Origin of the sequence: Burkholderia cepacia GG4 (genome assembly GCF_000292915.1) — a bacterium.
Classification (GTDB): Bacteria; Pseudomonadota; Gammaproteobacteria; order Burkholderiales; family Burkholderiaceae; genus Burkholderia; species Burkholderia cepacia_D.
In genome coordinates this window covers 2959760-3017430 of record NC_018513.1, presented here as the reverse complement: position 1 = coordinate 3017430, position 57671 = coordinate 2959760, and the positions used below count along the sequence as shown (strand labels likewise).

The 57671-nt window shown below is 64.3% G+C and carries 48 protein-coding genes, 1 tRNA gene and 1 riboswitch (2 of these 50 running past the window's edge); of the genes, 32 read left to right on the top strand and 17 right to left on the bottom strand.

Features of this window, described 5'->3' with window-relative positions; all coding sequences use genetic code 11:
• Positions 1-26: the beginning of a mechanosensitive ion channel family protein gene (locus GEM_RS13735; RefSeq protein WP_014897994.1), read on the bottom strand. Its footprint begins 787 nt before the window's first position; 26 of the gene's 813 nt are visible here — the first part of the coding sequence; it begins with the start codon at positions 24-26; its stop codon lies off the left edge, out of view.
• Between the two features lie 289 nt (positions 27-315).
• Here GEM_RS13735 and GEM_RS13730 point away from each other — a divergent pair, with 289 nt between their 5' ends.
• From GEM_RS13730 to GEM_RS13635, 20 genes are all read left to right on the top strand, one after another.
• Positions 316-1791, top strand: coding sequence for a hypothetical protein (locus GEM_RS13730; protein ID WP_014897993.1), 1476 nt, complete (start codon positions 316-318; stop codon positions 1789-1791).
• Between the two features lie 756 nt (positions 1792-2547).
• Positions 2548-3351 carry an ABC transporter permease gene (locus GEM_RS13725; RefSeq protein ID WP_014897992.1) on the top strand — a complete coding sequence of 268 codons (804 nt, stop codon included), beginning with the start codon at positions 2548-2550 and terminating at the stop codon, positions 3349-3351.
• Positions 3348-4010, top strand: a complete 663-nt coding sequence (locus GEM_RS13720; protein ID WP_014897991.1) for an ABC transporter ATP-binding protein — start codon at positions 3348-3350, stop codon at positions 4008-4010. Before GEM_RS13725 ends, GEM_RS13720 begins: the two co-directional genes overlap by 4 nt.
• Positions 4003-5109, top strand: a complete 1107-nt coding sequence (locus tag GEM_RS13715) for a lipopolysaccharide biosynthesis protein (RefSeq protein ID WP_148283829.1) — start codon at positions 4003-4005, stop codon at positions 5107-5109. Before GEM_RS13720 ends, GEM_RS13715 begins: the two co-directional genes overlap by 8 nt.
• Positions 5110-5248: 139 nt before the next feature.
• Positions 5249-7030, top strand: a complete 1782-nt coding sequence (locus tag GEM_RS13710) for a polysaccharide biosynthesis/export family protein (protein WP_041490549.1) — start codon at positions 5249-5251, stop codon at positions 7028-7030.
• A gap of 130 nt (positions 7031-7160) precedes the next feature.
• Positions 7161-8321 (top strand): non-hydrolyzing UDP-N-acetylglucosamine 2-epimerase, encoded by a 1161-nt coding sequence (gene wecB / locus GEM_RS13705; RefSeq protein WP_014897988.1) that lies wholly within the window; start codon positions 7161-7163, stop codon positions 8319-8321.
• 70 nt (positions 8322-8391) lie between these two features.
• Entirely contained in the window at positions 8392-9693 is a 1302-nt protein-coding gene (gene wecC, locus GEM_RS13700; protein ID WP_051137983.1) for a UDP-N-acetyl-D-mannosamine dehydrogenase, read from the top strand.
• A gap of 100 nt (positions 9694-9793) precedes the next feature.
• On the top strand, positions 9794-12040 hold the full coding sequence (locus tag GEM_RS29190; RefSeq protein ID WP_014897986.1) for a CgeB family protein: 2247 nt from the start codon (positions 9794-9796) through the stop codon (positions 12038-12040).
• Between the two features lie 32 nt (positions 12041-12072).
• A complete protein-coding gene (locus GEM_RS13690; RefSeq protein ID WP_014897985.1) occupies positions 12073-14322 on the top strand; it encodes a glycosyltransferase in 2250 nt (749 codons plus the stop codon).
• 80 nt (positions 14323-14402) lie between these two features.
• Positions 14403-18026: a DUF6270 domain-containing protein gene (locus GEM_RS13685; RefSeq protein WP_014897984.1), complete on the top strand. Its 3624-nt coding sequence runs from the start codon at positions 14403-14405 to the stop codon at positions 18024-18026.
• Between the two features lie 124 nt (positions 18027-18150).
• Positions 18151-19149 carry a CgeB family protein gene (locus tag GEM_RS13680; protein ID WP_014897983.1) on the top strand — a complete coding sequence of 333 codons (999 nt, stop codon included), beginning with the start codon at positions 18151-18153 and terminating at the stop codon, positions 19147-19149.
• 56 nt (positions 19150-19205) lie between these two features.
• The gene (locus GEM_RS13675) at positions 19206-19943 is read left to right on the top strand and encodes an SGNH/GDSL hydrolase family protein (RefSeq protein ID WP_014897982.1); all 738 of its coding nucleotides are present in this window, start codon (positions 19206-19208) and stop codon (positions 19941-19943) included.
• Positions 19944-20023: 80 nt separating this feature from the next.
• The gene (locus GEM_RS13670) at positions 20024-22141 is read left to right on the top strand and encodes a capsular polysaccharide biosynthesis protein (protein ID WP_272148357.1); all 2118 of its coding nucleotides are present in this window, start codon (positions 20024-20026) and stop codon (positions 22139-22141) included.
• A gap of 228 nt (positions 22142-22369) precedes the next feature.
• Complete coding sequence (locus tag GEM_RS13665) at positions 22370-23593, top strand: capsule biosynthesis protein (RefSeq protein ID WP_014897980.1); 1224 nt, start codon at positions 22370-22372, stop codon at positions 23591-23593.
• Positions 23580-24365 carry an SDR family NAD(P)-dependent oxidoreductase gene (locus GEM_RS13660; protein ID WP_014897979.1) on the top strand — a complete coding sequence of 262 codons (786 nt, stop codon included), beginning with the start codon at positions 23580-23582 and terminating at the stop codon, positions 24363-24365. The genes GEM_RS13665 and GEM_RS13660 overlap by 14 nt, the downstream gene beginning before the upstream one ends.
• Position 24366: 1 nt before the next feature.
• Positions 24367-25899: an LTA synthase family protein gene (locus tag GEM_RS13655; protein ID WP_014897978.1), complete on the top strand. Its 1533-nt coding sequence runs from the start codon at positions 24367-24369 to the stop codon at positions 25897-25899.
• Positions 25896-33449, top strand: coding sequence for a type I polyketide synthase (locus GEM_RS13650; protein WP_014897977.1), 7554 nt, complete (start codon positions 25896-25898; stop codon positions 33447-33449). Before GEM_RS13655 ends, GEM_RS13650 begins: the two co-directional genes overlap by 4 nt.
• Positions 33450-33496: 47 nt before the next feature.
• Positions 33497-34414, top strand: coding sequence for a UDP-3-O-acyl N-acetylglycosamine deacetylase (locus tag GEM_RS13645; protein ID WP_041490692.1), 918 nt, complete (start codon positions 33497-33499; stop codon positions 34412-34414).
• Positions 34415-34478: 64 nt separating this feature from the next.
• The gene (locus GEM_RS13640; RefSeq protein ID WP_014897975.1) at positions 34479-35807 is read left to right on the top strand and encodes an aminotransferase class I/II-fold pyridoxal phosphate-dependent enzyme; all 1329 of its coding nucleotides are present in this window, start codon (positions 34479-34481) and stop codon (positions 35805-35807) included.
• Positions 35804-36484, top strand: coding sequence for a GNAT family N-acetyltransferase (locus GEM_RS13635; RefSeq protein ID WP_014897974.1), 681 nt, complete (start codon positions 35804-35806; stop codon positions 36482-36484). The genes GEM_RS13640 and GEM_RS13635 overlap by 4 nt, the downstream gene beginning before the upstream one ends.
• Positions 36485-36508: 24 nt before the next feature.
• Here GEM_RS13635 and GEM_RS13630 read toward each other — a convergent pair whose 3' ends face one another.
• Entirely contained in the window at positions 36509-37342 is an 834-nt protein-coding gene (locus GEM_RS13630) for a class II glutamine amidotransferase (RefSeq protein ID WP_014897973.1), read from the bottom strand.
• 146 nt (positions 37343-37488) lie between these two features.
• Positions 37489-37818, bottom strand: a complete 330-nt coding sequence (locus GEM_RS13625; protein WP_014897972.1) for a carboxymuconolactone decarboxylase family protein — start codon at positions 37816-37818, stop codon at positions 37489-37491.
• 130 nt (positions 37819-37948) lie between these two features.
• On the opposite strand from GEM_RS13625, the gene GEM_RS13620 reads away from it, so the two are divergent.
• The gene (locus GEM_RS13620; RefSeq protein ID WP_014897971.1) at positions 37949-38896 is read left to right on the top strand and encodes a cupin domain-containing protein; all 948 of its coding nucleotides are present in this window, start codon (positions 37949-37951) and stop codon (positions 38894-38896) included.
• A gap of 290 nt (positions 38897-39186) precedes the next feature.
• Here the strand turns inward: GEM_RS13620 and GEM_RS13615 are convergent.
• From GEM_RS13615 to GEM_RS13575, 9 genes are all read right to left on the bottom strand, one after another.
• Positions 39187-39263, bottom strand: a tRNA-Lys gene (locus GEM_RS13615).
• 112 nt (positions 39264-39375) lie between these two features.
• Complete coding sequence (ybgF, locus tag GEM_RS13610) at positions 39376-40125, bottom strand: tol-pal system protein YbgF (protein WP_014897970.1); 750 nt, start codon at positions 40123-40125, stop codon at positions 39376-39378.
• Between the two features lie 19 nt (positions 40126-40144).
• Positions 40145-40657 (bottom strand): peptidoglycan-associated lipoprotein Pal, encoded by a 513-nt coding sequence (gene pal, locus GEM_RS13605; protein ID WP_014897969.1) that lies wholly within the window; start codon positions 40655-40657, stop codon positions 40145-40147.
• Between the two features lie 17 nt (positions 40658-40674).
• Positions 40675-41970, bottom strand: coding sequence for a Tol-Pal system beta propeller repeat protein TolB (tolB, locus tag GEM_RS13600; RefSeq protein ID WP_014897968.1), 1296 nt, complete (start codon positions 41968-41970; stop codon positions 40675-40677).
• A 109-nt stretch (positions 41971-42079) separates the two neighbouring features.
• Positions 42080-43147, bottom strand: a complete 1068-nt coding sequence (tolA, locus tag GEM_RS13595) for a cell envelope integrity protein TolA (RefSeq protein WP_014897967.1) — start codon at positions 43145-43147, stop codon at positions 42080-42082.
• Positions 43144-43593 (bottom strand): protein TolR, encoded by a 450-nt coding sequence (tolR, locus tag GEM_RS13590; RefSeq protein ID WP_014897966.1) that lies wholly within the window; start codon positions 43591-43593, stop codon positions 43144-43146. The genes tolA and tolR overlap by 4 nt, the downstream gene beginning before the upstream one ends.
• A 10-nt stretch (positions 43594-43603) precedes the next feature.
• On the bottom strand, positions 43604-44281 hold the full coding sequence (gene tolQ, locus GEM_RS13585; RefSeq protein ID WP_010091489.1) for a protein TolQ: 678 nt from the start codon (positions 44279-44281) through the stop codon (positions 43604-43606).
• A 130-nt stretch (positions 44282-44411) separates the two neighbouring features.
• The gene (gene ybgC, locus GEM_RS13580) at positions 44412-44897 is read right to left on the bottom strand and encodes a tol-pal system-associated acyl-CoA thioesterase (RefSeq protein ID WP_041490548.1); all 486 of its coding nucleotides are present in this window, start codon (positions 44895-44897) and stop codon (positions 44412-44414) included.
• 118 nt (positions 44898-45015) lie between these two features.
• Positions 45016-45762, bottom strand: a complete 747-nt coding sequence (locus tag GEM_RS13575) for an SDR family oxidoreductase (RefSeq protein WP_014897964.1) — start codon at positions 45760-45762, stop codon at positions 45016-45018.
• Positions 45763-45942: 180 nt separating this feature from the next.
• A riboswitch (ZMP/ZTP riboswitch) is annotated at positions 45943-46043 on the top strand.
• A 137-nt stretch (positions 46044-46180) separates the two neighbouring features.
• Here GEM_RS13575 and glyA point away from each other — a divergent pair.
• The 7 genes from glyA to GEM_RS13540 all read left to right on the top strand — a co-directional run bounded on the left by glyA (position 46181) and on the right by GEM_RS13540 (position 50989).
• Complete coding sequence (gene glyA / locus GEM_RS13570) at positions 46181-47428, top strand: serine hydroxymethyltransferase (RefSeq protein WP_041490547.1); 1248 nt, start codon at positions 46181-46183, stop codon at positions 47426-47428.
• A 6-nt stretch (positions 47429-47434) separates the two neighbouring features.
• Positions 47435-47914: a transcriptional regulator NrdR gene (gene nrdR, locus GEM_RS13565; protein ID WP_014897962.1), complete on the top strand. Its 480-nt coding sequence runs from the start codon at positions 47435-47437 to the stop codon at positions 47912-47914.
• Positions 47915-48067: 153 nt separating this feature from the next.
• Entirely contained in the window at positions 48068-48631 is a 564-nt protein-coding gene (locus GEM_RS13560; RefSeq protein ID WP_014897961.1) for a GspH/FimT family pseudopilin, read from the top strand.
• Positions 48631-49056, top strand: coding sequence for a hypothetical protein (locus GEM_RS13555; protein ID WP_014897960.1), 426 nt, complete (start codon positions 48631-48633; stop codon positions 49054-49056). Before GEM_RS13560 ends, GEM_RS13555 begins: the two co-directional genes overlap by 1 nt.
• Positions 49040-49873, top strand: a complete 834-nt coding sequence (locus GEM_RS13550; RefSeq protein ID WP_014897959.1) for a type IV pillus assembly protein — start codon at positions 49040-49042, stop codon at positions 49871-49873. Before GEM_RS13555 ends, GEM_RS13550 begins: the two co-directional genes overlap by 17 nt.
• A 193-nt stretch (positions 49874-50066) precedes the next feature.
• On the top strand, positions 50067-50540 hold the full coding sequence (locus GEM_RS13545; RefSeq protein ID WP_041490690.1) for a pilus assembly protein: 474 nt from the start codon (positions 50067-50069) through the stop codon (positions 50538-50540).
• Complete coding sequence (locus GEM_RS13540; RefSeq protein WP_014897956.1) at positions 50537-50989, top strand: type IV pilin protein; 453 nt, start codon at positions 50537-50539, stop codon at positions 50987-50989. The genes GEM_RS13545 and GEM_RS13540 overlap by 4 nt, the downstream gene beginning before the upstream one ends.
• A gap of 65 nt (positions 50990-51054) precedes the next feature.
• Here the strand turns inward: GEM_RS13540 and GEM_RS13535 are convergent, their stop codons facing one another.
• The 3 genes from GEM_RS13535 to GEM_RS13525 all read right to left on the bottom strand — a co-directional run bounded on the left by GEM_RS13535 (position 51055) and on the right by GEM_RS13525 (position 52357).
• On the bottom strand, positions 51055-51498 hold the full coding sequence (locus GEM_RS13535; RefSeq protein WP_014897955.1) for a DUF3318 domain-containing protein: 444 nt from the start codon (positions 51496-51498) through the stop codon (positions 51055-51057).
• Positions 51499-51541: 43 nt separating this feature from the next.
• Positions 51542-51931, bottom strand: coding sequence for a phage holin family protein (locus tag GEM_RS13530; RefSeq protein ID WP_014897954.1), 390 nt, complete (start codon positions 51929-51931; stop codon positions 51542-51544).
• 123 nt (positions 51932-52054) lie between these two features.
• Positions 52055-52357 carry a DUF883 family protein gene (locus GEM_RS13525; protein ID WP_006754606.1) on the bottom strand — a complete coding sequence of 101 codons (303 nt, stop codon included), beginning with the start codon at positions 52355-52357 and terminating at the stop codon, positions 52055-52057.
• A gap of 316 nt (positions 52358-52673) precedes the next feature.
• On the opposite strand from GEM_RS13525, the gene GEM_RS13520 reads away from it, so the two are divergent.
• Entirely contained in the window at positions 52674-53312 is a 639-nt protein-coding gene (locus GEM_RS13520; RefSeq protein WP_014897953.1) for a peroxiredoxin, read from the top strand.
• Between the two features lie 137 nt (positions 53313-53449).
• Here GEM_RS13520 and GEM_RS13515 read toward each other — a convergent pair whose 3' ends face one another.
• On the bottom strand, positions 53450-54637 hold the full coding sequence (locus GEM_RS13515) for an acyl-CoA dehydrogenase (RefSeq protein ID WP_014897952.1): 1188 nt from the start codon (positions 54635-54637) through the stop codon (positions 53450-53452).
• A 76-nt stretch (positions 54638-54713) separates the two neighbouring features.
• Between GEM_RS13515 and GEM_RS13510 the strand changes: the two genes are divergently transcribed.
• Together GEM_RS13510 and GEM_RS13505 are read left to right on the top strand one after the other, a co-directional pair.
• Positions 54714-55505 (top strand): IclR family transcriptional regulator, encoded by a 792-nt coding sequence (locus GEM_RS13510; protein WP_014897951.1) that lies wholly within the window; start codon positions 54714-54716, stop codon positions 55503-55505.
• 126 nt (positions 55506-55631) lie between these two features.
• Positions 55632-56042 carry a GFA family protein gene (locus tag GEM_RS13505; protein WP_014897950.1) on the top strand — a complete coding sequence of 137 codons (411 nt, stop codon included), beginning with the start codon at positions 55632-55634 and terminating at the stop codon, positions 56040-56042.
• Between the two features lie 234 nt (positions 56043-56276).
• Here GEM_RS13505 and GEM_RS13500 read toward each other — a convergent pair whose 3' ends face one another.
• Positions 56277-57080 carry an EAL domain-containing protein gene (locus tag GEM_RS13500; protein WP_014897949.1) on the bottom strand — a complete coding sequence of 268 codons (804 nt, stop codon included), beginning with the start codon at positions 57078-57080 and terminating at the stop codon, positions 56277-56279.
• A gap of 380 nt (positions 57081-57460) precedes the next feature.
• On the opposite strand from GEM_RS13500, the gene GEM_RS13495 reads away from it, so the two are divergent.
• Positions 57461-57671, top strand: partial view of an FAD-dependent oxidoreductase gene (locus tag GEM_RS13495; protein ID WP_014897948.1) — the 5' portion only. 1466 nt of this gene lie beyond the right edge of the window; 211 of the gene's 1677 nt are visible here — the first part of the coding sequence; it begins with the start codon at positions 57461-57463; its stop codon lies off the right edge, out of view.

Sequence of the window (57671 nt, the reverse complement as noted above, 5' to 3'; positions counted from 1 at the left end):
TGCTGGGCGGTTTCTAGGTTCAGCATGGGGGCTCCGGGGTGAGGGGGCGGGAGACTGGTCTTGGAAACGCTGGACCGTTTATAACCGAGCCGGTCTGCGCTGGCAACTTCGCCAAGTAATCGGGCTTGAGCGATGCATGGCTTATCTCTATTCGTGTTGTACTCTGTAAATGCTCGATCGAGCGGTTGTTCCAATACTGCCTGCGCGCGCGTTGCGTGCCGGCATGATTTACCGGCGGACCTCGATGGCGAGCGGTATCCGGAAGAGCTGATTGCAATCTGGAGCGATGCGGCGTTCAACCAGAACGGAGATTGAATGAGCAACACGAGAAGAAAAATACTTGCGGCATTGGCAAATACGCTGGTCGGTGGCACCGCTGTGCTGGCGGCATTTGCTCGTGCGGCCGATGCCGCGACAGTCGACTCGACTGTCGACCATTCGAATCGCGCGCTCGATCCGGTCGATTTTGGTGCAAAGGGCGATGGCGTGATCGACGATACGCAAGCCTTGCTCAGGCTTGCCGCGATGCCTGCTGCATTGCGAATAGATGGCCAGGGGCGGACGTATGTCGTATCGCAGCCGATCACGTTTTCCCGGCAGGTCGACCTGAAGATCCGATTAAAGGCGTCTGGTGCGTTTCCGCAAGGCGGCAACATGCTTGTGGTCGGCGCGGATCAATCCGTCATCGATATCGATGTGGACGGTAACACACGCTCGCTGGTCGGCGTGAAGGTCTCGGGGAGCGGTGTACGCGGTCGGGTGCGTGGTGACAATATCTACGGTAGCGACGTCAAGGTCGGTGGCGGAATGCAGAGCGTGCTTTTCGTTACCGGGAATAACTGTCGTATCGACGTGCACGGGGAAAATCTTCTGTCAGCAAGTGCCACCAATCCGTCGGTGCCTCGTGTCCTGAGTACCGGAGCCGTAACCGGATGCGTATTCGGCAGCGTCACGGGAAATAATGTGACCGCTTTGTGGATCAATCAGGCTGGTGAAGTCACCGTGAATTTCCTGCGCGCGTACAAATGCGGAAACAACGGTATTTACGATATTGCTGCAGGCGGCAAGATCAAGGTCGGAACTGCGATATTCGAAGATGATCTGGACCTGAATCTGCAGACGGTGGTGAGCGAAAGCGATGTATCCATCGGATCGTTGATTGTACGCGACGTGTGGGGTTATGCCGCGGTCGACAAGGGAGGGAATCTGAAGATCGGGCATTACTCGATTCAGAATCGTGCATCCCGAAAGGCCCACCAGGTGGCCGTTGCGCGCGAAAAGGCGACAACGTGCGAGATCGAGATCGGCGACGTGACGGGAACGTACATGCTGACGGCTGCCTCCAATGGCGGAGGTGTTTTTCAGTTTTACGACGGAAACATCTCGGCCCTGAAAGTCGGTCGCATCAAGCTCGAGCTTCTGTATGGGGCGGGGTCGACAACCGAACTGTTTCGTCAGACCAGCGGACACGGGGCGTGCGAAATTGGCGATCTGGCGCTGACGTTGACTGATACAACGGGCCGCTTGACGCCGGCAACGGTCCTGTCATGGAACTTCCCGAATTACGACAAGCCGTCCTATCTGAACCACTGTTCCCTCGTCAGTTCAAGCGCGACGCTGCGAGTGCGGAACGTGGCGCAACCGAACATGAAGACGATGGATGTCGAATTGCTGCGGAGCGACGGTTCCATCCTGTCAAGCCCGACGCCGATCAGCCCGCGCAAGCCTGCGCCGCTTTCCCGAGATCGGCGCACCGAAGGCCCTGACTATCGCAAAGATGGACACGACTAGCAGTGAATATCGCGTACCCGGCGACATTCGAGCGGATGTGCGTCGAGCCGGACTCGCCAAGCGTTCAGGTGCGCAAGTCCCGGGAGGTTCAGCGTGGTGCGGCGAAAGGTTGTCCGGCGGGCTGCGATTGGCGCCGGACGGTATCAATACATCACACCAATAGATGATGCCGACGTCATCGCACTGTTGCGTAACTGGCGTGATTCCGCCCGCTATTGACAGGGCGAAAAATCGTCTGGGGAGGTGATTTAAAACGATGTTTCATCTGCGGGCCGGACATGGCATTAGTCGGCTTTGCATCGAGTTGGTTACCAAATATTACGAGCGCGAAGCGCCGCCTCAGTCGGGTTCGAGTAGGGGGGAGGTTCGATCGTATCCATTGCGCGCACCGACATTTCCAGTCTCTTGCGTACGGCAACGTTTTCGTCGGGGAATGTCGCTGCTTTTGCGTGCCTTTGCGTTGTTTTAGATGCGTGGGCAGCGGTGAGTCGAGCGTCGTGTCAATCGGATCGAGATGCATGATGACTATCCGAATTTGCGCATTTTGATCAGGCCGGGCAGCGAGTATGGCGGATCGCCCTGTCTACCCCGTGTCGTAAAGATGCTTAAAATCGTAAAAATTTACGGGTGAACCGAACGATCCGCGGTAGAATGCGGCGCCGCGATTGTAGACGCGCGGAGGCATTATGGAGGCGCCGCGAGCCATTGAGCTGTGCGCGTCACGATGCAATTCAAGAAAATGTTACCGGGGTAATTATGGAAGGCCTGCCGACAGGGGGCAGTGCGCTGGGCAGGGCGTTTTCCATTCAGCGCAGAGTTGTCTATGCGCTGTTCCTGCGCGAACTGAAAACACGCTTTGGCAAGCAGCGGCTCGGCTACCTGTGGGCGTTTCTCGAGCCTGTTGTTCACATGCTGGTGCTCTTCGCGATTCTCGGGTTGATCGCGAAACATGCGATGCCGGTCATTTCTTTCCCGGTGTTCCTGATATGCGGGCTCGTGCCGTATTTCATGTTCCTCAATATCACGCTTCGGTCGCTGAATGCGCTCGAGGCTAATCTCGGGCTGCTGAGCTATCGCCCCGTTCATCCAATCGATACGTTGATCGCACGTGCCGCGCTTGAATTGGTTATCAGCGTCATCGTGTTTGCCGTGTTGCTGCTGATTCTTGCGTTGGGCGAGCAGTCGGTGGAATTGAGCGACATACCGGAACTGGCGGCAATTTGGATTCTGGTGACGATTCTCGGGCTGGGAATCGGTATTATTTTCATGGTAATCGGCCATGAATTCCCGGTAAGCGAAAAGGTTATCCCGCTGCTGATGCGGCCGCTTTATTTCATCAGCTCGGTCATGTATCCGTTGACGTCAATACCGGCGCAGTATCGTGGATTGCTGCTCTGGAATCCGCTCGTTCATGCCTTCGAGTTGATGCGGCACGCCGTCGTTTCCGAATACAACATCGAGCGGGTCAGTCTGACGTATCTGACATTCAGCACGTTCCTCATCTTCTTTTTTGGATTGGCCTTGTACAAGGCGCGCGAACCGTCACTGTTGCGATCATGATTCGTATTGAAAATCTCACGAAATCGTACAGGACGCCTTCCGGCCGACATTACGTGTTCAAGGACGTCACGGTAGAAATTCCTTCCGGGAAAAGTATCGGGCTGATCGGCCGGAACGGGGCGGGCAAGAGTACGTTGCTGAGCATTATCGGCGGTATCGATCGACCCGATCGCGGCCGTGTGATTACGAACAAGCGCATTTCGTGGCCGGTCGGACTTTCGAACGGCTTCCAGAGCAGCATGACGGGACGCGAGAACGTGAAGTTCGTCGCCCGGTTGTATGCCGCCAGGCACGAGCTGGACGAGAAGGTGAAGTTCGTTGCGGACTTCTGCGAGCTTGGCCGATTCTTCGACATGCCGATCCGCAGCTACTCGACCGGCATGCGTGCGCGCCTCGGGTTCGGGTTGTCGATGGCGTTCGATTTCGATTACTACGTGATTGATGAGGTGACTGCGGTCGGGGATGCCGTGTTCCGCAAGAAGAGTGAAGCGCTGATGGAGGCCCGGCGGGAGGTCAGTCAGTTTATTTTCGTTTCGCACGGTCTCGATGAGGTTCGGCGGGTCTGCGATGTCGGATTGCTTATTGGTGACGGGAAAGTAACGTACTACCCGGACGTCAATGAGGCGATCGAAGTTTATAAGCAAGCAAACAATGTCTGATTGGATGGGGCGGCTGCGCGAACATCGCCTGCCCGTGATACTCATTGCGATACCGTTAGTGGTGTGCGGCCTGTACCTCGGGCTGATTTCGCGCAGCCGTTACGTCAGCGAGTCGATGGTGATGGTGAAGGACGCCGGGAGGTCGGTGACCTCGGGGTTGAACATCCAGGCGTTGCTCGGCGGCGCGGGTGACGCAACCGCGCGGGACGACGCGATCGTGCTCAAGGAGTACATCGAATCGCCCGACATGCTCGCGAAAGTCGATGCGCGACTCAAGCTGAAGCAGGCGTTCAGCAATGTCGGTCTGGACTGGCTGAACCGTCTGTCACCGCAAGCGACGCGCGAGCAGATGCTCAAGTTCTATCTGCGCCGCCTCAGCGTGAATGTCGATGAAAAGGCCGGCATCCTGACGATTCGCACTCAGGGGATGTCGCCCGAGTTCGCGCAGCAATTCAATCGAATTCTGTTGGCCGAGAGTGAGTCGTTTCTGAACGAGATGTCGCATCGCGTGGCGCGGAACGACATGCAGTTCGCGCGCGACGAAATCGATCGCTCGTATGACGAAGTGAAGGGTGCGCGCGATTCGGTCATCGCGTTCGAAAACAAGACGGGAATGCTGGATCCGACTGCGAGTGCCGAAGCCGGCGGACGCATGGTGGCCGAAATGCAGGTCAAGCAGGCGGAGCTCGAGGCGGAGTTGCGCAACCTGCTCACCTACATGAATGAAAGTGCGCCGCCCGTGGTCGCCAAGCGCAACGCGTTGTCGTCGCTTACCGCGCAAATTGCGCTCGAGAAGACCAAGCTGAGTGCGCCGGGCGACGGAAAGATGAACCGCACCGCCGCGCAATATGCGGAACTGAAGGCGCGATTGCAGTTTGCGACGGACCTGTACAAGGTTTCATTGTCGACCTTCGAGAAGGCGCGGGTCGAATCGGCTCACAAGGCCAAGAGCCTTTCGGTGATCGTAATGCCGAACCTGCCGGAAGAGGCGGAATACCCGCGCAGGCTCCATATCCTGTCGTCACTCGCGGTGGGACTGTTGCTGTTGTACGGCGTTGTCAGATTGACACAGGCGATTATCGAAGATCACCGAACCTGACGCAGGCTGTCCATAGGTGCCGTGCTGCGAATATCGCGCCGTACGACACCCCATTGAATCAAAACTGGCGGGGTATATGTCGCGGTCGTTTGCGGGGCAAAGGAAGCGTCCGATCGTCGACGTGTGCAATTAAATCGACATGACCAATTTATCAAGAAGCCGGATCGCATCGGCGCTGCTCGTCTTGAGCGTCGCCAGTGCGGGTGCGTCGGCGGCAACGACCGACTCGCTATTCGGGATTTCGACGGGCACAAGCGACAGCGGCTCGACATCGTCCCGGACGGCATCCGGCAATACTCAGCAATTCAGCTATAGCCCGGACGATGCGTCGCTGGCGGTAGCCGCACTCGCGATGCAAAACGCGAAGCTTGGGCGTCAGCAAGGCGGTTCCGGCGGAATGGCGCCGGGGTCGGGCGATGTATCGGTCATGCCGCAGGCGCCGAACAACATGTTCGGTTCGCAGTTGTTCGGCGGCACCTTCCACAACAGTCGAGGTTCGGGCTTCAATCCCGGGTATCAGGTCAGCATCGGCGATACGGTCACACTGCGCATGTGGGGTGCATTCGCCTTCGACGGTCAGTTGATCGTCGATCCGCAGGGCAACATCTTCGTGCCTAACGTCGGCCCGGTTACCGTTGCTGGCGTGCGCAATGCGGAGCTGAACGGGCGCGTGCTTGCCGAGGTGCGCAGGGTCTACAAGGCGAACGTGAACGTCTATGCGAGCCTCGACGTTGCGCAGCCGGTCAAGGTGTATGTCACGGGATACGTCAAGCAGCCGGGTATGTACGGCGGCATCGCGTCCGAGAGCATCCTGTCCTATATCGACAAGGCCGGTGGTGTCGACGTCGAGCGCGGCAGCTACGTCGACGTGACGGTCAAGCGCGGTGGCGCCGTGCGCAAGCACTTCAACCTCTACGACTTTCTGCTCAACGGCGTCATCGACCAACTCCAGTTGGCGGACGGCGACGTCATCGTCGTGGGGCCGCGCGAGCACGTCTTCTCGGTGCGCGGCGAGGTGTACAACGCATACGATTTCGAGTTCGGCGCACCGGTCATTTCGCTGCAGCAGGCGCTCGCCATCGCGCGGCCCAAGCCTGGAGCGACGCACGTCAGCATCGTGCGCCGCCAGGGTAGCAAAAGAACGAGCGAGTACTACCCGATTGCCGACGCAACGAATGTGAAGTTAAACGACGGCGATCAACTGGTCGTTACCGCGGATCGTTACGCCGGCACGATTCAGGTTCGAGTCGAGGGGGCTCATTCCGGCGAGCACGCGCTGGTGTTGCCTTACGGCGCGACGATGGCGCAGGTTCTCGGTCAGATCAGGGCAAATCCGTTGTCGCGCGTCGACGAGGTCCAGTTGTTCCGCAAGTCGGTTGCCGATCGGCAGAAGGAAATGCTGGCCGTCGAACTCCAGAAGCTGCAGGAGGCCGCGCTGTCGGCTCCTTCCGCGACGAGCGAGGAAGCGAACTTGCGCGCGAAGGAAGCCGAGGGCATTACCAAATTCGCCGCGCTGGCCAGCAAAACCGAGTTCAAGGGGCAGGTCGTTCTCAACGAAAAGACGATGAGCGACGTGATTCTCGAGGACGGGGATGTCATCAATATTCCCGAGCGTACGAGCGTTGTCATGGTGCATGGAGAGGTGCTCTTCCCGAATGCCGTCGAGTGGCAATCGGGCATGACGGCAGACGACTACATTTCGCACGTCGGCGGATATACGCAGAAGGCGGACAACAGCAAGATCGTCGTGATTCATCAGAACGGCAAGGCAGAGCTCGCGGAGAGTGGTACGAAGATTGCTTCAGGTGACGAGTTGATGGTGTTGCCGAAGGTGAAATCGAAGAATATCGAGATCACCCGAGGAATTACTCAAATCCTGTATCAAATGGCCGTTGCGGCGAGGGTGATCTTCTTCTGGTAACAGGTAGCACGTTACGTAACGTGATCGCGATCGCGTTACGTAACGCAAAAGAGGGCCGCAGCGCGTACTGGTACGAGCGCATTTCGGCGGTGTGCCCGGAAACGGGCTTATACAAAAGCAAAAAGACAGCATGAAAATTCTGACCGTGTTTGGCACGCGGCCGGAGGCGATCAAGATGGCGCCACTGGTGCACGCGCTTAGGGGGAAGCCGGGTGTGGATTGTCGCGTATGCGTCACCGCACAACACCGGCAAATGCTCGATCAGGTGCTCGACCTGTTCGAGATCAAGCCAGATTACGATCTGAACTTGATGAAGGCAGGGCAGACGCTGCAATCGATCACGTGCGATATCGTGAACGAGATCACACCGGTTCTGGAATCGTTCCGTCCGGACTACGTACTCGTGCACGGCGACACGACGACGACGTTTGCGAGTGCGCTGGCCTCGTTCTATCTGAAAATCAAGGTCGGACACATCGAGGCAGGGCTGCGCAGCGGAGACATGTATTCCCCGTGGCCGGAGGAGGGGAATCGCAAGTTGACCGGTCAGCTTGCCGATCTGCACTTCGCACCGACCGAAGCTTCACGCGAGAATCTTATTGCAGAACGCGTGCGCGACGAAGACATCATCGTCACGGGCAACACGGTCATCGATGCGTTGTTGGCCGTGACGCGACGTCTCGAACAGGACGACGCATTGCAGAGCCAGATGCGCGAAGCATTCCCGATGCTTGACCCTGAGCGCCGCATGGTGCTGGTCACCGCGCATCGCCGCGAGAATTTCGGCGACGGTATCCGGAACATCTGCCATGCCATCAGGCAACTTGCGAGCCGGTACAAGGATGTCGACTTCGTCTATCCGATCCATCTGAATCCGCAAGTCAAGCTGCCCGCCGAAGAGATTCTTTCGGGCATCGCAAACGTGCATCTCCTGAATCCCCAGGATTATCTGCCGTTCGTATACCTGATGTCGCGTTCCACGGTGATTCTGACCGACTCGGGCGGCATTCAGGAAGAGGCCCCGTCGCTTGGCAAGCCGGTGCTTGTCATGCGTGACACGACCGAGCGACCGGAGGCGGTTGCCGCGGGCACCGTGCGTCTCGTTGGTTCGGACAGCCATCGAATCGTTGCCGCGTGCAGTGAACTGCTCGACGACCCGGTCCGCTACGAGGAAATGGCTCGCGCGCACAACCCATATGGCGACGGCCTCGCGTGCGACCGGATCGTTTCGTTTCTCGCCGGTGGTGTTACCGACCAGGGGCAGACAGCGGCCGAGCTGCTCGCTGACTGAAAGGCCGGTATCCGCCAGTAGGACCGAATCGATCGGGACATCGCACTCGAATTGCCCGCCTGCGCGGGCGATGCGCGAAGAATCAACAAGCAATCAAGGATGTATTGTGACGCAATCTATTAATACCGTTTCCGTCATCGGCCTCGGATACATCGGCTTGCCGACCGCCGCCGTGCTGGCTTCGCGCAAGGTCCGCGTGATCGGTGTGGACATCGACAGGAATGCTGTCGATACGATCAATGCGGGCAAAGTACATATCGTCGAACCGGAACTGGACAGTGTCGTTCGAGACGCGGTTCGGGAAGGGTGGCTGCGGGCTTCGATGGTCGCCGAGCCGGCCGATGCGTTCATGATTGCGGTGCCGACTCCGTTCCGTGCCGGCTACGAGCCGGATCTTTCGTACGTGAAGGCCGCCAGCGAATCGATCGCGCCGGTTCTCAGGAAAGGCAACGTCGTGATTCTCGAATCGACGTCGCCGGTCGGAACCACGGAGCAGATGGCGAAATGGCTTTCGCAAATGCGCAAGGATCTCGTATTCGCGAGCGATGGGGCGCAAGAGTGCGACGTCCATGTCGCGTATTGCCCCGAGCGCGTCCTGCCGGGGCAGGTGATTCGCGAACTGGTGGAGAACGATCGCGTGATCGGCGGCCTCAATGCGGCATCGGCGGTGCGTGCACAGGACGTCTATCGCATCTTCGTAAAGGGCCAACTGCTGATTACCGACGCGCGTACGGCGGAGATGTCCAAGCTCACGGAAAACGCATTCCGCGACGTCAACATTGCTTTCGCCAACGAACTGTCGTTGATCTGCGACAAGCTGAATATCGACGTGTGGGAGCTTATCCAGATCGCCAACCATCATCCGCGCGTCAACATCCTGCAGCCGGGGCCCGGGGTGGGCGGCCACTGCATCGCAGTCGATCCATGGTTCATCGTGAACAAGACGCCTGAACAGGCAAGGCTGATCCGCGCCGCCCGCGAGGTGAACGACAGCAAGCCGGAATGGGTGATCTCCAAGGTGAAGGAAGCTGTCGAGGCAGCCGTTGCCGAGGGCAAGAGCGCAAGCGATATTCGCATCGCGTGCCTTGGACTCGCATTCAAGCCGAACATCGACGATCTGCGTGAAAGCCCGTCGGTCGACATCGCGCTTAATCTGGCCAGGATTTATCCGGAGCACGTGGTCGCGGTCGAGCCGTACATCGACGATCTGCCGAAACAACTGGCGCAAGCGGGTGTTCGCCTGGCGACGCTCGACCAAGCCATCGGCAGCGCAGACGTGCTGGTCTTGCTTGTCGATCACGCGAACTTCAAGGAGAAGCCGGAACTGCAATGCTGGCAGCGGCTCGTCGATACCAAGGGCCTCTGGAGTTGATCGAGCCTAATACAGACAGGGGGACGTATCGGCCGACGGGAAGGCCGGTCCTCCAGGCCGTTCGCACCGATGCTCCTCCAAACCGTTACGCCAGTACGCAATGAACAAGCAGACCCCAGCGACACCAGAGGCAATGACGATCCAGACGTCTTCCGAACGTGATCCAGCCACGCTCGCAAGCACGATCGACGTGCTGCAGCGCGAACTCGAAGTTGCACAGACCAAGCGAGGCGGTCACTACAAGAAGCTCATCTTCGAAATCGAGCGAAATGCAAAGCTGGTGAACGAGGTTTCGCAGCTGAAGACCGCGCTCGATCAGACGTTGCTGGGTGTTCCGGAATTTCAGCAGCTCAACGACGAGCTTGCCGAAGCGCGTAAGCAGATCGCGAGCCTGCGCGCCGAACTGGATGTCGCCCAGCAGAAGCGGGCCGGGCACTATGCGAAGCTTCAATACGAGATCGAGCGAAACAGGAAGCTCGAGAAGCAGGCCAGGATTTTCGAGAACGAATTCAACCGGGTGAGCAATTCGCTCACCTGGGATCTTGGCAGCGCGCTTGTTGGCACGAAAAGCATCCGCCAGGTCTTCACGCTGCCATTGCGGTTATGGCAGGCCAATCAGCGCTACAAGCAGAAGATGCTGAAGCGTCGCATGATGGGCAGTGAAGCGAAGCGGATCGATACCCCGACGATCGCGGCGCCGGCGCCTGCTTCTGTTCCCGCACCGGCGCAACCGACGACGATCGACATTCCGCTCGGCGAGGATCTGTCGATCCTCGGATGGCCGGCAGCGCCGGTGCATTCGACGGTCACGGCGATGACGGTGTTCGACGAATTCAGCCGCGAGTGCTTCGCGCCATACCTCAATCTGGTCGAGCCGCGCCCGGACAACTGGAAAGGCCTCCTGGCGCGCGACCAGCCGGAACTGCTTCTGATCGAATCCGCATGGCGCGGAAACCGGTCGTCCTGGCAGTATCGCGTCGGTTCCTATGCGCATCCGCCGGGACGCGAACTGCAGGCCATGGTAAACGGCTTCAAGGAGCGCGGAATTCCGACGGTATTCTGGAACAAGGAAGATCCCGTCCACTTCAACAACTTCATCGAGGCGGCACGCCAGTTCGACTTCGTGTTCACGACGGCGGAGGAGGCGATGCCTCAGTACGCTGCGCGCTCGTCCTCGAACGTGAATGTGCTGCCCTTCGCGTGCGAACCCGGACTGCATAATCCGATCGGTTCGAGCGAACGGAACGGAAAACTGTGTTTTGCCGGTAGCTATTATGCGAACCGGTTCGCGGATCGCCGGGACGACCAGATCATGCTGCTCGATGCAGCGATGAAGCACAAGCTCGACATCTTCGACCGCAATCATGCGGCTGGCGCAAAGAGCGATTTCGCGTTTCCGGAGCGCTTCCAGGGCTGCATCCGCGGCAGCCTGCCGTATGACGAAATGTCCCGGGCTTACCGGCGCTACAGCGTTTTCCTGAACGTGAATTCGGTCATCGATTCGCGCACGATGTTCTCGCGACGGGTCTACGAGCTGCTCGCCTGCGGCACGCCGGTCGTGAGTACGCGATCGCTCGGCATCGACGAAACGTTCGGCCGGGACCTCGTCTGGACCGTTGACGATGCGAAGGAAGCCGACGAGGCGATGCGTGCTTTGCTCGAGTCGCCTGACGAGTGGCGCCGAAGAAGCCTGAATGGCATCCGTGCAGTGTTCTCCGAGCATACGTTCGCGCACCGTACCCAGCAGATTCTCGACACGGTCGGCATCAAGAAGCGCGTCATTGAAGATGTGCGCGTGCTGGTCTTCGCGGTAGTGGACAACGCGAACGAAGCGCGACGCGTCGCCGACATGTTTGCCTCCCAGGCCATGTCGGTTTCGGCGAAGCGGCTGGTGCTGTTTGCCCGTAAGGGGTCGGTCAAATCCCTCGATATGCCGGACGTGGAAGTCGTTTCGCCCGGGAATCATCTCGGCGAAGCCGTCTCCCGCGCGAGCGCTGCCTTCAACGCGACGCATGTCGGCGTGTTTTCTCCGCGGGCCTTCTACGGGAAGTGGTACCTGCAGGATCTGCTTCACGCATTTGTCTACAGCCAGGCGGATATCGTTGGCAAGCCTCGCGACGGCACGGACCGGTACGCGTTCGACGTCGAGCGCGATCATCAGGCGTGGCTGCTGCGTGTGAAGCCCGCTCAAAGCCCGGTGCTCGAGATGCTGGGTCCCGATGGTGCGGTGCTGGACGGTCAAGGGTCGCTGCGTTCGTTCTCGGCGGATTCGGCGAACTACTTGCCGGACGTGGCAAAAATGCGCGAGGCAGTGCTGCGCAACAAGATTGCGGCGATCCAGATCTGACCGACCCGAGTCGAAGCGCCCGAGCGTATGCGATGGCGACCTCTACCACGTTTGATATCTATCGTTATAAAGAAATGAAGGCCGGCAAACGCAAAGTACTTGTCTGTGGTCACGACCAGAAGTTCTGGTATCCGCTCCAGTCGCATCTCGAGGCCACCGGCCTGTTCGAATTCAAGGAGGATTACTGGCCCGGCCATAACGACCACGATCCGAAGAAGACGCTCGAAATGATGGAGTGGGCGGATATCGTCGTGGCCGAATGGGCGCTCGGCAACGCGGTATTCTGCGCAAAGCACAAGCGTGACGGCCAGCGCCTGGTCACGCGGCTGCATCTGCAGGAACGCAACACGCCGTATCCCGCGGAGATCGACTACGAGAAGATGGATGAGGTGGTGTTTGTCGGTCAGCATATCCTGGAGGAGTGCGTCGCCAAATTCCCCATGCCGAAGGAGAAGGTTCGCGTTGTCGGCAACTTCCTGGATTCGAAGCGCTTCCAGCAGGAAAAGATGGGGGGCAACGAGTTCAATCTCGGCATGATCGGGATCGTGCCATCCCGCAAGCGGCTCGACCTCGCGCTCGATACGCTGCGCCTGTTGCTGGAGAAGGACGAGCGCTACACGTTGCACGTCAAGGGGGCGAGCCCGCAGAGCTATCGCTGGCTGATGGCTCGTACCGCTGAACGCGAGTACTACACGAAGATATTCGAAACGATCAACAGTAGCGACTTGCGACACAAGGTCGTGTTCGATCCTGCCGGCGACGACGTGCACCAATGGTTCAGGAAAATCGGATTCCTGCTCTCGCCGTCGGACTTCGAAAGCTTCCATATGGCGGTGGCCGAGGGGATGTGCTCGCGAGCGATTCCGGTCGTCTGGAACTGGGACGGTGCGAAGACCATCTATCCGCTGCTACCGCTGGTCGATTCGGCACAGGCTGCGGCGGACAACATTGATTTCTTCCGTCAATCGAATACCGGCGCGAGGCTCGCGTCCCAAGGATCCGCGTTCATCGGGGAAACCTACAGTGCCGACGTCGTTCGGGACCAGTGGCTTGACGTGCTGCTTCCCAAGCAATCCGCTGCGCAGGCCAGCGCGGTAGCGACCCGGCAGAAGACGGTCGTGGTCGTGTGGGCGATCGACGCGTGGCACGGATTCCATCGCCGGGAAATGCTCGAGGCGCTGGCACGGAACGCCGGCGACGCATGCGAATTCCTGATCGTCGAACCCGGCAGTCATTACGCAACCCTGCTCAAGGGGAATGCGACGCTTGAAAGCGAGATGCTGTCGTCGTTGGCTTTGAAGCCGGTTCGCGAAAGCGACAATGTCGCGCGGATCCGGCTTCTGACCGGCGGGTTCCCTGCCGGAGCCGACGTTCACGCATTGCTGAAATCGAACGATGCCCTCGGCGAGATTGCCGAAAGAGTTGCTGCGCATCTGTACGGCGCGCGGAGCAAGGTCGTTCACTGGATCTACAAGCCGAACCAGAGAAAACATCTCCGCGAGAAGGCGACGTTCGTGTATGAGGTGTACGACGAATACACCGCCGATTTCAGTACCGGGGCAACGTATCCCGAGGTGGCGCGACTCGAACCCGAGGTGCTCCGGGAGGCCGATCACGTGTTCTTCACGTCGCAGCCTCTCGCCGATCGCAAGAAACATCATGCAGGCTCGTGGAGCCTGGTCGGGAACGGCGTCGCGTACGACGTGTTTGCGCGCTATCGCTGTTTCGATGCGGCGCGCTCCGCCAAGCGAAAGTCGATCGGATATCTCGGCAATCTGAGCGATTTCTTCGACTGGAAAATGATGTCCGAAGTATGCGCGGACATGCCGGAACTGGATTTCGTGTTCAATGGACAAGTCGAGAAGCACCGATTGAAGGACGTCGAGGAACACGTCGAACGCCTGATGGCGCTCCCCAACGTGTTCTTTGCCGGACGTGTCAGTCGACCGGTCGGCGCTGCCGCCGTCGCACGGTATGACGTGGCGATCATTCCTTTCGTCGTCAACGACGCCATGCACGCGGTCGAACCGCTGAAGCTCTGGGAATATTTCGCCGCCGGCAAGCCGGTCATTTCGTCGCCGATGAACGCGGTAACGGTCAAGAGTCCGTTGCTGCGGGTCGCTGCAAGCAAGGCGGAGTGGATCCGGGCAATCAACGAATCGCTGGATGAACTGGAGGAGGACGTGCATCGCGAAGCGCGCATCGAACTCGCCCAATCGCGTTCGTGGAGTGCGATGACGTCCAAGCATTGGGCGACCCTGAAGCGCATTGCCAACGTTTGAGGATATGTCGGTCGTCGGAGGGTTCCGTCGAGTGCCGCGAAGAGCGGGGCGCTGAATGTACCGGGAGTTCGAGAAATACGATGAAACTGTTGATTCTGGGTACATGTGTATCGAGGGACGCGCTGGAATATGTATCTGATGACTCGATCGAGTTGTTGGATTACTACGCTCGCTCGTCGCTCGCGTCGCTCAACGCCGTTCCGTTCTCGGACGACATTCCGCGCTGCGTATCCGACATTCCGTCGTCGTTCGGGCGCAGGGTCGTCGAGCGCGATCTGACGAAGCGCTTTTTCCGGGACGCACTCGTCGACGAGACCGACATCGTGTTGGTCGATCTCATCGACGAGCGATTCGATCTGTGGGTCGACGATCCGACCGGACGTTGCTGCACGCTGTCCGACGAAATCGTTCGTGCCGGATTTGCGCAGGAATACAAGCGGGGCAGGACAGTTCGCTCCGGCGGTACCGAATTCTGGGATCGATGGTGCGAGGGATGGACGCGCTTTCTCTCATATGCGAGCGATAAGGGACTCAAGCGCAACATCGCGATCAACAAGGTGTTCTGGGGTGAGCGAACCCGCGGCGGCCGACAGTTCAATTGGGGCGTCGCGGAAAGCAACGTGCTGCTTGGCCGGATGTATGACTACATCGCTCGTGATCTGGCGCAAACGCAGTTCCTGGAGTATTCGCCGGAACTGCTGGTCGGCGATGACAACCATCGATGGGGCGTCTCGCCTTTTCACTACGTACCGGATCTCTATCGGGAAACCATTCGGCTGCTGCACGAGTTCGATCGCTTGACGTGCGTGGCCGCGGAGCAATACGAGCGCTGTGCGGGCGATTCCATCGGGCATTCCACTTCATCCGCATTGATCGTAACGTCGGACACCGCGAGCCAGGAGCCCGTGATGGTCGAAGCCGTGGGGATCGAGCAGGATGGCAGTCTTGTGCAGGCAAGGCTTCGACGCTCGCTTCTCGCATCGGGCGCCAACGTGACGCTGTGCAGAAACGGCGACATCGTCGACACGAAGAGCGGTGTCGAAGCCGGAGCAATTGCATTCGAACGGGCAAAGCGCGACGGAATATATTGGCTGGAAACTGGCGCGGGCGATGGTGGCCCGAGTGCGGCTGGGACATTTTCGGTGCCGGTCTGCCGCAATCTACCTAGGTACGAGCAGGAAGAGTGGGCGGCGTCGACAAATCAGCCGACGGCATTCGAGTATGTCGCCGGCGGCCGGATTTTCCAGGTGCTGTTCCGCCCGGGTGAACAGCGCGAATTGCTGGTTCTCGTCTGTTCGGAACAAACGTTCGGCAAGATGGCACGGATCGTCGGCGCGCGAGGCGGAATTGGTGACGAACCGCGCCTCGATAGCGCGTTGTTGTGCATCCTCGATTCGCATCGACATATTGATCAGATCCAGGCGCCGGTACTTGAAAGCTTGCAATGGGCTGACGATGCCGCGCTCGCGGAATTGTCATCTTTAGTGCTGGACACTGCCGAGCAATTGACGATTGATGTTTCAGCAATCTGTATCTGCGGTGTCGAATCGGATGGCATTTCCGCGTTGCGTCTGGCTACAAGGCTTGATGGGGCTGCGGGGATCGCAACGAGTGTGTTGCCAGACTTGACGAATGGTCTGGTCAATGAGAGATTGGCGGCCTCGCGAGGTATCGGGACGGAGATTGATCAAGTCGCGATCAAACCGGATCCGGGGCCGGGGTTTGTCGAAGCATTGTCTTTTGTAAGGGAATCGTATAATTCTCGATTGTTTGTCTTCGAGGATATTCGTAACCGAGCCGCGTGGGAAAAATATTTTAAACCTGTCTGGACTGCAGTTGGTGGCATTTATCCGGATGTTGAGGCCAATTCATCCCTGTCCGATGGGCAGTATTTGAAAGCATACCGGAACAGCGCAAACGTTTGTTCCTTGGACGGCGAGGTGTTGATGAAAGAGATGTTTAGGCGATTGATTGGGCGGGATGCGTTATATACGATCGAATCGCTTGTGCTTACATCTGAAATCGTATGGTTCGACACCGGAGCGAAATTTACCGATATTGTCATTCAGGCGAGTGTTGGAAATTACCCGGCTGGAAAGCGCGGGGCTTCGCTTGCAGTATTCGAATTTGATGCAGAGCCGGCTACGGATGCGCTTGCTCGTGCGGGAATTGCGAAATCTGATTTCGGTTATTATCGATATCTCGATTCGTCCGTTCACGACGATACTCTGGATTTTGTCGTTACCCTCGAAGGTCTCGATTGCCGGCGCTTTGGTCTGCGCGCGTGGAGTTGGTCGTACCCTATATTTCTTAACAATCTTACTTCCAACCATAAGCCTTCGACGGTGCATTCGATTGCGCAGTCCTACAAGGTGAGAAGTCTGGAATCATGGCGTGCCGGTGATGACGGATTGCCGCTGGTTCACGGTAATCTGCTTTCGATTTGTGATGCGTGCGTCGCGGATGTCAACTGCGCCAATCACAACAAGCGCTGGCACTCCAACATGGCCGACGCGCACAAGTCGAATCGATATTATGGGGTCGAGGACCACCTGTTCGACGTCGATGGTCGACAGTTGTTCGCCAGAACCTATACGGGCAATCCGTCCTTTCTGGCCATTCCGAAGTCGCACGCTGATTATCTGAAGTTTATTGGCGACAGTTCCCGGAATATGATCCGGAAGGCCGGGCGAAATGGCTACGAATACAAGGCGGCCAATCCCGATGATTATCCTGACGATATTCTCGACATCCGGACTTCGACCGAGGTTCGGCAAGGGAAAAAGATTCCGGAGTATTTTTATCGGCGCCCGCAGTCCATCCTGCTGAAGCATGCTTGCCCGCTACATCGTGAAATCTTCTTCGGTGCATTTTTCGAAGGCAGGATTCGCGCGTACATCACGATGTTCTGCTTTGGCGAAATACTGCAGATCAATCACATACTGGGGCATCGCGATCACCTGAGCAGCGGTGTCATGAACCTGCTGATGAGTGAAGCCGTGCGTGTGATCATTGATACGATGCCTTGGGTGCGCGGTATCAACTATCTGTATCAGGGCAACGTCGGCGCCGGCCTCAACGTTTTCAAGACGGGTTTGGGGTTTCGACGCTCGAGGGTGATGGTATATGACGTCGGCCCGGATCTCGATGCAAAGGTAAAGCGGGTGTTGGATATTCCCAAGTCCGACGACGCGGCCGAGGTGCCTCCCGCCCATGCCAGCGAAAGATCCAGGAAGGTGGAAGGCAAGCGAATCAAGGAAGTCGAAATCGCGTGGTCCGTTCACGCAGGCGTGGACGACGCGTTTCGCGTGATCACCGAGCAAGTGGGCGATCTGGCGAAGATCGCGGCGACCGCTGACAGCGGAATCGGGCCAGACGATGTCCAGTCGGGTGCGAACGGACTCGTCGTCGAATGCAAGGATCCCGCCGCCGTTTCCCGGGTGCTGACAAAGGGATTGAAGGAACTCGGCACCGTGCTTGGCGCGGGCAGCAAGGTCGTCTTCCACATCGTGGCAGATCAGCCAGGCGATTCCGGGAGCCGGGCAGCGGATTTCCTGCGGCGTCGCTCCGGGGAGGACGCATTGAGCGCGGGGGCGGTGCGGAACATCTTCAAGGGGAGCCGATTCGTGCCGACACTCGTCGTGAAGTATGGTGAAGCGGACGACAAATGGTCGTCCCTGATCGTGGTGGATAAAATCGACTGACTTTTTCTCGAGAGGGAGGGCGGCCGGTTGAATTTCGGAGTATTTGGTTCGTGTTGGAGTTTTACGTGAACATGCGTTGCTGGATCGAAGCCCGCTGCGCGATTCGGCTGCAGGCGATTGGGCGATGACGCATCCGAAACCGACCGTGGCGCTCGTTGCCGACCCGCTGACAAGCGCCAGCCTCGTGTATGACGCGCGCGTCGTGCCGGTCGGGCCGATCGACTACCGCTGGCGTTTTCCATTGAGCCGGCCGGATTTCCTGCTCGTCGAATCGGCCTGGGAAGGCCCGAAGGCGAAATGGAAGTACAAGATTGCCGCTTATCCGGAGTACCCGTCGCGAACCAACCTCGCGCTTGCGAAGCTGGTTGCGGCTGCGCGCGATCGCGGCATCCCGACGGTGTTCTGGAACAAGGAAGACGGCGTGCATTTCGACCGGTTTGTCGAGAGCGCCAGGCTTTTCGATTATGTGTTCACGGTCGATTCCGGTTGCGTGCCGAAATATCGGGCGGCGCTCGGCAGCGGGGTGCCCGTCAACACCATGATGTTCGCGATCCAGCCACAGACACACGGTTTCCAAGGATTCAATTTCAAGTATCGCCGGGCCTCCTTCGTCGGAAGTTATGGCCGCCATGTTCATGAGCGTCGCCGGTATTGGCAGGACATACTGTTCGGCACCGCATGCGGGACCGGTCTCGGTCTGACGGTGGTCGACCGGAACTCGCACCGCAAGGCCCAGCACTACCGGTTTCCGAGCCTTCCCGATCTGCATGTGCTTCCGGCGATGTCGCATGCGGAAACCGCGTCCATTTTCCGGGACTATCTCGTATCGCTTAACGTCAATACGATCGAAGACTCGCCGACGATGTTCTCTCGTCGATTGGTCGAGATCCTCGGTTGCGGAGGGATTGCGGTCACGAATCCGTCGCCTGCGGTCGACGGGCTGTTTCGCGACTACTGTTACCAGGTTCACGATGCCGCCGAGGCGGAGGAACTCTTTGCGCGTCTCCTGCGCGGTCCGTCGTCGATCGACCTGGAACGTGCGCGCGCCGGCGCCGAGTATGTGCTGAATCATCACACGTGGTCTCATCGCCTCCGCGAGATCGCCGCCGTGATCGCCGGATGATGGCGAGGTCCGCGCTTTCACGAGCGCTTCGCCTCTGGAGCAGCGCTGCATCGTGGATGATGCGGCGCCCTGCCGTCGACGTCCTGGTGATCGGCGACTCGCACGTTCGCGTTTTTGAACACGCGTGGTTCCAGTTCATGTTGCCGAATGTGAGGTTCGCGGTCGAATACGTCCCGGGCGCGACCGCGATCGGGATCATCAATCGCCACTCGATCACATCCGCGTGGTCCAGGTTCGAGACGGCGCTTGACGAAATCGCGCGTGATCTCGTCATCGTGAACTTGGGTGAAGTCGATACGGGGTACTCCCTTTGGCGTCTTGTGGAAACGCGCGGCGACACTATGTCGGAAATATTCGACCGTGCGGTCAACAACTATTGTGAATACATAGGTGACCTGTCGAAGCGGGGGAGCGTCCTTGTGCTGAGTGCGCCGTTGCCGACGTTGAATGACGAGATGGCACGGAAAAACCGGGGTAATGCGATTCGCGAGCAGGTCGACGCTACGCAGCGGCAACGGACCGAGTTGACGTTGCAGTTCAACGCCCGTGTGATGGCGTTCTGCGCCGGCATCGGCGTAGCGTACTTCGATTCCAGCCCGTTCGCGCTGGGCGCGAACGGCGTCGTGAAGGATTCGTGGCGCCGCAAGGATCTCGACCACCACTACGCACGATGGCCCTATGCGCGAAATCTGGCGCACCGCCTCGGGCCGTTGCTTGAGGATATCGGGCGCGCTTGCCATCGCAGCCGGCAGGACGGTACGGCGCGCAAGCCAGGCCACGAGGAGACGCAGTGAGCGGGCGCGGGGAGTGGGGCGTTCCGGTCTGGAGCGTCGGGCTATGGACGCTCCGCCGATCCGTCCTGCTGGATGCGCGGGTGAAACTGTGCTGGCCCTGGCAGGTCGGGCGGGCAACCGGCTTCCTTGGGTGGGGGAAACGGGAAAGCGGGGCGCGTGCGGAGCGCTGGGCCGAGGCCGCCGGGGTGCGAACGTTGCGACTCGAAGACGGCTTCCTCCGCTCCGTCTCCCTCGGCGTACTCGGCGACACTGCCCTGTCGATCGTCATCGACGATCTCGGCATCTACTACGACGCCAGTCGGCCGTCCCGTCTTGAGATGCTCGTGAAGGACGTCGCCACGCCGGACGGTGAGCGTGGCGATGCATCGCGGAACGAAGCTGACCGCGCGATGTCCCTGATCGTCCGCCACGGCCTGTCCAAATACAACCACGCGCCCGACTTCGTCCCGCCCGACGACTGGCGCGATGACGCGATCCTGGTCATCGACCAGACCCGCGGGGATGTCGCTGTCCGCCTGGGCGGTGCCGACGAATCGTCGTTCCGCGAGATGCTTGCCGCTGCGCTTGCCGAAAACCCGGGCAAACCGGTCTGGATCAAGACGCATCCCGACGTGATGTGCGGCAAGAAGGCCGGTTATCTCGTTGACGCGTCATTCAGCGATCCGCGCGTGCGTCTGCTGCCGGTCGACGTCAGTCCGCCATCGCTACTGAAGCGGGTGGGCAAGGTGTACGCGGTTTCATCGCAAATGGGCTTCGAGGCGCAGCTGTGCGGCAAGCCGGTCGTGACGTTCGGCTTGCCGTGGTACGCCGGCTGGGGGCTCACCGACGATCGTCATGCGGACGCACCGATCGTTGCCGGTCGTCGCGGTAGCGCGACGCTGCACCAGTTGTTCGACGCGGCGTACCTGCGCTATTGCCGTTACATCGATCCCGAAACCGGCAGCCGCGGCACGATCTTCGACGTGATTGCCCATCTCGCGAAGCAACGCCGGCTCAACGAGGTGACGAGAGGCGAACTCGTGTGCGTCGGGCTGAGCCTGTGGAAGCGCAGCGTGGTGGCGCCATTTTTGCGGCACGGCGGCGCGCGCGTGCGTTTCGTCGACTCGCCGGGGGCGTTGCGGCGCCTGCCGCCCGACGCGTCGCGGCGCGTCGTGTTATGGGGCGCCCGGCGTCCCGACGTCGCTGCGGTTGCGCAGGAACTGGGCTTGCCCGTGCTCCGCATGGAGGACGGGTTCATCCGGTCCGTCGGTCTGGGCTCGAACCTGATCGCGCCGCTTTCGCTCGTGATCGACGATCTCGGCATCTATTTCGATCCGCGTACACCCTCTCGGCTAGAGGCAATCCTCGAACGAGGCGGCTTCGACGATGCAGAGCTCGCGGAGGCCCGTAGCGTGCGCGCGGCGCTCGTCGACGCACGCATCGGCAAGTACAACGTCGGCAATGGCGGCGTTGCGTTGCCGTCGCCGCGCCCGGCGAAAGTGATTCTGGTGCCGGGGCAGGTCGAGGATGATGCATCGATCCGGACCGGCTCGTCGTGGATTTCGACGAATCTCGGCTTGCTGTCGAGCGTGCGTGCCGCTCATCCTGACGCATTCGTTATTTTCAAGCCGCATCCGGATGTCGTCAGCGGCAATCGCGCGGGTGCAGTGCCACTGCACGAAGCCCGGCGACTCGCCGACGTCGTGGCGCCCGAGTCCGACGTGATCGCGTGCGTCGAGCAGGCCGACGAAGTGCATACGATGACGTCGTTGACCGGTTTCGAGGCGCTGCTGCGCGGCAAGCGGGTCGTCTGCTACGGTGCGCCGTTCTATGCCGGCTGGGGGTTGACGCACGACGTCTTCGCGAACGCATCGTCGGGCACCGGGCACGCGACGGACGCCAGCGATACGCCGGACGGCCATCCGGTCTGGTCGCGCCGTTGTCGCCGGTTGGCGCTTGACGAACTGATTGCCGGGACGCTGCTGCGCTATCCGCGTTATGTCCATCCGGTTTCCCGCGCCGTGATCGACGCGCAACACGCCATCACCTTGCTGCACGCGCAGCGACAGTCGACCGGGCAGGGCAAGCTGAAGCGAAATCGGCTTAAGCAGCAGTGCGGGAAAGTCAAGATGTGGGCGCTGACGACTTACGCGGAATATCGGATTTCGGTGCGCAAGAAGCTTTACCTGTCGCTGCAGCGGTGGCTCGCGAAGCTTTAGCCGGCACGCGCAGGTGAATGCGGACGACGACCTCCGGTAACGCAAATCGGCTATGGCGTTTTTCGGACGGCTGAGGTTGTATGGCTATCTCGTAAAACGATACAATCGTTCACCTATAAATCCGGGGCCAAAAATCGGGGCAGGGGTGGTGGTTTAACTGCCAGCGCATTCGGCGTTCATTTCGTGTGTGTGCGTAAAAATATTGAAAAATGATAAATCATATTAATAATGCGACGCTCTTTTCTGGTTCTGCAGGGCACGGCATCGCCGTTCTTTAGCCGATTGGCCGATGCGTTGCGGAATCGCGGCCATCGAATTCGCAGAATTAATTTCTGTGGAGGAGACCTGGTCTATGCCGGAAATGGTGCTGCGAGCGATTACGCCGGGCATCCGGACGAGCTTGCCGCGTGGTATGCGACATCGCTTCGAACCGGCGACGTGACGGACGTGATCCTGTTCGGCGACTGCCGGGCCATTCACCGGCCCGTGCATCCTGTCGCCCGCGATCACGGTGTCGCCGTGCACGTGTTCGAAGAAGGATACGTGCGTCCGCACTGGCTGACGCTCGAACGCCATGGTGTCAATGGCCGCTCATTGTTGCCGCGCGATCCGGCGTGGTATCTGGATCAGCGCAGCGTAACGCCTCCGCGCGATCTCGGGCATGCCACCGGATATCGACTGGCCGTGCGTGCATTTCACGACATGCGTTATCGTGCAGCCAATACCCTGTATCGGTCGCGTTTCCCGAATTACCGCAGCCATCGTCCGCGCAACGGATTTGCCGAATACGCGGGACTGGCGACACGCGCATTGAAGCAACCGATATTCGATCGCGAGGCGGAGCGGGTGACGCAGCGCCTGCTGGCCGGCCGGCCCTATTATCTGTTTCCGCTCCAGGTCAATGCGGACGCGCAAATCGTCCACCATTCGCCATTCGGCAGTGTGCGTGCCTCGATCGACGTCGTACTGCAATCATTCGCGCAGCACGCGCCCGACGGGCACGACCTGCTGGTCAAGAACCACCCGCTGGACACGGGTGCGTTCAATTATCGCGGGCATGTCCGCAAGCTCGCGCGTGAGCTCGGGATCGCCGATCGGGTGTCGTTCATCGACGCCGGCCATCTGCCGACTCTGCTCGACCACACGCGCGGCGTGGTGCTGGTCAACAGTACGACCGGAATGTCGGCGCTTTACCACCATTGCCCGCTGATCGCACTGGGCGTGGCGATCTACGACATGCCGGGGCTGACGTGGCAGGGCGGACTCGACAGCTTCTGGGAACATGCCGAGCGGCCCGACGAAGGCCTGTTCCACGCGTTTCTGGATTACGTGATTCATCACACGCAGATCAACGGCGACTTCTATACGGATACCGGCATCGAAATGGCCGTGGAAGGCGCCGTGCGACGCTTCGAGGCAACCAACGTGGAGGTCAGTCATGCGTTCGCATGAACCGCGTCATGTCGTGATCACCGGCGCAACGGCCGGACTCGGACGCGCGCTGGCGCTGGCCTATGCCGCGCCCGGCGTCGTTGTCGGGTTGATCGGCCGCGACGCCGCGCGTCTCGACGACGTGGCGGCGGCCTGCCGGGCGCGTGGCGCGGCGGTCGAATGCGGTCGCTTCGACGTCTGCGACGCCGAAGCGATGCGCACGTGGCTCGACGCGTTCGACGACGCGCATCCGATCGATCTGCTGATCGCGAACGCGGGGGTTGCGAGTACGTTGGCGCATGCCGACGACTGGGAGGAACTCGACCGCACCACCGCCGTGATCGATACGAATCTGTACGGGGCGCTGCATGCGGTCCTGCCGGTGATCGCGCGCATGCGGACGCGCCGCCATGGCCAGATCGCGATGGTCAGTTCGATCGCGGCGCTGCGCGGGATGGCGATTTCGCCGGCCTATTGCGCGAGCAAGGCGGCGATCAAGGCGTACGGCGATTCGGTGCGGCCCGTGCTCGCGCGCGACGGCATCCGGATGTCGGTCATCCTGCCCGGCTTTGTGAAGACCGCGATGAGCGACGTGTTCCCGGGCGACAAGCGGCTCATGTGGTCGGCGGATCGCGCCGCGCGCCATATCCGGCGCAAGCTCGATGCGGGGCGTGCGGAAATCGCCTTTCCGGGCATGCTCGTGCTCGGAATGCGCTTGCTGACGCTGCTGCCCGCCGCGCTGGCGGACGCCATTCTCGGAAAGCTCTCGTATCTGCCGCGCGAGGGGCGCTAGCATGGCCGGCGTCCACGCAATCGTTTTCGTCGCGACGCTTGTCGCGTCGTTCGCCCTGGACGCCGTCGCGGTCCCGCGCGCGCCGCTGCGCAGATCCCCGTGGGCCGTTCTCCTGCATCTCATTTCCGTGTCGTACGTGGGTGCATGCGTGTACGCGATCACCGCGCGGCCGGTGTTCTCGGCCTGTGTCGCCGCGGCGCTGGTCGCGTTGCTCGCGGCGGTCAGCAATGCGAAGTACGAGTCGCTTCGCGAACCGTTCGTGTTCACTGATCTCAGCCTGTTCAGCCAGTTGTTCGCGCATCCGCGGCTGTATCTGCCGTTTCTCAGCATCGGGAAGGTCGTGGCGATCGCGATCGGCGTCGCACTGCTCGTGGCCGGATGCCTGCTCGATCGTCCCGCTGCCGTGCCGCGCGTGGTGGCGGCGATTGGCGCGCTCGTGTGCGTCGTCGCGGCGCGCCGGGTCGCCGCATGCGTACCACTGACGCTCGATGCGTTCGACGACCAGCGGCGGCACGGTTTCTTCGCAGTATTCGTCGCGTACCTGCTCAACGGGATGCGGAGCACGACGTTCCGCACCTTCGATGCGGTGGCCCAACGCAGCCCGTACGCGCTGGGCGCCCCACAGCGCAAACCCGACGTGATCGTGATCCAGAGCGAGTCGTTCTTCGACGTCCGCCGCGCGACGTCGGCGGTCAGGCCGACGCTGATGTCGGCATTCGACCGCGCGCGGCGCGAAGCCGTCGCCCACGGCGCGCTGACGGTTCCGGCATGGGGCGCGAATACGATGCGTACGGAGTTCGCGGTGCTGACGGGCATTGCGTCCGCGTTACTCGGTTATGCACGCTTCTATCCGTATGCATTCCTGCGCCGCGCATACCCGTCGCTCGCCGGCTGGTTCAAGCGTGGCGGCTACCGGACGCTCGCGATCCACCCGTACCATGCGGACTTTTTCGGACGGGATCGCGTGTTCCCGCTGATGCATTTCGACGCATTCATGGACATCCGCAGCTTCGACGGCAAGCCGCGTGTCGGCCAGTACGTCGCGGACGCGGCAGTGGCAGAGGCGATCATCGATGCGTTGGACGCGTCGGGCGAGCAGCCGGCCTTTATCTTCGCGATGACGATGGAAAACCATGGGCCGCTTCATCTCGAGCCGGTGGCGCCAGGTGACGCGGGCCGGTTCCATACGCTCGGCGAAGATGCCGCGTGGCGGGATCTGACCGCGTATCTGCGCCACGTCGACAACGCGAACGCGATGATCGAGCGGCTGCTCGACCATGCGCGGCAGCGCGACCGCGAAACGATCGTCTGCTTCTACGGCGATCATGTGCCGGCATTGCCGAAAGTCTTTGGTAAGCTCGGTGTCATGCCTGACCGGAGCGAGTATTTCATTTGGAGAAATACTGCGGCACCTGTCGCTTTCGCGCGTGACATCGGGGCGGAAGAACTCGGCCAGCTTCTGCTGGCCATCACGGATTCGAACGAGCCGCGCGCGTGTGATCGCGATGCGCTGGCCAAATCAGAAACAGCATGAACAAGCAAATAGCGATCATCGGGATGGCGTGTCGGTTCCCCGGTGGCGTCGAGAGTCCCGACGACTTCTGGCAACTGCTGCGCGACCAGCGCGATGCCGTGACCGCCATTCCGCCGGACCGCTTCGGTACGGCGTTCTACCAGCACCCGTCGAAACGGGAGCCGGGCAAGAGCTACACGTTCGCGGCCGGCGTGCTCGACGACGTCGCCGGTTTCGATGCCGAATTCTTCGGCATCTCGCCGCGCGAGGCGGCGCAGATGGACCCGCAGCAGCGCCTGCTGCTCGAACTCGCATGGGAGGCGTTCGAGGACGCCGGCGTGCGTCCGGCCGCGATGCGCGGGCGCGACTGCGGCGTGTTCGTCGGCGTGGCGGGCATGGATTACGGCAACCGCAATATGGACGACATGAACACGATCGATCCGTATTCGGCAACCGGCAACACCCTCAGCATTGCGTCGAACCGCGTGTCCTACGTGTTCGACCTGCGCGGCCCGAGCATGTCGGTCGACACCGCGTGTTCGTCATCGCTCGTCGCGCTCCATCAGGCGATCCAGGCGCTGCAGTCCGGCGAGACCACGATGGCGCTTGCCGGTGGCGTCAACCTGCTGCTGCATCCGTTCGGCTTCGTCAGTTTCTCGAAGGCGTCGATGCTGTCGCCGCGCGGCCGCTGCCGTGCGTTCGACGCGACCGGCGACGGCTACGTGCGCGCTGAAGGCGGCGCGTTCGTGCTGCTCAAGCCGCTCGACCAGGCGCTGGCCGATGGCGACACGATCCACGCGGTCATCGCGGGATCGGGCGTGAATTCCGACGGTCATTCGCACGGCGGCATCAACGTGCCGGCGGCGGCGACGCAGGCGGACCTGCTGCGCGCCGTCTATCGGCGCGCGGGCATCGATCCGCGTACGGTCGCGTACGTCGAAGCACACGGCACGGGCACGGCGGTCGGTGATCCGATCGAGGCACGCGCGCTGATCGACGTGGTGTCGGGCGGCCGGCCCGAGTCCGATCCGCTGCTGATCGGTTCGGTCAAGACCAACATTGGGCACCTCGAAACGGCATCGGGAATGGCGGGCCTGCTGAAGGCGGTGCTGTGCCTGAAGCACCGCGCCGTGCCGCGCTCGCTGCATTTCGACACACCGAATCCCGGCATCGATTTCGCAGGCGGCCGCCTGCGCGTGGTGGATCGGTTTACGCCGATCGAGCGCGGCGACGCCCCGCTGACGATCGGCATCAACTCGTTCGGCTTCGGCGGCACGAATGCGCACGTCGTCGTCACCGAAGCGGTGGCGCCGCGATCGGCCGCGCAGTCGGCGGCAACGCGCGATGCAGCGCTGCCGCCGCTCGTCCTGACCGCACGTTCGCCAGCCGCGTTGGCCGCCCTTGCGGCACGCCATCTTGCGCGCCTGCACAAGGGCGCCGACTGGGCCGCACTCGCCGCCGCGGCCGCACGGCGACGCCAATGGCTCGAGCATCGCGCCGTCGTCGCACCGGCCGATCAGGATGAAGCGTATGCCGCGCTCGCCGCGCTTGCCGAGCCGTCGGAGCGCGCGCTGCCGGCGTGCGTCGTGCAGGGGCAGGCCGTTGAAGGGGATGCACCGGTCGCGTTCGTCTACGCAGGCAACGGCTGTCAATGGGCCGGGATGGGCAAGCGGCTCTACGCCGAGGACGCGGTGTTCCGCGCGGCGCTCGACGAAGTCGATGCGCTCTGGTGCGCGGATGGCAACGCATCGCTGGTCGACGCCATGTGCGCAGGGGTCGACGCCGAATGGCTCGCCGCGACCGAGAACGCGCAGCCGCTGTTGTTCGCGATGCAGGTCGGCATCACGCGTGCGCTGACCGCTCGTGGCATACGGTTCGACGCGACGGTAGGCCACAGCGTCGGCGAGATCGCGGCTGCCTGGGCGTCGGGCGCGCTCACGCTCGCCGAGGCCGTGCGCGTGATCCGGATCCGCAGCGGCGCGCAGGGCCTGACGCGTGGCACGGGCCGGATGGCGGCGGCGGGCATCGGCGAAGCCGCGGCGCGCGACTGGATCGCGCGTCTCGACCTCGCGTCCGCCATCGAGATCGCGGGCACCAACAGCGCCGATGCAGTGACGCTCGCGGGCTCGCGAGTCGCGCTCGAAGCGATCGGCGAAGCCCTCGCGGCCGCCGGTCATTTCTTCCGGATGCTCGATCTCGACTACGCGTTCCACAGCAACTGCATGGACGCGATCGAATCCGTCGTGCGCGACAAGCTGGCCGATCTCGCGCCGCACGATACACACACGCGCTTCGTGTCGACGGTGACCGGCGACACGCTGCCGGGCACCGCGCTCGATGCGGGCTACTGGTGGCGCAACATTCGCGAGCCGGTCCGGTTCGGCGACGCAATTGCCCGGCTGGCCGACGATCGCGTGCGCGTGTTCGTCGAGATCGCGCCGCATTCGATCCTGCGTACGTACGTGAAGCAGACGCTCGCGGCGCGCAACTCGCCGGGTGCCGTCGTGCCGACCCTCAAGCGTCAGCTTGACAGTGCGGAGATGCTTGCCCATTCGATCCTGTCGGCGGTCGCGCACGGCGCGCGCGTCGATCTCGACCGCTTCGTTCCCGACGCGCCGCACGCCGCGCTGCCGACCTATCCGTGGCAGCACGAGCGCTACTGGCTCGTGCCGAGCGTCGAGGGCTACGGGCTCGTGAACCGTCGCGCCGATCATCCGCTGCTCGGTTATCGGCTGCATGAGCACGCGTTCGCGTGGGAGAACCAGCTCGATCCGCAGCGCGTGCCGATGCTCGCCGACCACGTCGTCGACGGTGGTGTTGCGTTCCCGGGCGCCGGCTATGTCGAAATGGCGCTCGCCGCGGCGCGCACGTTCTTCGGTACGCCGGACGTGGCCATCGAGAACATCGAGATCCGCATGCCGGTCGTGTTCCAGCCGCAGCACGCGAAGCTGTTCCGGTTTGCGATCGACGTGCGCACCGCATCGTTCACGATCGAGACGCGCGACCGGATGACGGACGGCGCGTGGAACCTCAACGTGACGGGGCGCCTGCTCGAAAGCGGCAATACGCTTGCTGCGGACAGCACGCCGGATGCGTCCGTGGTCGCGCGCTTGCAGGCGGGGCCGGCGATATCCGGCGACGCACTGTATGCGGGCACGACGGCGATCGGGCTGAGCTACGGACCGGCGTTCCGGTGGGTGCGCTCGCTGTGCGTGTCGGGCGACGATGCGCTTGCCGAGCTCGACGTGCCGCCGGCCCTCGCCGATGCGAGGGCGCGGTCGGCTTATCTGCTGCATCCCGCGCTGATGGACAGCGGGTTCCATCCGCTGTTCGCGGTGCTGGGGCAGGCCGGCGCCACGCCGGACGATGCGCATGCGGCGTTCGTTCCGGTCCAGATCGGGCGCGTCGATTTCGTCAGCGGCGCATCGATTCGCCGCGTGCTTGCGCGCATTCACCGCCGCAGCCCGCATTCGATCGTCGCGTCGTTCGAATTCATCGACACCGACGGCATGATCGTCGCGCGCCTGTCGGCGTGCCGCTTCCGTCGGGTCGATCTCGCCGGGCGCCGTCACGGGGTGCCGGCCCGCTTCGCCTATGTGCTCGAAGCGCGGCCGCAGCCGGCCGGTTTCACGGCCGATACGCTGCCGCCGCCGGCCGTGCTCGTCGAGCGCGCGAACGAGCAAGTCGCGGCGCATCAGGATCGCGCGCGCCGCACGCAGCACCTGACCGAAATGCTGCCGTTGCTCGACGTGCTCGCGGGGCTGTACGCGCTCGACGCGCTGGATGCGCTCGACGCGTTCGCGCTGCCGGCGCTGTCGATGCACGCGCATCCTCAGCAGGTTGCGCGGCTGGCGCAGATCGTCGTCGAGGACGGCCTGGCCCGCTTCGACGGCGATCGTCTCGTTCGCGATGACGAAGCCTGCGCGGCGATGCCGGCACGTGACGCGCTGTGGCGCGACGTGCTGGCCGCCTCGCCGGCCCATGTCGCCGAACTGACGCTGCTTGCGCACGTGGGCGCGGCGCTGCCCCGCGTGCTGCGCGACGAGGCGCCCGCGGGCGCGCTGCTGTCGTCGACGGGGCGCAGTCTGGTCGAGCAGTACTTCGATGCGTCGCCGACCTGGTCGCATGCGCGTGCGCTGCTTGCCGCCTGCGTCACGCAAGCCGTCGCGGCGTGGCCGCATGTGCGCCGCCTGCGTGTGCTGGAGATCGGCCCGGCGAACGGCGACGTGTTGCAACCGCTCGACGTCGAGGTGCCGGCCGGTCGCTGCGAGTACACGCTGGCGGGTACGCACCAGCAGCTCGCCGGGTTCGATGCGGAAGCGCATGCGCAGACGCTGACGTTCGCGACCGACGCGCCGCTGTTCTCGCAATGCCGCGATACGACGCCGTTCGACGTCGTGGTCGTCAACCGGATGCTGGGCGATCACCCGGATCCGCTCGCGGCGCTGACGGCGATCGTCGAGCGGCTAGCCCCGGGTGGGCTCGTCGTCATCACCGATGCGCGGCGCAGCCGATTCTCGGACATCGTGTTCGGCACGGTCGGCGGCGAAGTGGCCACCAGCGGATACGGTGCGCTGGCGCCCGCCGCCATTGTGTCGATGTGCGAGCGTGCCGGTCTGGTCGACGTGGCGCGCGAAACCGAACAGGGCCTCGATCTTGAAGGCGTGCCGACGTTCGTCATCGGGCGCAAGCCGGCTGCCGGCGAGCAAACGGCGGCCGCGTCACCGGCCGAGGATCTCGCGCGTCGCATCGCGGCGAGCGACGACGCGCGCTGGCTGATCGCTCAGGACGATGGCGATGCGTTCGGCATCGCACTGGCCGACGCGCTGGCGCAACTGGGTTGTCATGTCGAGTCGGCATCGGTTCGGGACGCCGCGGCCTGGTCGGTACGCCAGCCGGCCGATCACCCGGCGCACGTCGTGTTCGTCGCGCCGCTCGCGTCGCTCGACACGGCCGACGGTGCGGCCGTGATGCGCGCGCAGCACGGCGGCGCGCTCGCGCTGGCATCGCTCGTGCGCGAGCTCGATGCGGCCGGCGCGACGGAGCGCGGTCGACTCTGCGTCGTGACGCGCGGCGGTGCGCCGTTCGCGGCCGGCGCGTCGTCGCATCCCGAGCAGGGATCGCTGTGGGGGCTCGGCCGCGTGATTGCGAACGAATACCCGACGCTGCCGATGCGCCTGATCGACGTCGACCAGGCCGTCGAACAACCGGCATTGCAGCTTGCGATGGCGCTGCTCGGCGACGACGGCGAAGAAGAAATCCTGCTTGCGCCGCACGGGCGCTACGTGCCGCGCATGCTGCCGGCCGCGCAGGCGGCCGAGCGCGACCACGCTGCGTCGACGCCTGACCAGCCGGGCGCACGGCTCGCATTCGACATGCCGGGCTCGTTGCGCAACCTCGAATGGTTCGCACTGCCGGCCCGCGATCTCGCTTCCGGCGAGGTCGAGATCGAGCCGATGGCGACGGGGCTCAATTTCCGCGACGTGATGTACGCGATGGGGCTGCTGTCCGACGAGGCCGTCGAGACGGGCTTCGCAGGCGCGACGATCGGCATGGAAATGTCGGGTCGAATCGCCCGGGTCGGCCCGGACGTCGACGGCTTCGCGCCGGGCGACGCGGTGCTCGGTTTCGCGCCGGCATCGTTCGCGACGCGCGTGGTCACGCGTGCCACCGCGATCGCACGCAAGCCCGACACCATGTCGTTCGAGGAGGCCGCGACGGTCCCGACCACGTTCTTCACCGCGTACTACGCACTGTGCGAGCTGGCACGGCTGCGACGCGGCGAGCGCGTGCTCGTGCACGGCGGCGCGGGCGGGGTCGGCATCGCGGCGATCCAGATCGCGCGACATCTTGGCGCGGAAGTCTTTGCCACTGCCGGCAGCGACGAGAAGCGCGAGTTCATTCGCCTGCTGGGCGTCGATCGCGTGTTCGATTCGCGCAGCCTCGCGTTCGCGGACGAGATCCTCGCGCGCACGCACGGCGAAGGCGTCGACATCGTGCTCAATTCGCTCGCCGGCGAAGCGATGGTGCGCAGCATCGATACGCTGCGTCCGTTTGGCCGCTTCCTCGAACTTGGCAAACGCGATTTCTACGAGAACAGCCAGATCGGCCTGCGGCCGTTCCGCAACAACATCAGTTATTTCGGCATCGACGCCGATCAGCTGTTGGGCGTGCTGCCGGCGCTGACGACGCGGCTGTTCGAGGAAGTGATGACGCTGTTCTCGGATGGCGTGCTGCATCCGTTGCCGTATCGCGCGTTCCCGGCTGCACGTGCGGAGGAAGCGTTCCGCTACATGCAGCAGGCGCGCCAGATCGGCAAGGTGCTGGTGACGTTCCCGTCCGGCACGCCGGCGCCAACGCGTGGAATCGTGTTGCCGACGCTGCGGCTCGATCCGCACGCGGCGTACCTGATCGTCGGCGGCACCGGCGGGCTGGGATTCGCGACCGCACGCTGGATGATCGAACGCGGCGCGCGGCATCTGACGCTCGCCAGCCGTGGCGGCACATTGGGCGCCGCGATGCAGGCCGAAGCCGAGCGTTGGCGCGACGTGTGCGGTGCGGTCGTGTCGGTTGCACGGTGCGACGTGACCGACAGCGCGGCGCTCGCCGGCCTGATCGACGAGATTGAGCGTCGCGGCACGCCGCTCAAGGGTGTGCTGCATTCGGCGATGCGGATCGACGACGGGCTGCTGCGCAACGTCGACGACGCGCGCTTCGCGGCCGTGCTCGAACCGAAGGTAGCGGGTGCGTGGAACCTGCATCGCGCGACGCAGCGTTGCGCGCTCGATTTCTTCGTCGTGTATTCGTCGGCGACAACCTATCTCGGCAACCCGGGGCAGGGCGCGTATGTCGCCGCCAACGGCTTCCTCGAGGCACTGGTCGCGCATCGTCGCGCGGCCGGGCAGCCGGCCACGTTCATGGCGTGGGGGCCGATCGAGGACGTCGGCTTCCTGGCGCGCCATGCCGGCACCCGCGAGGCACTGCAGGCGCGGATCGGCGGCGCGTCGATCACGTCCGACGAGGCGATGGCCGCGCTCGAACGTGCGCTTGCGCACGGGGCGGCCGGCGAAGCCGTCGTGCGCCTCGACTGGGGGGCCATCTCGCGCGGCATGCCGGCCGCGCACGCGCGGCGTTACACCGCGTTGCAGACGGGCGGGGCGGCCGAGACGTCCAGCGAGGATCGCGTATTGCTGGAGCAGTTGCGCGCGCTGCCGCGTGCCGACGCCGTGGCGCTCGTCGAGACGGCGCTGCGCGGCCAGATCGCGCGGATTCTGCACATGTCGCCGGAGCGCGTCGATGCCGGCCGGTCGGTTCTCGATCTTGGCATGGACTCGCTGATGGGCATGGAGCTCGGCATGGCCGTCGAGGAAAGCTTCGGCGTCAAGCTGTCGATCATGGCGATCGCGGAAGGCGCGACGGTTCATACGCTGGCCGTGCGTATCGTCGATCTGCTCGACGCGCAGGGCGGCGACGAGAACGTCGCGGCAGCGGACGAATTGGCAGAGGCACTGGTCGCACGGCATGCGCTGGGCGACGAAGCGCGGGCCGAACTCGAGCGGGGTTCGAATTGATGGAAGCAAGGAGCGCAAGCGTGCCAGCCGACGCGGAGATTGCCCGAATCAAGCTGCCACCGGGTTGGCACGCGAGCGAGGGCACGCTGGCGCGGCCGCTCGCGTTGTCGGGACACGGCCTGCACACCGGGCGGCGTGTGAAGGTGCGGATCCTGCCGGTGACGCCGGCGGGCGGGCGGCACGGGATCGTGTTTCGACGGATGCGCGACGGGCGCGAGCTCGGTGTGCTCGAAGCCGCTCCCGCACTGCGCCGCGCCCAGCCGCTCTGCACGATGCTGCGCAATGCCGACGGCGTCGGCGTGCGGACCGTCGAGCATCTGCTCGCGTCGCTGCTGGCGTGCGAAATCGATCATGCGATCGTCGAGCTCGACGCGGAGGAAGTGCCGATTCTCGACGGCAGCGCAGCGCCGTGGGTCGACGCCATTCGCGCCTGCGGCCGCAGCGCGCTCGACGCACCGAAGCGTTTCATCCGTGTGCTGCGCCCCGTCGTGGTCGCGGACGGCGCCGGCGATCAGCGGCGCGAAATGCGGATCGAGCCGGCGCCGCGCTACGAACTGAGCGTGCGCAACGACCTGCGCGGTTTCGGCGACATGCACTGGGACGGCGCGCTGACACCGGACGCGTTCGCGACTGAAATCGCACCGTCGCGTTCGTATGGGCGCGTGAAGTGGGCCGTACCCGCGATCATCGCCGGGTATGTGCGCGGCGTGCCGATCCTGCGCGGCGCGCGGCCGTCATGCACGGCGTCGATCGTCGGCAATCGCGTGCTGGGCGGGATGCGGCTGCCGGAGGAGTTCGTCCGGCATCGCGTGCTCGACCTGGTCGGCGATCTCGCACTGGCCGGCGCGCCGCTGCTCGCGCGCGTGAGTGCATTGCGCCCAAGCCACGAGATGAATTTCCGGCTGGTCGATGCGCTGCTGACCGATACCCGCGCATGGCAATGGGCCGAGTTTTCCGACGCGTGACACCACGCTTTTTAAAAATACGCGGCGTAACATAGCGCCTTTTCGAGATACAGCGAAGGAAGCAATGGCACTGGGAGAACACCTTCGCCAGCAACTGGCGGCGAAAGCCCTGAAGCGGCAACTGGAGCGCGCGACGGACGCCGCCGCTGCACCGGGCGTGCCCGGTACGCCGGCGGCACAGGCCGTATCGGCGCGCAGCCGTTTCGAATCGATGCCGCAGTATCAGCAGGTCAGGATCATGCGCGAGATGGGCGAGAAGCTGCGCGTCGACTCGCCGTTCTTCCGCGTACACGATGGCATCGCCGGCGCGACGACGCAAATCGGCGGCCGCGAATACGTGAACTTCGCGAACTACAACTATCTCGGTCTCGCCGGCGATGCGGCCGTGTCGGAGCGGGCGAAGGCCGCGATCGACCGCTACGGCACGTCGGCGTCCGCGAGCCGGATGGTCGCGGGCGAGCGCCCGGTGCAGCGCGACCTCGAGCGGGCGCTGGCCGCGTTCTACGAGACCGACGACTGCGTCGCGTTCGTGAGCGGCCACGCAACCAACGTGACCGTGATCGGCGCGCTGTTCGGCCCCGGTGACCTGATCGTCCACGATGCACTCGCGCACAACAGCATCGTGCAGGGCGCGCAGCTGAGTGGCGCGAAGCGGCTGAGCTTCGCGCACAACGACTGGCAGGCGCTCGACGAATTGCTATCGCGCGTGCGCCGCGACTACCGGCACGTGCTGATCGCGATCGAAGGGCTGTACAGCATGGATGGCGATTTCCCGGACCTGCAGCGCTTCGTCGACGTGAAGACGCGCCATGGCGCGTTCCTGCTCGTCGACGAAGCGCATTCGCTCGGCGTGCTCGGCGCGACGGGCAAGGGCATCCGCGAACATTGCGCCGTCGCGGCCGACCAGGTCGACATCTGGATGGGCACGATGAGCAAGACGCTGGCCGGTTGCGGCGGTTTCATCGCCGGCTGCCAGCCGCTCGTGGACATGCTGCGTCACCTGGCGCCCGGCTTTCTGTACAGCGTCGGGCTCGCGCCGACGCTCGCCGAAGCGTCGCTGGCCGCGCTCGAACGCCTGCAGGCCGAACCGGAGCGGGTGGCGCAACTGCAGGCGCGCGGTCGGCAGTTCCTGACCGAGGCACGCGCCGCGGGGCTGAACACCGGCACGAGCGCCGGGTATGCGGTCGTGCCGGTGATCACCGGGAGCTCGCTGAAGGCCGCGCAGTGGGCGAACGCGATGTTCGACGAAGGGATCAACGTGCAGCCGATCTTCTATCCGGCCGTCGAGGAGAAGGCCGCGCGTCTGCGGTTCTTCATCTGCTCGACCCACGAGCCGCAGCAGATCAGCCGGACGGTCGCCGTGCTGGCGCGGCTCGCGGGGCGAGCAGCATGATGGCGGCCGCCGCGCCTGCGCGATCCGTCGGCGCTCCGCAGGCCGGCAGGTTCACGTCGTTTCGCGCCGCATGTGCGGACGATGCGGCGGCATGCGCGCCGCTCGTATTCGCATCCGGCGTCGGCGAATTCGGTTTCTTCCTCGGTGAAAGCGACGCGCGCTGCATCGCGTTCCTGCAACAGGCGTTCCGGTCGCGCCATGGCCGGTTCTCGTGGCGCCGGCATCGGGTCGCGGTCGGCGCCGACGGCACCGTGCTCGCCGTAATGGCCATCCATGACGGGCGCCGGACGCGGTTCGACGACGTACACGTCGTGTGGGCATTGACGCGCTTCTTCGGGCTGCGCCGTACGCTTGGCCAGTTGCTGCGCGGGCTGATTCTGGAAACGGAAATCCCGGCGCCGAAGCGTTCGCAGATCCTGGTCGCGCATTGCGCGACCGACGAACGCCAGCGCGGCACGGGCATCTTCACCGCGCTGCTGCGCGATGCGCTCGATACCGGCGCGTTGCCGGACGACGCCAGCCGCGACATCGTGCTCGACGTGCTGACCCGCAACACGCGCGCCCGCGCGCTGTACGAGCGGCTCGGCTTTGCCGCGCTGACACGGCGTCGCGCGCGCTCGCGTTGGCTGCCCGCCGAACTCGATTCCGTACGCATGCGGCTCGCGCGCCGCGACTGACAGCGGCGCGAACTGCGCCGTCGCCTACTTGTGCCGCGGATTGAACGGCCGCTGCTGCACATCGGCTCCTTGCGCGACGATCGCCATGCTTTCCGGTACTTCTTCCCACGCGCCGCGCAGGTCGACGAGCGGCTCCGATACGACCATGAACGCGTCGTCGCCGGCTTCCGCGATGCGCGGATTGTGCGGATAGAGTTCGTGCAGATGCTTGAACGACGTGCTGTGGAACAGCGAGCGCGACTGCCGTTCGCTCGAATAGCGCACCGCGATGATCCGGTCGCCGTCCGTCGCACAGATCGTCATGTTGAGCGGCTCGGCGACACGATATCGCGCGGCAGTTTCCTCGACGACGCCGACCATCCGCTCGAGCGCCGGCAGCGGCGTCTGCTCGAGGCCGTAGGTCAGCGCGAGGCGGAACATCAGCTCGGAGTCGGTCGAGCCTTCGAGCGTCGGGAACAGCGCCGGGTCGACCTTCAGCGTCAGGTCGCGGCGCAGCTTGTGGAAATCGCGGATCAGGCCGTTGTGCGCGAACAGCCAGCGGCCGTGGCGAAACGGGTGACAGTTGGTTTCCTGCACGGGCGTGTCGGTCGCCGCGCGGATGTGCGCGATGAACATTCGCGAGCGGATCGCGCGCGCGGCTTCACGCAGGTTGCGGTCGTTCCATGCGGGATGCACGGAGCGGTAGCGGAACGGGAGTTCATCAGGGCGGCCGTACCAGCCGATGCCGAATCCGTCGCCGTTGGTGGTCGTCGCCCCGAGCTCCGAATGCAGGCTCTGGTCGATCAGCGAATGCTTCGCGCGAAACAGGACGGTCTCGAGATGGATCGGATTACCCGTATAGGCGAGCCAGCGGCACATGGCGTGCTCCTTCGCGATGAGTCGTTCGCGCATGGTAGCCGACTTCGCGGTGCCGCCGTTGTCGATCCGCGGCGGCCGGCCAACCGGCCGGCACCGCCGCGATCGTCATGCCAGGGGGTGCAACCGTTGCACCCCGACCGGGTGCGTCAGTCGCCGAGCGCGTCCATCACGCGCGCGGAGTAGACGAGCGCCGCGCCCGCATTCAGCGCGACCGCGACGCCGAGTGCTTCCGCCACTTCCTCCTTGGTCGCGCCATGCTTCGCGGCTTCGGCCGTGTGCACCGCGATACAGCCGTCGCAGCGTGTCGTGACGGCTACCGCGAGCGCGATCAGCTCGCGCGTCTTCGCGTCGAGATGGCCCGTCTTGGCGCCGGCCCCGGACAGCGCCTTGTAGCCGGCGAGCGTGTCGGGCGACAGCTTGGCGATTTCGCCGATGCGCGTCGAGAGTTCCTTCCGGTATTCGTTCCAGTTCAGCATGATACGTCCTTTCGAGAAGAGGTGGGTCGGGCGGCGGATGCCGCGATCTCGGGCGATGCAGGGCTTATTCTGAGCGTTCACGCTGAGGGTTTCGATACGCTAGAGTGTCAATTTTTAGCGCAAACGTCTCATGGACGCATTGAGTCAACTGTTGTCGCTGGGCCGCAGCCATGTCGAACTCGACGTGCGCTGCCTGCTCGACGGCCCGTTCGCGATGCCGCACGACCCGTTGCCGCCCGGCGAGGCGGCGTTTCACTTGTTGCTGTCCGGAACGTGCCGGTTGCGCACGGCGGACGGGCGCACGCTACGGCTGGCTGACGGCGATTTCGTGCTGCTGCCGGCGGGCGACGCACACGATTTGTCGGATGTGGACGGCGGTGGTGTGCGATCGGTCGCGTCGCTGCGCGAACCGGGCGCAGCCGGCGGCGCGGTGCTGCCGGTCAAGTCGAATCGCGATTTCGCGGACCCGGCCGATGCGAGTGTCGACCTGCTCTGCGGCCGCTTCGTCTATGCGCGCGGGGCCGGGGAATTGCTGATGCGCACGCTGCCGCGCGTGCTGCACGTCGGGTTGCGCGAAGCGTCGGGGCCCGCGTCGCTGCAACTGCTGACGAGCGTGCTGCGCGCCGAGGCATCGAATGCGCAGCCGGGTGCGCGCGCGATCGTGAACGCGCTGGGGCAGGCGCTGCTCGCGTATGCACTGCGCGCGTACGGCCGCGATGCACGCGTGCCGGCCGGCTGGCTCGCGCTGGCTGCCGATGCGCGGCTCGGTCCGTCGGTTCAGGCTGTACTGCAGGCGCCGGAGCAGCCGTGGACGGTCGAGTCGCTCGGCATGGCATCCGCGATGTCGCGGGCGACGTATGCGCGGCAGTTTCGCGAGAAGGCGGGGATGAGTGTCGGCGCGTTCGTCGCGCAGATCCGGATGATGCACGCATGCGCGCTGCTGCAGGATACGCAGCGCGGGCAGGCGGAGATCGGGCAGGCGGTCGGCTATCAGTCGGAGGCGGCGTTCGGCAAGGCGTTTCGCGCGGTGCTCGGCACGACGCCGGGGCGCTGGCGGCGCGCGCAGCGCGGCGTGTAGGACGGCAAGCGCGGTTGGGGCTGCGCAATGAACCTGACCATCATCCAGCAGCCGGCGTTCGCATTCGTGGCCGCATCGTGGGGGCGCGCTGCTCGCCGGTTTCGCGGCATTCCTGATCGGGCCGCCCGTTTCGCGGCCACCCGCATGCACCGGTGCACCGCAGGCTCCCCGTCCGGTCGACTTCGTCGAAATCGGCGCGCGCATCGTCGAGATGCCGAGCGCGACGCGGCAGGAAGCAGACGCAAAAAAGCCTCCACTTGGGAGGCTGTATTTGCACTATCAAAGATAGTTGGTAGGGTGGGAGGGACTCGAACCCTCGACTCTCTGATTAAAAGTCAGATACTCTAACCAACTGAGTTACCACCCCACGTTCTTGAAACCTGTTAGTCCGTTGCGCTAACAACAACTTGCGTAACGACCTAAAGAGCAAAAAATTATAGCGACGGTTTGCAGGTCTGTCAACAACTCAGCACGATAATTTATTTGATGCTCTCGATCTTGCCCTGCGCAGTCTGCGCAGCGTTCGATCCGGCGTACTGCGACACGACTTGCTCGAACGTCTTCTTCGCGGCCGCCTTCTGGCCTTGTTCGAGCTGGTTCGTGCCGATTGCGACGAGGGCGTCGGCCGCGCGCGGATGCTGCGGATACTTGCTCACGATCGCTTGCCAAGTCGCAGTCGAGCCGCGGTAGTCGCGCAGCGCGTATTGCGCGTTGCCGAGCCAGTACTGCGCGGTCGGCTGGTACGGGCTCTGCGGATACTTCGTGATGAAACCGCGGAACGATGCCGCGGCTGCCTTGAAGTTGCCGTTGCGGAACTGCTGCTGCGCCGCGCTGAGCGCCTCCGTTTCACCCGGCTGCACGGTGCCCTCGACACCATCGATCGTTGCCTGTTGCGGCTCGAACTTCTTGAGTCGCGTGTCGAGATCCTGGTAGTACTCCTTGTTCTGCCGTTCGAGCGTCGTCAGCCGGTTCGTCAGGTCCTCGTTCTCGCCGCGCAGCGTCGCGACCTGCTGGTTCAGCTGGTCGATACGGCCGGTTTGATCGAGGATCGTACGCTGGGCGGCCGACAACTGGCTGGCCTGGTTGTCGGTCTTGCTGCGCAGATCGAGCACGGCACGGCGCGCTTCGTTGTCGTCGAACACGCCGGCGTGCGCCGGCGCGGCCGACCACGCCGCGCCGACGACGCAGAATGCTGCGGCGATGCGCAGCCAGGATACACGGTGCGTCATACGGCGGCTCTTCCGTTACTTACTGTTGGTAGGCGAGGTCGGCGCGACGGTTCTGCGCCCACGATGCTTCGTCGTGACCTGCTGCTTGCGGCTTTTCCTTGCCGAGGCTCACGGCTTCCATCTGCGAGTCGTTCACGCCGAGCAGTGCCATCGCGCGGCGGACGGCTTCCGCACGCTTCTGGCCCAGCGCGAGGTTGTACTCGCTCGTGCCGCGCTCGTCGGTGTTGCCCTGGATCAGCACGTGGCGCTGCGGGTGGCTCTTCAGGTACTGCGTGTGTTGCTGCAGCAGCGGCTGGTACTCGTCCTTCACCGAATAGCTGTCGAAGTCGAAGTAGATGCTGCGCTTCGCGAGCGGGCTGTTCGGATCGTTCAGCGGATCGACGTTCACTTGCGCGACGTTGTCGGCGCTCGGTTGCGTGCTGACTGCACCCGCGTTGTTCGCCTTGTCGTCGAGCTTCACGCCCGACTTACATGCGGCGAGCGCGCTGATCATCATCACGGCCAGGGCCAGACGAGCTTTGTTCGACATCATGGTTACTCTCCTTGTGGTCATTGCATGAAGGGCCCCCACGACGGCTCACGAACGGAGCCGCCCTGGACGGACAGGATTTGCGGCGGCGCGCTGCCGTCGGAGGGCACTGCTGCCAGCACGTTGCGACCACCCGACTGGGTAGCATAGAGAAGGTACTGGCCGTTTGCCGCGAAGCTGGGCGATTCGTCGCGATTGGTATTCGTGATGGCGTTCGCCGCGCCGGATTGCAGATCCTGAACGTACAGCTTGAACCCCCCACCCGTGCGGGAGATGTAGGCGAGCAGCTTGCCGTCCGGGCTGATGCGCGGGCTGGTGTTGTAGTTGCCGGTGAAGGTCACGCGCTGTGCCGAGCCGGCGCTTTCACCCTGCGCGGGCATCCGGTAGATCTGCGGTGCGCCGCCGCGATCGCTCGTGAAGTAGATCCAGCGGCCGTCCGGCGAATAGAACGGCTCGGTGTCGATCGAGCCGCTCTGCGTGAGGCGGCGCAGGCCGCCGCCCGTCGAGTTGACCGTATAGATTTGCGTGTTGCCCGACAGCGACAGCGCGACGGCCAGCGTGTTGCTGTCCGGCGACCATGCCGGTGCGCTGTTGTTGCCCTTCTGGTCGGAGACGATGTAGCGGCGGCCGGTCGGCAGGTCGTGGATGTAGACGATCGGCTTCTTGCGCTCGAACGACACGTACGCGACCTTCGTGCCGCTCGGCGACCAGGACGGCGAGATGATCGGTTCGGTGCTCGACAGCGCGATGCGCGCGTTCTGGCCGTCCGAATCCGAAATCTGCAGCTGGTAGCGGTTGCCCGTCTTGATCACGTACGACAGGCGCGTGGCGAACACGCCGCGCACGCCGAGCAGCTTCTGGTAGATGTAGTCGGCGATCTTGTGGCCGGCCGTGCGCATCGTGTTGTCGTTCGCCGTCAGCGACAGGCCGCCGAGGCTTTGCTGCTTCACGGTGTCGTACAGGATGAAGTTCACCTTGTACTGGCCGTTCGCTTCGCGGTTCACGCTGCCGGCCACGAACGCGTTCGCGCCCTTGGCCTTCCATGCGCCGAGATCGACCGAGGCGGTCTCGGGCACGGGCGTGCTGCCCGCGTCGATATTGGTGAATTTGCCGCTGCGGGCGAGGTCCGCGCGGACGATCGAAGTGACCTGCTGCGGCAGGCCTGCCTCGTTCGCGAAGTTCGCGGTGGCGATGGGGAACTGGGTCGAACCGACGCCGGTGATCAGCACGTTGACCTGCGCGTTAGCGGCGCCGCCGGCCGCAATCAGACACGAGGCCACGAGTGCCCTGAAACCTAGTTTCGTCATCAAACTCATGCTTCTTGCTTCCCATGTGACTTGGATCGCTGCGCAACCGCAGAGACAGTAAAAATACCCGATTCGTTCCCGTCCGGCAGCGACGCACGGAGTGTAAGCGCATTTGCGATCACTCCGCCGCCTTGAAGGTAATCGTAATGTCGGACGGGGTACGACCGTTAGAATCGGGTGGCAATGGGACCGACGCCTGGATCGCATTGACCACGGCTTGATCCCACCCCGAATTTCCGCTCGAACGGCGGATCGATACGCTCAGCACGTCGCCCGACGGCGTGCAGCGGATCGCGACGATGGTCGTCAGGCCGGCGCGCTCGCCGCCCCAGACGATGTTCGGCTTCACGCGTCGACGCACCTTGTCCGGATAGCCGGGCGATGCGGCATTGCCGCCGGAGCCCGAGCCGGTGCCGCTCTTCGCGAGGCCTTCGCCACCGCCTTCGCCGCCGCCGGACATGCCCTGCATCTGCGCGAGACGTGCGCTGCGTTCCCGGTCGAGTTGCGCCTTCGACGCCGCGTCGGCCTTCGCGCGTGCCGTCGCTTCGGCCTTGGCCTTCGCCTGGGCTTCCGCTTTCGCCTTCGCGGCCGCGTCGGCCCTGGCCTTCGCCGCCTGCTGCGCTTCCAGCTGTGCCTGCTTCTGCTGCTGCAGTTTTTGCTGCTGGAGCTTCTGCTGTTCGAGCTTCTGCTGCTCCACGAGCTGCTGTTGCTTGAGCTTGTCCGCCTGCTTCTGCTTTGCGCGCTCGGCCGCCTTCTCCGCGGCGAGCGCGGCGGCTTGCTGGGCCGCGAGCTGCGCGCGCCGGGCTTCCTCTTCCTGCGCCTTCAGCTGCTGTGCGCGGCGCTGCTGCTCGAGCAGCGCTTCGCGCGCGGCCGCTTCCTGCTGCCGCTTCTTCTGCTGCAGCGCGATGTCCGCCTGCTCGTCCCGGACCGGGGGAGGGGGCGGCGCGAGCTTTGCGGGCGGCGTGGGCGTGACGACGGGCCGCGGCGCGGGGACGTCGGGCACCTCGGTCCACAGCTCGGCTTCGGCGCCGGCCGGCGTGCTGTTCTGCCACTGCACGCCGTGATAGAGAAACAGCCCGAGCAACACGTGCATCAGCGCGGCGAGCGCGAATGCGCGCCAGGTGCCGCGCTCGCGAGGGGGCTGAGGCGGGTAGGCGTTGCTGCGCGTGGATTGCTGCCGGTTCATTGCGATTTGACGAGGAGGCCGACGCGCTTGACGCCGCGCGCCTTCAGATCCGACATCACGGTCATGACCGCATCGTACTGCACGGTCTTGTCGGCCGCGATCACGACCGGCTGGTCGGGATGGTCGGTCTGCCGGGCCAGGATGAAGCTGTCGAGCTCGGCCTTGGTCATCGTGTCTTCCTGCGTCGCGCCGGACTCGCCCTTGTACTTGACGCTCATCGTGCGGTCGGCCTTGATGTTGACCACGACGGGCGGCGTCTGTTCCTGCGGCGCGGCGTTGCCGACGGTCGGCAGGTTGATGATCGACGGTGCGACGAGCGGTGCGGTGACCATGAAGATCACGAGCAGCACCAGCATCACGTCGATGTACGGGACGACGTTGATGTCGGCCATCGCACGGCGCCCGCGGCCGCCGCGCATGCTGGATCGAATGGGACTTCCTGCCATGGCGTGCTCCTTACTGGGCCTGACGCTGCAGGATGTTCGAGAACTCTTCAATGAAGGTCTCGAAACGGATCGCGAGGCGGTCGATGTCGTGCGCGTAGCGGTTGTACGCGACCACTGCCGGAATCGCGGCGAACAGGCCGATCGCGGTGGCGACGAGCGCCTCGGCGATGCCCGGCGCGACGTTCGCGAGCGTGGCCTGCTGCACGTTCGCGAGGCCGCGGAACGAGTTCATGATCCCCCAGACGGTGCCGAACAGACCGATGTACGGGCTGACCGAGCCGACCGACGCGAGGAACGCGAGGTTTGCTTCGAGCACGTCCATTTCACGCTGGAATGATGCGCGCATCGCACGGCGCGCACCGTCGAGCACGAGGCCCGGGTCGCTGATCCGCTTTTCCTTCGCCTTCAGGAATTCGCGCATCCCCGATTCGAAGATCCGCTCGAGCGCGCCAATCGTATGACGGTTGTTGGCCGCGCTCTGGTACAGCGCCTGCAGGTCGCCGCCCGACCAGAAATCCCTCTCGAAGCGTTCGGTCTGCGCGCGGGCGCGGCGGATCGCGAACCACTTGCGGAAGATGAAGGTCCACGACATCAGCGACAGCAGCAGCAGCAGCCCCATCACGGCCTGGGCCAGCACGCTCGCGTTGAGGACGAGGGAAATGATCGACAGGTCTTGAGAAGTGTTCATAGAGGTTTGATTAACGTCCCTTCGGGGCGCCCGGTATGCGTGCGGCGCGGCGCGCCGGCCAGGCCTGGCGCCGAACCTTGCTTAGTATCAATTCAGGAAGGCAAGTTCATAGGCTTTGTCTAAACGGTGCTCATCCGAGCTTCGTTGACAATAGAGTCTGCCCGGTGTCGATGACGGGCCCGCGTTGCAGCGCGTCGAGCACGACCGGCGGGATCGCCGCGGGCCGGATGCCGGTACGGTCGACGCAGCCGAGGCGGATGTGGCCGGCGACGAGCAGCGTGTCGCCACGCCAGGCTTCCTGCGTGAATTCCACCGATGCGCGGCCGATACGCCCCGGCCGGCTCGTGATCGCCAGCGAGTCGTCGAGTCGCGCCGGCGCGCGGTAGTCGAGCGTCGTGCTGCGGACGATGAAGATCGCGCCGGTGTCGTCGGCGAGCTGACGCTGGTCGATACCGCACGCGCGCAGCCATTCGGTGCGGGCGCGCTCGAAGAATTTCAGGTAGTTGGCATAAAAGACGATGCCGCCTGCATCGGTATCCTCGTAGTACACGCGAACCGGCCAGATGAAGCCGGAGGGCGCGTCCGGGGAGCGGGTAGGCTGAGTCATGGCGCGCATTTTACCGGAAGGCCGGGATCGGATTCGTAACCGATTCGTAACGGAATGTAGTACGTCGTAGCACACCGGGGCACGCCGCAGGCCGGCTGGAAGCGGGCCCGCGGCTGCGTTCGACGGGTCAGCCGCGATGGATCGCGAGGCCGGCCGGGGCCTGGGCGACCGGCATCATCTCGATCGTGTTGATGTTCACGTGCGCGGGGCGCGTCGCGATCCAGTAGATCGTGTCGGCGATGTCCTCGGCCGTAAGCGGCTGGACGTTCTGGTAGACGTTTGCGGCCTTCGTGTCGTCGCCGCGGAAGCGGACGTTCGAGAATTCCGTGCCGCCGCACAGGCCCGGCTCGATGTCGGTCACGCGCAACGGCGTGCCGATCAGGTCGGCGCGCAGGTTCAGGCTGAATTGTCGGACGAAAGCCTTGGTTGCGCCGTATACGTTCCCGCCCGGGTACGGATAGGTCCCGGCAACCGAACCGAGGTTGAAGATATGGCCGCGGCCGCGCGCGATCATGCCGGGCAGCAACGCGTGCGTGACGGTCACGAGGCCCGAGCAGTTCGTGTCGATCATGGTCTGCCACTCGTCGAGGCTGGCCTTCTGGGCCGGTTCGACACCGAGCGCGAGACCGGCGTTGTTGACGAGCACGTCGAGCGCCGCGAATTCGGCGGGAAGGGCGGTCGGCACGGCTTCGACGGCCGCACGATCGCGCACGTCGAGCTCGAGCGGCAGCAGCGCGTCGCCGAGTTCGGCCGCAAGCGCATCGAGACGATCCTTGCGGCGCGCGGTGGCGACGACGCGGTGGCCGCCCTTGACAAAGGCACGGGCGATGGCGGCGCCGAATCCGGCGGACGCGCCTGTGACGAACACGATCATTGCTGCTCCTGGTCGGTAACAAAGTAGCGGATAGTATCCCGCAAGCCTACTGAGATTGCCGCACCGCGGCAAGGCGGCGAAGCGCGTCGGCACGGGCGCGTAGAGTCTGGCCCCTATTGATTCGGAGCCGCTGCCGCGCGGTTGCCTATTCATGACGCATCCAATACACTAACGCGCTCATCACCCCTGCGTGACTGGCGATAGAACCCTTCGGGTTCAAGGTGGAGCATCCCACCGTGAAGCGCGGGGCACCGTTTTTGCCGTTCGCCTGGGCAGCCGTTGTGCGCCGTTGCGTGCATCGCAGGTGGCTGTCCTGTCTCGCGTCATACGGATTCTTCCGCCACGTCGAGCTGGTCCTGCCAGCAGCGCAATGTACTCGGCCGCCCCGGTCAACCTGTACACACTTAACGGAAACCGTATGTTTGACAGAGCCCAAAGCACCATCGCGAACGTCGATCCCGAAATCTTCGCTGCGATCGAGCAGGAAAACCGCCGCCAGGAAGACCACATCGAGCTGATCGCGTCGGAAAACTACACGAGCCCGGCCGTGATGGCCGCCCAGGGCTCGCAGCTCACGAACAAGTACGCGGAAGGTTATCCGGGCAAGCGCTACTACGGCGGCTGCGAATACGTCGACGTGGTCGAGCAGCTGGCGATCGACCGTGTGAAGCAGCTGTTCGGCGCGGAAGCCGCGAACGTGCAGCCGAACTCGGGTTCGCAGGCGAACCAGGGCGTGTTCTTCGCGATGCTCAAGCCGGGCGACACGATCATGGGCATGAGCCTCGCGCACGGCGGTCACCTGACGCACGGCTCGCCGGTCAACATGTCGGGCAAGTGGTTCAACGTCGTCAGCTACGGCCTGAACGAGCAGGAAGACATCGACTACGACGCTGCCGAGAAGCTGGCTCAGGAACACAAGCCGAAGCTGATCGTCGCAGGCGCGTCGGCATTCGCGCTGAAGATCGACTTCGAGCGTCTCGCGAAGATCGCGAAGTCGGTCGGCGCGTACCTGATGGTCGACATGGCGCACTACGCGGGCCTGATCGCAGCGGGCGTGTATCCGAACCCGGTGCCGCACGCGGACTTCGTGACGACGACCACGCACAAGAGCCTGCGCGGCCCGCGCGGCGGCGTGATCCTGATGAAGTCGGAGTACGAGAAGCCGATCAACTCGGCAATCTTCCCGGGTATCCAGGGCGGCCCGCTGATGCACGTGATCGCGGCGAAGGCCGTGGCGTTCAAGGAAGCGCTGTCGCCGGAATTCAAGGCGTATCAGGAGAAGGTGGTCGAGAACGCACGCGTGCTGGCTGAAACGCTGGTCAAGCGCGGCCTGCGGATCGTGTCGAGCCGTACGGAAAGCCACGTGATGCTGGTCGACCTGCGCGCGAAGAACATCACGGGCAAGGCAGCGGAAGCGGCACTGGGCGCGGCGCACATCACCGTGAACAAGAACGCGATCCCGAACGATCCGGAGAAGCCGTTCGTGACGAGCGGCATCCGTCTGGGTTCGCCGGCGATGACGACGCGCGGCTTCGGCCCGGCGGAAGCCGAGCAGGTCGGCAACCTGATCGCCGACGTGCTCGAGAACCCGGAAGATGCGGCGACGATCGAGCGCGTGCGCGCGCAAGTGGCCGAGCTGACCAAGCGTTTCCCGGTCTATCGCTGATCGACGATGCGCTGCCCGTTCTGCCGGCATGAAGACACGCAGGTCGTCGACTCGCGCGTGTCCGAAGATGGCGCCGCGATTCGTCGGCGCCGTCGCTGCTCGGCTTGCGACAAGCGCTTCACGACGTACGAGCGGGTCGAGCTGAACTTGCCGGCCGTCGTGAAGAAGGACGGCAGCCGCACGGAGTTCGACCGTCGCAAGATCGTCGCCAGCATGCAACTCGCGCTGCGCAAGCGGCCGGTTGCGGCTGACGCGATCGACGCGGCGGTCGCCCGCATCGAATATCAACTGCTCGCGACCGGCGAGCGTGAAGTGCGTAGCGAGAAGCTCGGCGAACTCGTGATGAACGAGTTGCGCGGCCTCGATACGATTGCCTATGTCCGCTTCGCATCGGTATACCGCCGGTTCGAGGACGTCTCCGAATTTGCCGACGTGATCGAAGAGTTCCGTCGCGCGTCCCCCTCCAAGTCTCCACGTAAGCGCTGACGCGCTGCGTTCGTACATCGTCTTCTCCGTAGGTTCGGTTCGCACCGATTGTGTCGGCTGCGATCGCATGTCGCCAGTCGGCCGTTCGGCTAATGGCGTGTGGCCGCTCGCGTCGCTACAGTCGTCGCATCACGTTGACGGAGGGCGATGGCGATGGAACTGCACCCGCGGGTCGTTGAGAACAGCATGCGCTGCTGCGGCGGGTTCACGCTCGTCGAGCTGATGGTCGCGATCGCGCTGGCGGCCGGGATCGGGCTTTACGCAGCCCCCGCTTTCGATCAGTGGCGCATGCGCGAACGCGTCGATGCGCGCTCGCGCGCGCTGCTCGGTGCGCTGTCGTTCGCCCGCACCGAGGCGACGCGTCTCGGCGTGCGCGTCACGTTGTGCCGGGCCGGGCGCGACGGCGACTGCGTGCAGTCCGGCGAACGGTGCGACCCGGCGGAATGGTCGTGCGGCTGGATCGTCAGCGGGCAGTTCGACGGGCAGTCGCGCGTGCTGCGGCGCTATCCGCGCGATGCCGACATTGCCGTCGCGGGCGCGGCGCACGACCTGGCGTTTGCGCCGCCGGCCGGGCAGGTGATCGGCGGGATCCGGCGGTTCGAATTGCGCCCGCAACGGGCGTTGCCGGGTGGGGACGCGGTACGCGTGTCGCGTTGCGTACGGATTGCGGCGGGTGGTCGGGCGCGCGTCGCCGCGGGCCGTTGCGACGCGGCGTGATGCGCATGCCAACGTGGATGCCCACGCGGATGCGCGGCACGTCGCTGCTCGAAGCGGTGCTGGCGATTGCGCTGCTCGCGGCCGTGATGCTGGCGGTGGCCGGCAGCCAGCTCGCGATGGCGCGCGCGCAGCGGGCGACGATCTGGCGTGAACGCGCGCTGTGGCTCGCCGATGCGCGCATCGAACGCCGGCACGCAGCCGCAGGTGCCGACGACGGCATCGAGGCGCTCGCGGCCGCATCGTTGCCGGGCGGCGCGATGACGCTCGACCACGGAGCAGGCGGTGTCCGGTATGTGATCGTTGGCTGGCGCGGCGCCGAGGCGGCGGCGTCGACGCGCTGCGAAGGCGCGGGGGCAGCGGTCGAGCCACCGTCGTGCGTGCGGATTCCGTTTCGGGAGGCCGAGGCCAATGCCAATGAGCGTTGATCGCCGCATTCGCGCGCATACGCTGCTCGAAGTGCTGATCGCGATGACTGTCGGTCTGCTCGTGCTGGCTGCTGCCGGCGCGCTGTACCACGCGCAGCAGGTCGCGCAGCGGCGGGCGGAAGACGGGTTCCGGATGCGCGATGCGGCCGCGACCGCACTGACGCTGATCGGCCAGCAGCTCCGCATGGCAGGGTTCCGGCCGCTCGACGTCGAAGCGTCGCCGTCGTTGCCGCCGGTGTTCGGCTGTTCCGCGGGGCGCGTACGAGGCCACGGCGCGCAGGTGCGGTGCGAAGCCGTGCGCGCAGCGTCGGACGCGGTGCTGATCCGCTATGTCGGTGATGCCGTGTCGACCTGGCCGACGCTCAGCGCTCAGGCATCGGATTGTCTCGGGCAGGGTGTCGGCGCGCCCGGCGGGCGGCCGCTCGTGGAAAACCGTTTCGACGCGCACGTCAGTCCGTCGACGGGCGAGCCGGAGCTGTACTGCGAAGGCAGCGGGCGCCCAGGCACGCCGCAACCCGTCGTGTCCGGGATCGACCAGCTGCGTGTGCGCTACCTGCGTCGCGCAGACGGGCAGTTCGTCGACGCCGAGGCGATGCGCGCCGGCGACTGGCGCGATGTCGTCGCCGTGCATGTATGCGTGCGCGCGCGCGGCGAACCGACCGGCGCGGCGACGGGCCATGTCGATTGCGATGGCCGCACGGTGGTTTCGCATGATGGCCGTGCGCAACTGGTGCTACATCGAATCGTCGCATTGCGGAATTCCGCGTTCGCCGATTCCGGAGGTGAAGTAGCGCATGCATACGAGACGTTCCGATGATCCGCGCAAACAGGCATGCCGGCGAGATCGCGATGCGAATCGAGATGGACCATGCGAGCAAGAGCATCGTGGCGTCCTGCGGCACGCAGCACGCGTCGGGGGCATCGTGCTGAACCGGCGAGAACGGAGCACACGCGTGCTGTCCGCCAACCACGGCTGGCGTCGCGACGCGGGCCTTGCGTTGCCTGCGGTGATCGCGATCGGTGCGGCCGTCGCGGTGCTGACCGGCACATGGTTCGAATCCGCGCTGACGGAATCGCGTCGCACGCGTGCGTTGTCGGATCGGTTGATCGCGTTCCACGCGGCCGATGCTGCGCTGGCCGCCTGTACCGTGCAATTGCTGCGCGGCATGGCGCCGTACATCGAGGAATCCGCCTCGGACGCGAAGCCGAATGCCGAGCCGGACGCGTGGCGGCGCACGCCGGCGCTGGGCGTCGCCGAGGCATTCCCGCCGTTCGCGTCCTGGCCGATGGCGGTCCAGCCGCCGCGTTGCCTCATCGAAGCATGGCGAGGCGTCGGTCCGGCAGGCAGCCGCGCTTACCTCGTCACCGCGCGTGGTGTCGGCGGCCACGCGTCCAGCGTCGTCTGGCTGCAGCGTCAGGTCGCGCTGCGCGACGGCAGCATCGTTGCGCAGCGCTGGCGTCGTGTCGCGGCGGTGCATCCATGACCGGACGAACGCTGCTGCGCCGATCGGCGGCATTCACGTTGCTCGAGCTGATGATCGTGCTCGCGATCGTCGCCGTGCTGGCCGGATGGGGCATCCCGTCGTATCGCGAGCATGTCGCGCGCACGCATCGCGCGTCCGCGGTTGCCGCGCTGTATCGGGCGGCTCAGTATCTCGAAACGCTCGACGGCGCGCCGCCGCAGACGTTGCCGGAAGCATTCCGCCAGGCGCCGCCGGACGGGCAGCCGGTCTATCGCGTGGTGCTGCGGCGCCCGGTCGGCGACGATGTGCCGGTGGTCTACGAGCTCGTCGCGAGCCCGCTCGACACAGGCCCGATGCGCGACGACGCATGCGGGGCATTCACGCTGCGTTCGGACGGAACGAAAGGCAATGCGGGATCGAGCGACGGCGATGCGAACGCACCGGATCCGGCATGCTGGGGCGTGCGTTGATGACGCGCGGGAAACGCGCGGAACACGCGCGACGGCACATGGCCGTGCGCATGTGTCGTGGCGTGTCAGTCGTCGTTCGCAGCGCTGCCGCGCTCGTTGCGCGACTGCTTCCAGATCCGGTAGATCTCCCACGCGGCGAACCCGACGCTGCCCCACTTCAGCGCGGGGCCCGCGCTCGCGCGCAGCAGCGAGCGAACGGGTTTCGCCAGCACGAGCGATGCGAGCGAACTCAGCATCGGATACTGGTTGACGAGCTGGCCGAGGCTCGCGTTCAGGTTCCTCGCGGACTGGCTGAACTTGTTGCTGGAGAGGCCGGGGATCAACACCTTGAGCCAGCTGAAGCGCGTGACGGCCTGGCGCATTTCGGCGGAGGCTTCTGCAAGCTCCAGCCGCTCGACCTCGGATCGCAGGATCAGCAGCTCCTTGCGGAGCGCGCGATGCTGCGACGCGGTCCAGTTCGATCGCGACGAATGGGGGCGGGGTGAATTGCCCGTGACGTTCTGGCTCATGGCGCGTCGGCGAAGTAGGTGAGAGGGGCGAACGCGACTGCGTTCACGGCTTGCCGCGGAACATTTCGCGGTCTTTCTCGAGTTCGTGGAGCGTGGCTTCGAACACCGTCGGCGCATCGCGCAGCCCCGCGCGTGCCTTCAGTGCACACCCGATGCCGCTGACGGCGTACAGCACGGTGATCGCCGCGAGCGACTGCCAGCGATAGGTGTCCCAGAACGCGATCGTAATGAGCACGGTCAGGCTGATGAGCGCCATCGTCGCGAGCATCATCGCCGCGAGCCCGAGGAACAGCACGCCCATCAGGCGTTCCTTCTCCTCGGCGAGTTCGATGCCGACCAGTTCGAGGCGCGTTTGCAGGAGGCCGATTGCGGAGCCGACGAGGCGGCGCAGCGGTCCCTGGCCGGACGGCTGCGGGTGGGTGTCTGTCGTCATGGATAAGGCGCTTGCGCGCGCAGTGAGCGGCTAGGTCAAAGCCAGCCGGTGGCAAACCGCCGGCTGGCTTCGGCACCCATGGGCCGCATGGGCGGCACATGGGGCTAAACGGCGCAGAGCGCGTTACTTGCGGTTGATCAGCAGACCGATCAGCACGCCGACGCCGGCTGCGACGCCGATCGACGTCCACGGATGCTCGTGCACGTAATCGTCGGTCGCGCGCGCGGCCTTCTTGCCTTTCTCGACCACCACGACCTGGACGTCGGTTGCCTTTTCCTTGGCCTGCTTCAGGCGCGACATGGCTTTTTCGCGCAGCTCGGCCGCACGGTCGCCCGTGCTGCTCGCCGCTTGCTTGAGCAGATCCTCGGCGTCCGCGAGAACGGTTTTGATATCCGACATCAGTTTCTCCTTGTTGATTTCCGACATTGCAACTCCCTTCGTGCTGTCATGCTGCAGGTTCACATCGTAGCGAAACGCCTGCCCGCTGGCGAGCGGGGACGACACACTGCGGCAGCGCAAGACTGCATGGTAAACGACTCGTAATCGTCAACAGAGCCGCCAACGGGAAGAAAAGTTTCCTTTGCTGCCGTCCGCCCCGTTCGGCCAACGGGTAAAAATGACAAAAAAGTATGAATATCGAACGTAATAATCGTTCGCATGTCCCATTGCTTCCCGTAAGCTGATGGACTGCCCGCGCCGACAGCGCGCGGTTTCAACCAGCATCGTTCCAGGAGGGAACATCATGGGTCTGCGTCTTGGTGACATCGCACCGGATTTCGAGCAGGAATCGAGCCTGGGCAGTATCAAGTTTCACGAATGGCTCGGCGACGGCTGGGGCGTTTTGTTCTCCCACCCGGCCGACTACACGCCGGTGTGCACGACGGAGCTCGGGCTGACCGCGAAGCTGAAGGGCGAATTCGAGAAACGCAACGTCAAGGTGATCGCGCTGTCGGTCGACGGCGTCGAATCGCACAAGGGCTGGATCAACGACATCAACGAAACGCAGTCGACGGTCGTCGGTTTCCCGATCATCGCCGACGCGGACCGCAAGGTTTCGGAACTGTACGACATGATCCACCCGAACGCGAACGAAACGCTGACGGTGCGCTCGCTGTTCGTGATCGACCCGAACAAGAAGGTGCGGCTCATCATCACCTATCCGGCCAGCACGGGCCGCAACTTCGACGAAGTGCTGCGCGTGATCGACTCGCTGCAGCTGACCGACAACTACAAGGTCGCGACGCCCGGCAACTGGAAGGACGGCGACGACGTCGTGATCGTGCCGTCGCTGCAGGATCCGGACGAGCTGAAGCAGCGCTTCCCGAAGGGCTTCAACGCGGTGCGTCCGTACCTGCGCCTCACGCCGCAGCCGAACAAGTAAGCAGCGGCTGCCGCATCGGCGGCGCGTGACGAACGCGGGCGCCGATGAAAACGGCCCGCCCGGCAGCGATGCCGGGCGGGCCGTGTCGTTTCAGCGCGAACGGTGCGGCGGGCGCTCCGCGTACTGCGCGCGAATGCTCAGAAGAATGCCTGGATGCCCGTCTGCGCGCGGCCGAGGATCAGCGCATGGATGTCGTGCGTGCCTTCGTACGTGTTGACCACTTCGAGGTTCACGAGGTGGCGCGCGACGCCGAATTCGTCCGAGATGCCGTTGCCGCCGAGCATGTCGCGTGCGAGCCGCGCGATGTCGAGCGACTTGCCGCACGAGTTGCGCTTCATGATCGACGTGATCTCGACGGCCGCCGTGCCTTCGTCCTTCATCCGGCCGAGACGCAGCACGCCCTGCAGGCCGAGCGTGATTTCGGTCTGCATGTCGGCGAGCTTCTTCTGGATCAGCTGGTTCGCGGCGAGCGGCCGGCCGAACTGCTGGCGGTCGAGCACGTACTGGCGCGCGGTGTGCCAGCACGATTCGGCCGCGCCGAGCGCGCCCCAGGCGATCCCGTAGCGTGCCGAGTTCAGGCACGTGAACGGGCCGCGCAGGCCGCTCACGTTCGGCATCAGGTTCTCTTCGGGGACGAACACGTCGTCGAGGACGATCTCGCCGGTGATCGACGCGCGCAGTCCGACCTTGCCGTGGATCGTGGGCGCCGACAGGCCCTTCCAGCCCTTCTCGAGGATGAAGCCGCGGATCGCATCCTTGCCGTTTTCTTCCAGCTTTGCCCACACGACGAACACGTCGGCGATCGGCGAGTTGGTGATCCACATCTTCGCGCCGGACAGCGAATAGCCGCCGGGCACCTTCTTCGCGCGCGTGACCATGCTGCCCGGGTCGGAGCCGTGGTTCGGCTCGGTCAGCCCGAAGCAGCCGATCCATTCGCCACTCGCGAGCTTCGGCAGGTATTTCTGCTTTTGCGCGTCCGAGCCGAATTCGTAGATCGGCACCATCACGAGCGACGATTGCACGGACATCATCGAGCGGTAACCGGAATCGACGCGCTCGACCTCGCGCGCGATCAGGCCGTAGCTCACGTAATTGAGGCCGGGGCCGCCGTATTCCTCCGGAATCGTCGGGCCGAGCAGCCCGACTTCACCCATCTCGCGGAAGATCTCGGCGTCGGTGCGTTCATGGCGGAACGCCTCGGTGACGCGCGGCGCGAGCTTGTCCTGCGCATAGGCGTGCGCGGCATCGCGCACCATCCGCTCTTCTTCGGTCAGTTGCTGGTTGAGCAGCAGCGGATCGTCCCAATGAAAAGTTGCAGCGCTCATCGTTTCATCTCCTCGCTTGACTGGAGTTCCGCTCTGCGGAACAATGTTTTGCAAATTGAACCCAGTGTAGCATCAGATGCCGCTTTCAACCATCGACGAAACCACGATCGACGAACGCAAGTTCGTCGTTGCGCTCGCGCGCGGGCTCGACCTGCTGCGCGCATTCCGGCCCGGCGAGACGATGCTGGGCAATCGCGACTTCGCGGAGCGCACCGGGCTGCCGAAGGCGACCGTGAACCGGCTCGCCTATACGCTGACCGTGCTCGGCTACCTGCGCTACGACGAGACGCTCGGAAAGTATGCGCTCGACGCCGGCGTGCTGTCGCTCGGCTACGCGTTGCTGTCCGGCTCGGGCACCATCGATCTCGCGCGGCCGCACATGCAGGCGCTCGCACGAGAGATCGGCGCGGCCGTGTCGCTCGGCTGCCGCGACGGGCTCGACATGATCTATCTGGAAACGATCCGCAGCGAAACCGCGCTGACGCTCGGGCTCGCACCCGGGTCGCGGCTGTCGATGCTGACGAGCTCGATGGGTCGCGCGTACCTGGCCGTGCAGCCGGAGGACGTGCGCCGTGCGCTCTATGCGGATCTGCACCGCGCGGCGGGCGGCGCGGCCGACGCGGATGCGCTCGTGGCTGCCGCGCAGCAAGCGGTGGCCGAATTCTCCGCGGGCGGATGCTGCTATTCGTTCCGCGCGTGGCACATGGACGTGAACGCGGCGGCCGTGCCGTTTCGCGAGCCGCGCGAGGGGCGCTGGCTGATCCTGAGCTGCAGCGGGCCCGCGTCGTCGATGGACGAGGCGGTGTTCCGCACGCAGGTCGGGCCGAAGCTGAAGGCGCTCGCGCAGCGGCTCGGGCAAACGGCCTAAGACGCACACCGCAAGCGGTGCGTCGCCGGGGGCGCGGGAACGGGAGGGGGCGCAGCCGCCCGTTGCGTCGCGGGTGAACCGCATTCATCATCGTTCACCAGCTTCCCGACGACGACGAGGTTCGCGATGTCACACCCGGAAACGATGGAAGGCGGTTGCGCATGCGGTGCGATCCGCTACCGGATCACCGGCATTCCGACCGATGCCGGTTTTTGCCATTGCCGGCTCTGCCAGCGCACGACGGGCGCGGCGGTCGTCGCGTCGGCATCGGTGCCGCTCGACGCGTTCGACTATCTGCAGGGCGAGCCGACGGTCTACGCGTCGAGCACGTGGGGCGAGCGGCGCTTCTGCGGCCGCTGCGGCGCGCAGCTCGAGTACCGGCTGGCCAATGCGGCGACGACCGTGGAAATCAACTATGCAACGCTCGACGAGCCGGCGCGGCTGCGTCCCGCGTGGCACGTCTGGTACGGGGATCGTTTCCCGGGCATCGAGATCGACGACGATCTGCCGAAATACGCCGACGGCGGAAGAGACTAGGCTGCGACCATCAACGGCGACACGGCGGCATCGAGCACGCGAGCGTGTTCGACGCAGGCTCGACCTTTGCGCGTGACGGACAAAGCACCGCGTATCGCGCGGCATCGCGCCACGAGCGACCCTGCGCACCACACCCCGACCCCGCCGCAACACACTTGCTGAACCGAATCCACGATCCGGCGCGACGCTCCCCGCGAGCCGGCTGCTCCCGCTAGCCGGCCGCCACGCCGTCAATCACGCCGGCACGACTTTCGCGAACACCGGCCCCTGCATGAACCGCACGTCGTGCTGGCGCAGCAGCTCGCACTGCGTCTCGTCGACGACGCCGTCGAAAATCAGCGGAATCCGCACGCGCTGCGCATACGCGACCAGCGCCTTCACCATCCCGTCGCGCAGCGCGATGCCCGCATCCATCTTGATGTAGTCGGGCCGCGCCATCTCCGATTCGACCGCGAGGATGCGGCCCGGATCGGGCAGCTTGTCCGCGACCTTGAAGCCGTGATGTTGGTAGCTGCGCGTCAGGTAGCCGAGGAAGGTCTTGTGCGCGACCGCGACCGCCGGCAGCTCGATCACGATCCGCTCGACCGGCAGCCCGAAGCGCTGCAGCACCGACGAGAAATGCTTGCCGTGGTCGTACTTCACGCTCTTGAGCAGCCGTTCGTGCACACGCAGGAACAGCAGCCCGTGGCGCTGCGCGCCGAAGAAGTTGATCGCGTGCAGCGCGCGCGACAACCGGTCGATCGCGACGAGCGCCTGGTCGTCCACGGCCGAGTCGACCGGATCGTGTGCGGCGCCGGTGACGAGCGTGACGGCCTGGAAGCCGAGTTCGTCGCCGTAGCGCTCGATCGCATCGGCGAACGAGGTCGACTGCGGCGCGCCCGGCATCGTCACGTCGTAGATCGGGTCGTACGCACTGGCGAGCGTGCGCTCCGGCAGATTCGCGCACGCGGTGCCGCCGTCGGCGAGCGCAAGGTGTTCCCGTAGATACGGCAGTTGCCCGGCGCGGGCGACCAGCTCGGGAATGTTGGGCGGAATCATCGGCGTAGAACGGAAAAATGGCGGCCGAAAGGGCCGCCTCATGTCTCGATATTAGCAGCGCGCGCCCGGCTCGGCTTGGCGTTTCGCTCATATGGTTATCCCGTCCCCGAGTCGATGGCTAGGGTTTACGTTGATTTCACTATTCGTAATTGGTTTTACTATTCGTAAATCCAAGGATGTGTCGCCGATCAAGAAAAGCGGCGTTCGGGCGCCCGGGAACGGCGCCGTTTCCCGAATCGAATCAACAGGAAGCAAGGAGCGAGACGTGGCGGTTGACTGGAAATGGACGAGCAAGGGCGGGCCGGGGCAGCGGCGGGCGACGGGCAGGGACGGAACGACGCTGCGCGCGCCGGCGTGCGTACGGCAGGGCTGAGGAGCGGATGGCAACCATGAGCATCGATTACCAGACGCTGAAGTTCGACTACCGCCCGCGCGCGACGCGGGCCGCCGGCGATGACGCGGCGATCCACCCGGTGATCGTCGTCGGCGCGGGCCCGGTGGGCCTGTCGGCCGCGATCGACCTCGCGCAGCAGGGCGTGCCGGTCGTGCTGCTCGACGACGACGACACGTTGTCGACGGGTTCGCGCGCGA

Bases quoted from the DNA above. Each gene is read 5' to 3' on its own strand.
- GEM_RS13730 (WP_014897993.1), top strand. From the start codon at position 316: ATGAGCAACACGAGAAGAAAAATACTTGCGGCATTGGCAAATACGCTG.
- GEM_RS13725 (WP_014897992.1), top strand. From the start codon at position 2,548: ATGGAAGGCCTGCCGACAGGGGGCAGTGCGCTGGGCAGGGCGTTTTCC.
- GEM_RS13720 (WP_014897991.1), top strand. From the start codon at position 3,348: ATGATTCGTATTGAAAATCTCACGAAATCGTACAGGACGCCTTCCGGC.
- GEM_RS13715 (WP_148283829.1), top strand. From the start codon at position 4,003: ATGTCTGATTGGATGGGGCGGCTGCGCGAACATCGCCTGCCCGTGATA.
- GEM_RS13710 (WP_041490549.1), top strand. From the start codon at position 5,249: ATGACCAATTTATCAAGAAGCCGGATCGCATCGGCGCTGCTCGTCTTG.
- wecB (WP_014897988.1), top strand. From the start codon at position 7,161: ATGAAAATTCTGACCGTGTTTGGCACGCGGCCGGAGGCGATCAAGATG.
- wecC (WP_051137983.1), top strand. From the start codon at position 8,392: ATGCGCGAAGAATCAACAAGCAATCAAGGATGTATTGTGACGCAATCT.
- GEM_RS29190 (WP_014897986.1), top strand. From the start codon at position 9,794: ATGAACAAGCAGACCCCAGCGACACCAGAGGCAATGACGATCCAGACG.
- GEM_RS13690 (WP_014897985.1), top strand. From the start codon at position 12,073: ATGGCGACCTCTACCACGTTTGATATCTATCGTTATAAAGAAATGAAG.
- GEM_RS13685 (WP_014897984.1), top strand. From the start codon at position 14,403: ATGAAACTGTTGATTCTGGGTACATGTGTATCGAGGGACGCGCTGGAA.
- GEM_RS13680 (WP_014897983.1), top strand. From the start codon at position 18,151: ATGACGCATCCGAAACCGACCGTGGCGCTCGTTGCCGACCCGCTGACA.
- GEM_RS13675 (WP_014897982.1), top strand. From the start codon at position 19,206: ATGATGCGGCGCCCTGCCGTCGACGTCCTGGTGATCGGCGACTCGCAC.
- GEM_RS13665 (WP_014897980.1), top strand. From the start codon at position 22,370: ATGCGACGCTCTTTTCTGGTTCTGCAGGGCACGGCATCGCCGTTCTTT.
- GEM_RS13660 (WP_014897979.1), top strand. From the start codon at position 23,580: ATGCGTTCGCATGAACCGCGTCATGTCGTGATCACCGGCGCAACGGCC.
- GEM_RS13655 (WP_014897978.1), top strand. From the start codon at position 24,367: ATGGCCGGCGTCCACGCAATCGTTTTCGTCGCGACGCTTGTCGCGTCG.
- GEM_RS13650 (WP_014897977.1), top strand. From the start codon at position 25,896: ATGAACAAGCAAATAGCGATCATCGGGATGGCGTGTCGGTTCCCCGGT.
- GEM_RS13640 (WP_014897975.1), top strand. From the start codon at position 34,479: ATGGCACTGGGAGAACACCTTCGCCAGCAACTGGCGGCGAAAGCCCTG.
- GEM_RS13635 (WP_014897974.1), top strand. From the start codon at position 35,804: ATGATGGCGGCCGCCGCGCCTGCGCGATCCGTCGGCGCTCCGCAGGCC.
- GEM_RS13630 (WP_014897973.1), bottom strand. From the start codon at position 37,342: ATGTGCCGCTGGCTCGCCTATACGGGTAATCCGATCCATCTCGAGACC.
- GEM_RS13625 (WP_014897972.1), bottom strand. From the start codon at position 37,818: ATGCTGAACTGGAACGAATACCGGAAGGAACTCTCGACGCGCATCGGC.
- GEM_RS13620 (WP_014897971.1), top strand. From the start codon at position 37,949: ATGGACGCATTGAGTCAACTGTTGTCGCTGGGCCGCAGCCATGTCGAA.
- ybgF (WP_014897970.1), bottom strand. From the start codon at position 40,125: ATGACGCACCGTGTATCCTGGCTGCGCATCGCCGCAGCATTCTGCGTC.
- pal (WP_014897969.1), bottom strand. From the start codon at position 40,657: ATGATGTCGAACAAAGCTCGTCTGGCCCTGGCCGTGATGATGATCAGC.
- tolB (WP_014897968.1), bottom strand. From the start codon at position 41,970: ATGAGTTTGATGACGAAACTAGGTTTCAGGGCACTCGTGGCCTCGTGT.
- tolA (WP_014897967.1), bottom strand. From the start codon at position 43,147: ATGAACCGGCAGCAATCCACGCGCAGCAACGCCTACCCGCCTCAGCCC.
- tolR (WP_014897966.1), bottom strand. From the start codon at position 43,593: ATGGCAGGAAGTCCCATTCGATCCAGCATGCGCGGCGGCCGCGGGCGC.
- tolQ (WP_010091489.1), bottom strand. From the start codon at position 44,281: ATGAACACTTCTCAAGACCTGTCGATCATTTCCCTCGTCCTCAACGCG.
- ybgC (WP_041490548.1), bottom strand. From the start codon at position 44,897: ATGCGCGCCATGACTCAGCCTACCCGCTCCCCGGACGCGCCCTCCGGC.
- GEM_RS13575 (WP_014897964.1), bottom strand. From the start codon at position 45,762: ATGATCGTGTTCGTCACAGGCGCGTCCGCCGGATTCGGCGCCGCCATC.
- glyA (WP_041490547.1), top strand. From the start codon at position 46,181: ATGTTTGACAGAGCCCAAAGCACCATCGCGAACGTCGATCCCGAAATC.
- nrdR (WP_014897962.1), top strand. From the start codon at position 47,435: ATGCGCTGCCCGTTCTGCCGGCATGAAGACACGCAGGTCGTCGACTCG.
- GEM_RS13560 (WP_014897961.1), top strand. From the start codon at position 48,068: ATGGAACTGCACCCGCGGGTCGTTGAGAACAGCATGCGCTGCTGCGGC.
- GEM_RS13555 (WP_014897960.1), top strand. From the start codon at position 48,631: ATGCGCATGCCAACGTGGATGCCCACGCGGATGCGCGGCACGTCGCTG.
- GEM_RS13550 (WP_014897959.1), top strand. From the start codon at position 49,040: ATGCCAATGAGCGTTGATCGCCGCATTCGCGCGCATACGCTGCTCGAA.
- GEM_RS13540 (WP_014897956.1), top strand. From the start codon at position 50,537: ATGACCGGACGAACGCTGCTGCGCCGATCGGCGGCATTCACGTTGCTC.
- GEM_RS13535 (WP_014897955.1), bottom strand. From the start codon at position 51,498: ATGAGCCAGAACGTCACGGGCAATTCACCCCGCCCCCATTCGTCGCGA.
- GEM_RS13530 (WP_014897954.1), bottom strand. From the start codon at position 51,931: ATGACGACAGACACCCACCCGCAGCCGTCCGGCCAGGGACCGCTGCGC.
- GEM_RS13525 (WP_006754606.1), bottom strand. From the start codon at position 52,357: ATGTCGGAAATCAACAAGGAGAAACTGATGTCGGATATCAAAACCGTT.
- GEM_RS13520 (WP_014897953.1), top strand. From the start codon at position 52,674: ATGGGTCTGCGTCTTGGTGACATCGCACCGGATTTCGAGCAGGAATCG.
- GEM_RS13515 (WP_014897952.1), bottom strand. From the start codon at position 54,637: ATGAGCGCTGCAACTTTTCATTGGGACGATCCGCTGCTGCTCAACCAG.
- GEM_RS13510 (WP_014897951.1), top strand. From the start codon at position 54,714: ATGCCGCTTTCAACCATCGACGAAACCACGATCGACGAACGCAAGTTC.
- GEM_RS13505 (WP_014897950.1), top strand. From the start codon at position 55,632: ATGTCACACCCGGAAACGATGGAAGGCGGTTGCGCATGCGGTGCGATC.
- GEM_RS13500 (WP_014897949.1), bottom strand. From the start codon at position 57,080: ATGATTCCGCCCAACATTCCCGAGCTGGTCGCCCGCGCCGGGCAACTG.